This is a genomic window from Fructobacillus parabroussonetiae, from assembly GCF_018437265.1.
Taxonomy (GTDB): domain Bacteria; phylum Bacillota; class Bacilli; order Lactobacillales; family Lactobacillaceae; genus Fructobacillus; species Fructobacillus parabroussonetiae.
The window spans coordinates 1-56,894 of sequence record NZ_JAAMFL010000005.1 but is presented as its reverse complement, the minus strand read 5'-3'; the positions used below and the strand labels follow the sequence as shown (position 1 = coordinate 56,894).

Annotated in this window: 54 protein-coding genes, 1 tRNA gene and 1 other annotated feature (1 of these 56 running past the window's edge); of the genes, 9 read left to right on the top strand and 46 right to left on the bottom strand. The window is 47.9% G+C overall.

Annotated elements, in window-relative coordinates:
• The 3 genes from prmA to lepA form a co-directional block, all read right to left on the bottom strand.
• Positions 1-115: the 5' portion of a 50S ribosomal protein L11 methyltransferase gene (gene prmA / locus G6R30_RS03100; RefSeq protein WP_213821366.1), read on the bottom strand. 776 nt of this gene lie to the left of the window's left edge; 115 of the gene's 891 nt are visible here — the first part of the coding sequence; it begins with the start codon at positions 113-115; its stop codon lies off the left edge, out of view.
• 60 nt (positions 116-175) lie between these two features.
• Positions 176-1,399, bottom strand: a complete 1,224-nt coding sequence (locus tag G6R30_RS03095) for a zinc-binding alcohol dehydrogenase family protein (protein ID WP_213821365.1) — start codon at positions 1,397-1,399, stop codon at positions 176-178.
• Positions 1,400-1,515: 116 nt separating this feature from the next.
• The gene (gene lepA, locus G6R30_RS03090; RefSeq protein ID WP_213821351.1) at positions 1,516-3,369 is read right to left on the bottom strand and encodes a translation elongation factor 4; all 1,854 of its coding nucleotides are present in this window, start codon (positions 3,367-3,369) and stop codon (positions 1,516-1,518) included.
• Positions 3,370-3,610: 241 nt separating this feature from the next.
• On the opposite strand from lepA, the gene G6R30_RS03085 reads away from it, so the two are divergent.
• Complete coding sequence (locus tag G6R30_RS03085) at positions 3,611-5,569, top strand: S9 family peptidase (RefSeq protein WP_213821349.1); 1,959 nt, start codon at positions 3,611-3,613, stop codon at positions 5,567-5,569.
• A 338-nt stretch (positions 5,570-5,907) separates the two neighbouring features.
• Here G6R30_RS03085 and glyS read toward each other — a convergent pair whose 3' ends face one another.
• The 9 genes from glyS to G6R30_RS03040 form a co-directional block, all read right to left on the bottom strand.
• Positions 5,908-7,965, bottom strand: a complete 2,058-nt coding sequence (gene glyS, locus G6R30_RS03080; protein WP_213821347.1) for a glycine--tRNA ligase subunit beta — start codon at positions 7,963-7,965, stop codon at positions 5,908-5,910.
• Positions 7,965-8,912, bottom strand: a complete 948-nt coding sequence (glyQ, locus tag G6R30_RS03075) for a glycine--tRNA ligase subunit alpha (protein WP_213821537.1) — start codon at positions 8,910-8,912, stop codon at positions 7,965-7,967. The genes glyS and glyQ overlap by 1 nt, the downstream gene beginning before the upstream one ends.
• 7 nt (positions 8,913-8,919) lie before the next feature.
• Entirely contained in the window at positions 8,920-10,332 is a 1,413-nt protein-coding gene (locus tag G6R30_RS03070; protein ID WP_213821345.1) for a DUF2130 domain-containing protein, read from the bottom strand.
• A 364-nt stretch (positions 10,333-10,696) separates the two neighbouring features.
• Positions 10,697-11,242: a ribosome recycling factor gene (gene frr, locus G6R30_RS03065; RefSeq protein WP_213821343.1), complete on the bottom strand. Its 546-nt coding sequence runs from the start codon at positions 11,240-11,242 to the stop codon at positions 10,697-10,699.
• 2 nt (positions 11,243-11,244) lie between these two features.
• A complete protein-coding gene (gene pyrH, locus G6R30_RS03060) occupies positions 11,245-11,970 on the bottom strand; it encodes a UMP kinase (RefSeq protein ID WP_213821342.1) in 726 nt (241 codons plus the stop codon).
• A gap of 89 nt (positions 11,971-12,059) precedes the next feature.
• Positions 12,060-12,938: a translation elongation factor Ts gene (gene tsf, locus G6R30_RS03055; RefSeq protein WP_213821341.1), complete on the bottom strand. Its 879-nt coding sequence runs from the start codon at positions 12,936-12,938 to the stop codon at positions 12,060-12,062.
• A gap of 88 nt (positions 12,939-13,026) precedes the next feature.
• Complete coding sequence (gene rpsB, locus G6R30_RS03050; protein ID WP_213821340.1) at positions 13,027-13,800, bottom strand: 30S ribosomal protein S2; 774 nt, start codon at positions 13,798-13,800, stop codon at positions 13,027-13,029.
• Positions 13,801-13,962: 162 nt separating this feature from the next.
• A complete protein-coding gene (locus G6R30_RS03045) occupies positions 13,963-14,298 on the bottom strand; it encodes a GIY-YIG nuclease family protein (protein WP_213821339.1) in 336 nt (111 codons plus the stop codon).
• Positions 14,273-15,040: a tRNA1(Val) (adenine(37)-N6)-methyltransferase gene (locus G6R30_RS03040; protein WP_213821338.1), complete on the bottom strand. Its 768-nt coding sequence runs from the start codon at positions 15,038-15,040 to the stop codon at positions 14,273-14,275. The genes G6R30_RS03045 and G6R30_RS03040 overlap by 26 nt, the downstream gene beginning before the upstream one ends.
• A 61-nt stretch (positions 15,041-15,101) precedes the next feature.
• Between G6R30_RS03040 and G6R30_RS03035 the strand changes: the two genes are divergently transcribed.
• Positions 15,102-15,731: a lysophospholipid acyltransferase family protein gene (locus G6R30_RS03035; RefSeq protein ID WP_213821336.1), complete on the top strand. Its 630-nt coding sequence runs from the start codon at positions 15,102-15,104 to the stop codon at positions 15,729-15,731.
• Between the two features lie 100 nt (positions 15,732-15,831).
• Here the strand turns inward: G6R30_RS03035 and G6R30_RS03030 are convergent, their stop codons facing one another.
• Positions 15,832-16,044 (bottom strand): YneF family protein, encoded by a 213-nt coding sequence (locus tag G6R30_RS03030; RefSeq protein WP_213821334.1) that lies wholly within the window; start codon positions 16,042-16,044, stop codon positions 15,832-15,834.
• A 196-nt stretch (positions 16,045-16,240) separates the two neighbouring features.
• Here G6R30_RS03030 and lexA point away from each other — a divergent pair, with 196 nt between their 5' ends.
• On the top strand, positions 16,241-16,873 hold the full coding sequence (lexA, locus tag G6R30_RS03025) for a transcriptional repressor LexA (RefSeq protein ID WP_213821332.1): 633 nt from the start codon (positions 16,241-16,243) through the stop codon (positions 16,871-16,873).
• A gap of 106 nt (positions 16,874-16,979) precedes the next feature.
• Here the strand turns inward: lexA and G6R30_RS03020 are convergent, their stop codons facing one another.
• The 19 genes from G6R30_RS03020 to G6R30_RS02930 all read right to left on the bottom strand — a co-directional run bounded on the left by G6R30_RS03020 (position 16,980) and on the right by G6R30_RS02930 (position 35,784).
• Positions 16,980-17,336: a YlbF family regulator gene (locus G6R30_RS03020; RefSeq protein WP_213821330.1), complete on the bottom strand. Its 357-nt coding sequence runs from the start codon at positions 17,334-17,336 to the stop codon at positions 16,980-16,982.
• 45 nt (positions 17,337-17,381) lie between these two features.
• Positions 17,382-19,451, bottom strand: coding sequence for a PBP1A family penicillin-binding protein (locus G6R30_RS03015; protein ID WP_213821328.1), 2,070 nt, complete (start codon positions 19,449-19,451; stop codon positions 17,382-17,384).
• 58 nt (positions 19,452-19,509) lie between these two features.
• A complete protein-coding gene (argS, locus tag G6R30_RS03010; RefSeq protein WP_213821326.1) occupies positions 19,510-21,201 on the bottom strand; it encodes an arginine--tRNA ligase in 1,692 nt (563 codons plus the stop codon).
• Between the two features lie 215 nt (positions 21,202-21,416).
• Positions 21,417-21,662 carry a hypothetical protein gene (locus G6R30_RS03005; protein WP_213821324.1) on the bottom strand — a complete coding sequence of 82 codons (246 nt, stop codon included), beginning with the start codon at positions 21,660-21,662 and terminating at the stop codon, positions 21,417-21,419.
• 41 nt (positions 21,663-21,703) lie between these two features.
• Complete coding sequence (gene coaBC / locus G6R30_RS03000; RefSeq protein WP_213821322.1) at positions 21,704-22,936, bottom strand: bifunctional phosphopantothenoylcysteine decarboxylase/phosphopantothenate--cysteine ligase CoaBC; 1,233 nt, start codon at positions 22,934-22,936, stop codon at positions 21,704-21,706.
• 1 nt (position 22,937) lies between these two features.
• The gene (murE, locus tag G6R30_RS02995; protein WP_213821320.1) at positions 22,938-24,473 is read right to left on the bottom strand and encodes a UDP-N-acetylmuramyl-tripeptide synthetase; all 1,536 of its coding nucleotides are present in this window, start codon (positions 24,471-24,473) and stop codon (positions 22,938-22,940) included.
• Positions 24,474-24,564: 91 nt separating this feature from the next.
• A complete protein-coding gene (locus G6R30_RS02990) occupies positions 24,565-25,713 on the bottom strand; it encodes a cation:proton antiporter (RefSeq protein WP_213821318.1) in 1,149 nt (382 codons plus the stop codon).
• A gap of 129 nt (positions 25,714-25,842) precedes the next feature.
• Positions 25,843-26,868, bottom strand: a complete 1,026-nt coding sequence (locus G6R30_RS02985; protein WP_213821316.1) for a tRNA dihydrouridine synthase — start codon at positions 26,866-26,868, stop codon at positions 25,843-25,845.
• A 185-nt stretch (positions 26,869-27,053) separates the two neighbouring features.
• Positions 27,054-27,659 carry a non-canonical purine NTP pyrophosphatase gene (locus tag G6R30_RS02980; RefSeq protein WP_213821314.1) on the bottom strand — a complete coding sequence of 202 codons (606 nt, stop codon included), beginning with the start codon at positions 27,657-27,659 and terminating at the stop codon, positions 27,054-27,056.
• Between the two features lie 11 nt (positions 27,660-27,670).
• Positions 27,671-28,693, bottom strand: coding sequence for a biotin--[acetyl-CoA-carboxylase] ligase (locus G6R30_RS02975; protein WP_213821312.1), 1,023 nt, complete (start codon positions 28,691-28,693; stop codon positions 27,671-27,673).
• Between the two features lie 24 nt (positions 28,694-28,717).
• Positions 28,718-29,275: a biotin transporter BioY gene (locus tag G6R30_RS02970; RefSeq protein ID WP_213821310.1), complete on the bottom strand. Its 558-nt coding sequence runs from the start codon at positions 29,273-29,275 to the stop codon at positions 28,718-28,720.
• Positions 29,276-29,374: 99 nt separating this feature from the next.
• A complete protein-coding gene (locus tag G6R30_RS02965; protein ID WP_213821308.1) occupies positions 29,375-30,304 on the bottom strand; it encodes a YutD family protein in 930 nt (309 codons plus the stop codon).
• A gap of 6 nt (positions 30,305-30,310) precedes the next feature.
• The gene (locus G6R30_RS02960) at positions 30,311-31,675 is read right to left on the bottom strand and encodes a bifunctional metallophosphatase/5'-nucleotidase (protein ID WP_213821307.1); all 1,365 of its coding nucleotides are present in this window, start codon (positions 31,673-31,675) and stop codon (positions 30,311-30,313) included.
• 92 nt (positions 31,676-31,767) lie between these two features.
• Positions 31,768-32,859, bottom strand: a complete 1,092-nt coding sequence (locus tag G6R30_RS02955; RefSeq protein WP_213821305.1) for an aminopeptidase P family protein — start codon at positions 32,857-32,859, stop codon at positions 31,768-31,770.
• A 160-nt stretch (positions 32,860-33,019) separates the two neighbouring features.
• Entirely contained in the window at positions 33,020-33,331 is a 312-nt protein-coding gene (rpmA, locus tag G6R30_RS02950; RefSeq protein WP_274381062.1) for a 50S ribosomal protein L27, read from the bottom strand.
• Positions 33,332-33,358: 27 nt separating this feature from the next.
• Positions 33,359-33,658, bottom strand: a complete 300-nt coding sequence (rplU, locus tag G6R30_RS02945) for a 50S ribosomal protein L21 (RefSeq protein WP_010690655.1) — start codon at positions 33,656-33,658, stop codon at positions 33,359-33,361.
• 13 nt (positions 33,659-33,671) lie between these two features.
• Positions 33,672-33,747: a sequence feature (ribosomal protein L21 leader region), on the bottom strand.
• Between the two features lie 97 nt (positions 33,748-33,844).
• A complete protein-coding gene (locus tag G6R30_RS02940) occupies positions 33,845-34,474 on the bottom strand; it encodes a TetR/AcrR family transcriptional regulator (protein ID WP_213821302.1) in 630 nt (209 codons plus the stop codon).
• Positions 34,475-34,655: 181 nt separating this feature from the next.
• A complete protein-coding gene (gene pnuC, locus G6R30_RS02935) occupies positions 34,656-35,414 on the bottom strand; it encodes a nicotinamide riboside transporter PnuC (protein ID WP_213821300.1) in 759 nt (252 codons plus the stop codon).
• 43 nt (positions 35,415-35,457) lie between these two features.
• The gene (locus G6R30_RS02930; protein ID WP_213821298.1) at positions 35,458-35,784 is read right to left on the bottom strand and encodes a DMT family transporter; all 327 of its coding nucleotides are present in this window, start codon (positions 35,782-35,784) and stop codon (positions 35,458-35,460) included.
• Positions 35,785-35,964: 180 nt separating this feature from the next.
• Between G6R30_RS02930 and G6R30_RS02925 the strand changes: the two genes are divergently transcribed.
• Positions 35,965-36,038: transfer RNA gene (locus G6R30_RS02925), tRNA-Arg, on the top strand.
• Positions 36,039-36,371: 333 nt separating this feature from the next.
• Positions 36,372-36,635 carry a hypothetical protein gene (locus tag G6R30_RS02920; RefSeq protein WP_213821297.1) on the top strand — a complete coding sequence of 88 codons (264 nt, stop codon included), beginning with the start codon at positions 36,372-36,374 and terminating at the stop codon, positions 36,633-36,635.
• A 50-nt stretch (positions 36,636-36,685) separates the two neighbouring features.
• Here the strand turns inward: G6R30_RS02920 and trmB are convergent, their stop codons facing one another.
• Genes trmB through G6R30_RS02905 form a run of 3 tightly spaced genes read right to left on the bottom strand, consistent with a single transcriptional unit; the run spans position 36,686 to position 39,170 of the window.
• Positions 36,686-37,345: a tRNA (guanosine(46)-N7)-methyltransferase TrmB gene (gene trmB, locus G6R30_RS02915; protein WP_213821295.1), complete on the bottom strand. Its 660-nt coding sequence runs from the start codon at positions 37,343-37,345 to the stop codon at positions 36,686-36,688.
• 38 nt (positions 37,346-37,383) lie between these two features.
• Positions 37,384-38,463 (bottom strand): ABC transporter permease, encoded by a 1,080-nt coding sequence (locus G6R30_RS02910; protein ID WP_213821293.1) that lies wholly within the window; start codon positions 38,461-38,463, stop codon positions 37,384-37,386.
• Complete coding sequence (locus tag G6R30_RS02905; RefSeq protein WP_213821291.1) at positions 38,460-39,170, bottom strand: ABC transporter ATP-binding protein; 711 nt, start codon at positions 39,168-39,170, stop codon at positions 38,460-38,462. Before G6R30_RS02905 ends, G6R30_RS02910 begins: the two co-directional genes overlap by 4 nt.
• 72 nt (positions 39,171-39,242) lie before the next feature.
• On the opposite strand from G6R30_RS02905, the gene G6R30_RS02900 reads away from it, so the two are divergent.
• The 3 genes from G6R30_RS02900 (at position 39,243) to G6R30_RS02890 (ending at position 40,854) form a co-directional block, all read left to right on the top strand.
• Positions 39,243-39,671 (top strand): HIT family protein, encoded by a 429-nt coding sequence (locus G6R30_RS02900; RefSeq protein ID WP_213821289.1) that lies wholly within the window; start codon positions 39,243-39,245, stop codon positions 39,669-39,671.
• Positions 39,671-39,886, top strand: coding sequence for a hypothetical protein (locus G6R30_RS02895; protein WP_213821287.1), 216 nt, complete (start codon positions 39,671-39,673; stop codon positions 39,884-39,886). Before G6R30_RS02900 ends, G6R30_RS02895 begins: the two co-directional genes overlap by 1 nt.
• 62 nt (positions 39,887-39,948) lie before the next feature.
• The gene (locus tag G6R30_RS02890; RefSeq protein ID WP_213821285.1) at positions 39,949-40,854 is read left to right on the top strand and encodes a peptidylprolyl isomerase; all 906 of its coding nucleotides are present in this window, start codon (positions 39,949-39,951) and stop codon (positions 40,852-40,854) included.
• 37 nt (positions 40,855-40,891) lie between these two features.
• Here G6R30_RS02890 and G6R30_RS02885 read toward each other — a convergent pair whose 3' ends face one another.
• The 8 genes from G6R30_RS02885 to G6R30_RS02850 all read right to left on the bottom strand — a co-directional run bounded on the left by G6R30_RS02885 (position 40,892) and on the right by G6R30_RS02850 (position 50,300).
• The gene (locus tag G6R30_RS02885) at positions 40,892-43,258 is read right to left on the bottom strand and encodes an ATP-binding protein (protein ID WP_213821283.1); all 2,367 of its coding nucleotides are present in this window, start codon (positions 43,256-43,258) and stop codon (positions 40,892-40,894) included.
• Positions 43,248-44,426, bottom strand: a complete 1,179-nt coding sequence (locus G6R30_RS02880) for a metallophosphoesterase family protein (protein WP_213821281.1) — start codon at positions 44,424-44,426, stop codon at positions 43,248-43,250. Before G6R30_RS02880 ends, G6R30_RS02885 begins: the two co-directional genes overlap by 11 nt.
• 116 nt (positions 44,427-44,542) lie before the next feature.
• Positions 44,543-44,830, bottom strand: coding sequence for a DUF7671 family protein (locus G6R30_RS02875; RefSeq protein WP_213821279.1), 288 nt, complete (start codon positions 44,828-44,830; stop codon positions 44,543-44,545).
• Positions 44,817-47,351 (bottom strand): carbamoyl phosphate synthase preATP-grasp domain-containing protein, encoded by a 2,535-nt coding sequence (locus tag G6R30_RS02870; RefSeq protein WP_213821277.1) that lies wholly within the window; start codon positions 47,349-47,351, stop codon positions 44,817-44,819. The genes G6R30_RS02875 and G6R30_RS02870 overlap by 14 nt, the downstream gene beginning before the upstream one ends.
• Positions 47,332-48,411: a carbamoyl phosphate synthase small subunit gene (locus tag G6R30_RS02865; protein WP_213821275.1), complete on the bottom strand. Its 1,080-nt coding sequence runs from the start codon at positions 48,409-48,411 to the stop codon at positions 47,332-47,334. The genes G6R30_RS02870 and G6R30_RS02865 overlap by 20 nt, the downstream gene beginning before the upstream one ends.
• Before the next feature lie 41 nt (positions 48,412-48,452).
• Complete coding sequence (pyrR, locus tag G6R30_RS02860) at positions 48,453-48,980, bottom strand: bifunctional pyr operon transcriptional regulator/uracil phosphoribosyltransferase PyrR (protein ID WP_213821273.1); 528 nt, start codon at positions 48,978-48,980, stop codon at positions 48,453-48,455.
• 23 nt (positions 48,981-49,003) lie between these two features.
• The gene (locus G6R30_RS02855; RefSeq protein ID WP_213821271.1) at positions 49,004-49,924 is read right to left on the bottom strand and encodes an RluA family pseudouridine synthase; all 921 of its coding nucleotides are present in this window, start codon (positions 49,922-49,924) and stop codon (positions 49,004-49,006) included.
• A complete protein-coding gene (locus G6R30_RS02850) occupies positions 49,896-50,300 on the bottom strand; it encodes an EbsA family protein (RefSeq protein ID WP_213821269.1) in 405 nt (134 codons plus the stop codon). Before G6R30_RS02850 ends, G6R30_RS02855 begins: the two co-directional genes overlap by 29 nt.
• Positions 50,301-50,392: 92 nt before the next feature.
• On the opposite strand from G6R30_RS02850, the gene G6R30_RS02845 reads away from it, so the two are divergent.
• Positions 50,393-50,779: a reverse transcriptase-like protein gene (locus G6R30_RS02845; RefSeq protein ID WP_213821267.1), complete on the top strand. Its 387-nt coding sequence runs from the start codon at positions 50,393-50,395 to the stop codon at positions 50,777-50,779.
• Between the two features lie 38 nt (positions 50,780-50,817).
• Here the strand turns inward: G6R30_RS02845 and G6R30_RS02840 are convergent, their stop codons facing one another.
• The 3 genes from G6R30_RS02840 to G6R30_RS02830 form a co-directional block, all read right to left on the bottom strand.
• On the bottom strand, positions 50,818-51,357 hold the full coding sequence (locus G6R30_RS02840; protein ID WP_238476780.1) for a GNAT family N-acetyltransferase: 540 nt from the start codon (positions 51,355-51,357) through the stop codon (positions 50,818-50,820).
• Between the two features lie 226 nt (positions 51,358-51,583).
• A complete protein-coding gene (locus G6R30_RS02835; protein WP_213821265.1) occupies positions 51,584-54,115 on the bottom strand; it encodes a hypothetical protein in 2,532 nt (843 codons plus the stop codon).
• Positions 54,116-54,133: 18 nt separating this feature from the next.
• On the bottom strand, positions 54,134-56,857 hold the full coding sequence (locus G6R30_RS02830) for a DUF1542 domain-containing protein (RefSeq protein ID WP_213821263.1): 2,724 nt from the start codon (positions 56,855-56,857) through the stop codon (positions 54,134-54,136).
• Between the last annotated feature and the right edge of the window lie 37 nt (positions 56,858-56,894).

Below are 56,894 nucleotides of genomic sequence, written 5' to 3'. Positions count from 1 at the left end.
TCAGCTGGTCATCACCCTGCTGCACGCCATCGGCGCCAAGGTCAATCAAAACCGATACCACCAGGTCCTGTAATTCAGCCGGTACCTGCCAGCTGATTTGTTGATACTTTGTCATCAGAAAAATCCTTTTTAATTAAAAGCCGGGAACCAACCGGCCCCCGGCTTCGTTTTCAATTTAATAACGAGTCGTTGCGTTTTCATCATTCAACTTGGACTTACCAGTCTTTTCAGCCTGACCGTCCTTTTCCTGAACGTTGTCTGGCCCATCAGAGAAATTCGACTGCTGGTCAGCACTTTCACTGAGGCCACGACCAATTTCATTGGCCGCTTTGATGTTTGGGGCAAAGTCCACGACGACTTTGCCAATGGCATGGTGCCCAGCCACATCCTGAAAAGCCGAGCGAATACTATAGGCGGACAAGCCGTGGTAGACCTTGGTAACCGTGGAACGAACAATACCCTTATCCAAGAGCTCAGCCATCTTTTTCAAGATTTGCCCTTGTTCTTCCAAGTCCACATTGTAATTACCACGGGCAAGCATGAAAATCCATGAGAAGGAAGCGGACTTACTCTTCAACGCTCCTAAATCAACCGGTAGCGTTGTATCAACAATGGCCGCAATTTCCCCATAAGGTCGAATTACCCGAACCATAAAGTCCCAATAATCCGTTGTGTCTTGCAAGTTAGCGATGGCATCGACGGTTTCATAGCCCGAATCGTTTAATTGGCGATCCAGGTTCTGATGATAGTCCAACACCAAGTCAGCGCCAAGCTGGCGAACCCATTCCTTCGAGTCCGTCGTTCCAGCCGTGGCAATCACGGTCATCCCCATGTACTTGGCCAACTGAATTAAGACAGAGCCGACACCGCCAGCACCATTAATGACCAGAAGGTTCTGACCCTTAGCCGCGTCCTTTTCAACCGGCAAATGCAAGCCGTGGTGCAAAATGTCATAAGCCGTTACCGAAGTCAGTGGCATGGCCGCAACCGATACATCATCTAACTTTTCAGGAGCCTTGGCTACCATCTTGGCATTGATCACCTGATAGGCAGCATCAGCACCTGGATGGTGCTGTTTGCCAACATAATAGACGCGGTCGCCCACGGCAAAGTCCTTGACAGCAGCACCGACCGCATACACGCGCCCAACGACATCCAAGCCAAAGATCCGAAAAACACCCTTATCCTGGTAGCCCGAACGCATTTTTACGTCGACCGGGTTAACCGAGGAGGCCAAAACCTGAACCAATAGTTCATCCGGTTTTGGTTGTGGCTGATTGACCGACCGTTCGATAAAGGCATCGTCTGCCGTTAATGGTCCATTGTGTGTCACACCGACCGCATCCATCTTTGGACGAAAGTGGTCTGAAATTGATTCCATCACTGATTTAAAAGCCATATCTCCTCCTTTTGAGGGTTGTCATTGATTAGCTTCATTCTAACCCAGTGACCATGCTTTTTCAATGATTCCCCGTCAATTCCGCTCAGTTGAGCAAATCGAGAAAAAAGAGATTCTTAATTACCACGAGCGTACTTTTCATCATCTTCTGTCCGCAAGACGGCCATGAAGGCTTCTTGTGGCACGGTCACCGTTCCAACCGCTTTCATTCGAGCCTTTCCACGCTTTTGCTTATCCAAAAGCTTGGCACGACGATCCGGATCACCCGTATGAATCTTTGAGGTCACGTCCTTTCGGTAGGCCTTAATGTTCGTTCGGGCTAGAATCTTGTTACCAATGGCAGCTTGAACCGGAATCTCGAAGTTTTGTCGTGGAATGATTTCTTTCAGCTTTGCTGTAATAATTCGACCACGTTCTGCGGCAAAGTCCTTGTGAACGATGAAGGACAAGGCATCCACTCGTTCGCCATTTAAAAGAATATCAATCTTGACCAAATCTTCTGAGCGATAGCCAGACAGCTCGTAATCCAGGGAGGCGAAGCCACGCGTTGACGACTTGAGACGATCGAAGAAATTAAAAATAATTTCAGACAATGGTAAGTAATACTTCACATTGACTCGGTTATCATCCAGATACTCCATCGTGTCGAATTCGCCACGCTTCCGCTGCGCCAGTTCCATGACCGCCCCAACGTATTCTTCAGGCACCATCAACTGGGCATGCACGTATGGTTCTTGAATTTGCTTAATGTTTTGTGGCTCCGGCAATTCCGATGGGTTTTCAATCATCAGCGTTTCGCCATCAACCGTCTCCACCTCGTAGGTAACGGACGGTGCCGTTGTCACAAGGTCAAGGTCAAATTCGCGCTCCAACCGTTCCTGAATCACATCCATGTGCAAAAGACCCAAGAACCCAACACGGAAACCAAAGCCCAAGGCCTGCGAAGTTTCCGGTTCAAAAGTCAGAGCAGCATCGTTGAGTTGCAGCTTTTCTAACGCCTCACGCAAATCACCGTACTTGGCGTTATCAGCCGGGTACAAACCGGAATAAACCATTGGCGTCATGGGCTTATACCCTGGCAATGGTTCGTCGGCGGGATTGTTCACCAAAGTCACTGTATCACCAGAATGAGTGGTCGAAATATCCTTAATGGCAGCAGTCAGGTAACCAACATCCCCCGCCATCAGATAATCACGTTTCTGAGCATCCGGTGACATCACACCGACCTCGGTCACTTCGTATTCGGCGCCCGTGTTCATCATACGAACTTTATCACCGGGCTTAACGAAACCTTCACGAACACGGATGTTCACCACAACCCCACGATAGGGGTCGTATTGGGAATCAAAGATCAAAGCACGCAATGGCGCTTCCAAATCACCATCCGGCGCTGGAAAGTCGGACACGATCCGCTCGAGCAATTCTGGAATACCAATTCCCTTTTTTGCAGAAACGAGCACGGCGTCTTCGGCATCTAAGCCAATCATATCCTCGATTTCCTTTTTTACCTTGGGCACATCCGCCGAAGGCAAATCAATCTTGTTCAAGACTGGCAGAATTTCCAAATCGTTATCAATGGCCAAATAGACGTTGGCCAAAGTCTGCGCTTCAACACCCTGCGCAGCATCAACAACCAGAATCGCTCCTTCCGCAGCAGCCAAGGACCGTGACACTTCATAGGAAAAGTCAACGTGTCCCGGCGTATCAATCAGATGGAAGATATACTCTTCCCCGTCATTTGCCTGATAGTTCACTTCAACGGCGTTCAGCTTAATCGTGATGCCACGTTCCCGTTCCAAGTCCATGGTATCGAGCAGTTGGCTCTGCATGTCTCGTTCGGCAACGGTTTTGGTTTGCTCCAAGATGCGGTCAGCAATCGTCGATTTCCCGTGATCAATATGAGCCACAATGGAAAAATTGCGAATCCGCTTTTGTCGTTCTTTTAATTGGTCAATTGTAAAATCAGCCATCTTTACCTGCTTTTTTATCGTTATTTAGTCCCCTCTATTTTACACGAAAAAGGCAGTGAAAGAAAGCCAGCGATTTCGCTCACTCCCGCAATTCACCCGCTTTAATGGTCGTTTATTAAAGAAAAAGCCAGTCGCCTTTCATAGAAAAGAGCGCCTCCTTCTTTTTCTCATCATTTTCACATAAAAGCCCTTTCTTTGTTATACTTAGCAAAAGAAGACAAGAGAAGGAGGCCGCCGTCAAATGCCAGGAATTCAAATAAAGGATCTTTACCAACTAAAAAGCTTGAGTCAGCCCTTTGCCACAATGGGCCGCACCTTTGTCGTCGAAAACCGAATGGACGAAGGCAAAAACGACTATCAAGCCGACATCGTTGCCATTAAGGCAGACGGCACAGCCCGTCCCTACACCAATGGCGGAATGAACGTCCAGCCAATCGTTGCTGGCAACACCCTTTACTACCGGCACAAAGACGAAAAGGGGCACTACCAGTTAATGGCCATGCCAGTCGATGGCGGTTCCGCTCAGGCCCTCACTTCAGGGAACGGTTCTGTTGACGAGATGCACTTTAGCCCAGACCAAACAACCCTCTTTTTCAAAGTCTGCCAAAGTCCATCCCCAGAAGAGGCCGCTGATGAAGCACTCACCCCTCGTCACCTGACTCAGGTGCAAAACAAAGCAGACGGTATCGGCTGGCTGCCGACTGAAAATGTCTACGAACTAGCAAGCTATGACATCCAGACGGGCAAGCAGGAAATCCTAAAGAGTTTCAACCACGATTTTCATTTGCAAGACGTCGCAAGCGACAATACGTCATTCGCCTACCTGGCCCCTGCCCATCCCGATTGGACCGAACAATTCGACGATACCCAGGCAGTCTTCATTTACGATACAAAATCAGAGGAAACATCTTATATCACAGTCTCCATTCCCGAAGGTATTTTCACTGATGCCAGCTTCTCACCGGATGGTCAACAGATGGTCCTTATCGGTTCTGACTATCACGCCTATTCGGCAACCATTAACCAAGTCTATCGCTACGACTTTGCCAGCAAGGAACTCAGCAAGCCCGTCCAAGATGATCAAATCAACATTGGTTATGGGAATTCGATCGCCGAAGACTGGACCCAGCAACCCGCCCACGTTTCAGGCTATTGGATCAATAAGAACACTTACATCTACACGGCTATTCATAAGGGAAACAGCCAGTTCTATCTTTACGATGCCAAGACCCAGACGACAAAAAAGGTCCACGAAGCGGCCCGCAATATTATCGACTTTGCCATGAAGAATGAAAAAACGGTTATCTTCGTTCACTCCACGGCTGAAAAGGCAGCAGAGTTGCACGAACTCAATCTTGAAACGGGCGACGAGCAAGTCCTGTACAACCCAAACGCCCAATACGAAGAGAGCCATGACTACGCCTCGACCGAATCCTTCTACTATCCCACAACGGATGGCAAAACCGAGATTCAGGGCTGGTTCACCAAGGCACAGACCGAAGCTGACAAAGCGCCAATCATTCTTTACATCCACGGGGGGCCTCATGCCGCCTTTGCCAACAGCTTCTTCCAAGAGTACCAGGCATTGGCTAGTGAAGGCTTCCACGTCCTCTACGTTAATCCGCGTGGTTCAACGTCTTACGGGGAGGACTTTGCCAAAGACGTGCTTGGTCACTACGGGGAAAACGACTATGCCGATGTGATGGCTGGTCTGGACTATGCCCTTAGCCACTTCCAAGGCATCGATTCGGATAAAGTCTTTGTTGCAGGTGGCTCATACGGTGGTTTCCTCGCCACTTGGATCATCGGCCACACTAACCGCTTCCAGGCCGCCATTGTTCAACGCCCGGCCATCGATTGGTTCAACCTCTACCACAACTCCGACATTGGGGTGTCGTTCACCTCTCACGAATTAGGTGCTGACCTTTACAAAGACAAAGCTTTCAAGCTCTACTGGGAAAAGTCGCCGATCGCCTACGCCGACCGAATCAATACACCAGTTCGCATCCAACACGGTGAAGAGGACCGCCGCTGCCCTGTCAGCCAAAGTGAAGCCCTCTTCACCGCCGTTAAGCGCACCGGAACCGACTGTGACTATATCCGCTACCCACAGTCCTTCCACGGTCTCTCCCGTAATGGCAAACCATCCCTGCGTGTCCGACGCATAGAAGACATCGTCAACTGGTTCAAGCGATATTGATAAAGTCAAAAGCCCTATCATAAAAGATAGGGCTTTTATTTATGCTTATTTGTCATAAATACACGGATTGCTTGCAAGAAAAAACGCCTCAGAATATACTAAAGTCACAAAGAAAAGGGATGCGGCGGGCACCACATCCCCTCTAGCAGACCCACAAAGTGGTGATGCACCTTTAATAGTTGGTGTTAATAACTATCTCAGGCACTCAAAGCGGAGATAGTTATTTTTTATTGCCCAGTTTAATGAGTGTAACAATTAGATAACTCGCTCATTTACGCTTTCATCATAACGGAACACAAAAAAAGTCGCTAGCAAAAGCTAGCGACTTTTTTATTCACTTACTTAATCACGATTTCTTCGATCTTTCCGAGACCGTTGATTAGCTTGTTAATCGCACCGAGTTGCGCGTAACGGTTGTTTTTAACTGTTTCATCGTCATCGTTGACCATTGTGTTGTCAAAGTAGTCAGCGATTGGCGCCTGCAAGGCAGCCAATGCCTGGTAGAGCTTTTCGGCCCCAGCTGCTTCAAGCGTCTTTAGATCAAGATTCTTAGTTGCTTCATACAAGGCTTTTTCCTGATCATTTGCCAACAACGCGGGCTGAACCGGAGCGTCGACGGGCACTTTCTTTGCTAGGCGGGCCACACGAGACAGTGATTCCATGACTTCACGGAAGTCGGCATCCGTCGCGTGAGCAGACAAAACCTTGGTCCGGTCTGCGACATAGACAAAGTCTCCGGTGATCACGTTAGCCGTTCCCGCCGTCACAATATCCTTTCGAATACCAGCATCCAGGGCTTGCTTACGAACACGGTCCGTTAAGAAGCCAATGACGAGATTCAAGTTGGCATCGGTCACTTCCCCGTTCTTTTCTTTGAAAGTCGTCAGAAGTGCCAGCAAATCAAGGTGCCAATCAAATGCTTCCAGCGTCCGAACGACACCGGTTGCGGCACGACGGAGACCGTAAGGGTCGTTGGCGCCAGATGGCGCCATGTCGTGGGCAAAGAAGGTCACAATCGAGTCCAACTTGTCGGCGATGGCCAAAACCGCACCAACCTTGCTTTGGGCAACCACGCCATCGGCTGACGTTGGCAAGTAATGCTCGTAAATGGCCTTGGCCACGGCATCCTTTTCACCAAAGAGCTTGGCGTAGTGCTCCCCCATCACGCCTTGTAGTTCATCGAATTCACCAACCATTCCGGTCATCAAATCAAACTTGTAAATTTGTGAAGCACGATCCAAGTCGGCTTCTTCCTCTTTTGACAGGCCCAGTGCTTGTGCCAATTCAGCAGACAAGCCCTGCACTCGTTCCATGTGTTCGTAAACGGTTCCAATCTTTTCGTGGAAAACAAGCTTCTTCACACGGTCCATGTAATCGTTAATGGACTTTTGCTGGTCTTCCTTGTAGAAGAAGGCCGCATCCTCCAAGCGAGCCACGAGGACTTTTTCATTTCCACGAGCCACGTTTTCGAGGTGATCGGCATTTCCATTACGAACGGACAGGAAATGTGGCAAGAGATCGCCTTCTTTGTTGGTCACAAAGAAGAAGCGCTGGTGATCGCGCATTGACGTAATTAATACTTCCTTCGGCAGCTTCAGGTACTTCTCATCGAAGTTTCCTGCAAAGGCCGTCGGCCATTCGACGATGTTGTTGACCTCTTCCAAGAGATCTTTTGCCATGGCGGATTGTAGATCAAGTTTCCAGTCGTTGTCCTTTGCAATCGTTTCCAATTGATTGACAATCGTCTGCTTCCGCTTAGCGGCATCAACCATGACAAAGGCATCGTTTAAGGTCTTTTCATAATCCTTGGCCGAAGCGATTATCACGTCTTCTGTTGATAGGAAGCGGTGGCCACGAGTCGTCTGACCGGCCTTTACGTCCAGTACAGAAAATGGCACGACTTGGTCATCCAAGAGTGACACAATCCAACGAATTGGTCGGATGTAATGGAAGGCGTGGTTTCCCCACTTCATGTACGTGGTAAAAGTCATTTGTTCAACAACTTCTGACCCGATCTTTGACAGAATTTCTGCAGCTGGCACCCCGGCGATTTGCTTTTCTGCCCAGAGGTAGCCGTCCTTTTCCGTCAATTCTTCCGGCGTTGTTCCCTGACCGCGTGCAAATCCCTGGGCGGCTTTTGTCCAGTTGCCATCCTCGTCCTTGGCACGATCGACGGCTGGGCCACGCTTGATTTCAGAAACAGCTTCTGAACCTTCGGCCAAACCGACCAACTCGACAGCCAAACGGCGAGGAGTCGAGAAAGGCTTCATTTCTTGGACAGCTAAACGATGTTCGTCCAAGAAATCCTTTACACGCTTTACCAGTTGTTTTTCAGAAGCCGTTACCAAATGAGCCGGCATTTCTTCCAATCCAATTTCTAAAATGTAGTCAGCCATTAGTTTTGGTCCTCCTTCTTTGCGTACTTTCCCTTTTCACCCAGGTACTTGTCCCGTAACGCTTCATCTTTCAACAATGGGAAGCCAAGCTTTGCTCGTTCCTCAATAAAGACTTTGGAAACCTGACGAGCCATTGCACGAATGCGGTGCAAGTAGCCGGCACGTTCAGTGACGGAAACCGTTCCCCGTGCATCCAAGAGGTTAAAGGTGTGCGATGACTTCAAAATGTAGTCATAAGCTGGATGAACCAAGCCCAGCTCAAGGTTGTGCTTCGCTTCGGCTTCGTAGTCGTCGAAATGGCGTAACAACATGTCTTGGTTCGATTCTTCAAAGGCGTACTTGGAGTGTTCGTATTCTGGCTCTTTAAAGATATCCCCGTAGAGAACACCATGGCCCCATTCGAGATCATATACAGTTGGCACATCTTGAATGTAAGAAGCCAGTCGTTCCAATCCATAAGTGATTTCGGAAGTAACGGAATCAACTTCGATTCCACCAACCTGCTGGAAGTAAGTGAACTGCGTGACTTCCATTCCATCAAGCCAAACTTCCCAACCGATTCCGGCAGCACCCATGGATGGGTTTTCCCAGTTATCTTCGACGAAGCGAATGTCGTGTTCCAAAGGCTTAATCCCCAATGCTTCCAGGGATGCCAGGTAGAGCTCCTGAATGTTGTCGGGTGATGGTTTCATCACGACTTGGAATTGGTGGTGCTGAAAGAGACGGTTCGGGTTGTCTCCGTAACGACCATCGGCTGGTCGACGGGATGGTTGAACGTAGGCTGCAGCCCACGGTTCGGGTCCGTTAGCACGCAAGAACGTGTAAGGGCTTTGAGTTCCCGCGCCGACTTCGTTGTCGTATGCTTGCATGAGGTTGGCGCCTTTTTCAGCCCAAAACTCTTGCAAAGTCAGGATAATCTCCTGTAATGAAAGCTTCTTTTCTGTCATCATGTTGTCAATCTCTTTCCTTCTTCAATTCATCGAATTTGGCCTGCATCGTTGGATTGTCATGCGTGAGTTTTTTCACCGACACATCGTCCAATTTATTATTTGCCAGACGCAATTGATTTTCTGAGGTTGTCAGCTTCCGCTTCACCTCTTCCATCCGCTTAATCGCTTTATCAATCTCGTCAATCGCTGCTTGGAAATTCTTTGAATAGGACTGGTAATTCTTCGCAAACTTGTCCTTAAAACTATTGATGTTTTCCTCAAAATTAGTGATATCAATGTTTTGGTTTCGTTCTTCTTGAAGCTGCTTCTTATACTGTACCGAATCAAGTGCAGCGTTTCGAAGTAAGCCGATAAAATGAACGAAGAATTGCGGCCGAATCACATACATCTTTTCGTATTCATGGACTTGCACAATCCCAGTATTGTAAAGGTCACTATCGGCTTCGAGCAGTGAAACGAGCACCGCGTACTCGGTCCCCTTTTCCTTGCGGTCCTTATCAAGCTCTTTGAAAAAGTCACTGTTTTTATGTTTCTTCTCCGTCGTGTCCGCTTCGTTTTTCATATCGAACATGATTGAGATGAATTCCAGCCCATCATCATAGTCACGAAAGATAAAGTCACCCTTTGAACCCGTTTCCTTTGATACTTCGTTGTCCTTTTCGAAATAGGCATCTGGAAAGGCATATGGGCGGATCTTATCAAATTCCTGGTGAGCGTAGACTTCCAGTGATTCACCAATCTCTTTTGTCGACTGCCGAGCCTTAAAGTCCTTGTAGAACTCGACTTGGTCATGAGCAGCCTTTAACTGAGCCTCATAATCTGATCTCGTCTTTGACAGCGCCAATTCACGATCACGTTCTTGGTTATTCACCTGATTCTTTAATTCCAACAGCTGACGTTCAAGGGACTGCGATTGCTCAGAAGCTGCTTCTTTACTTTCCTGAAGTGTCTGTTGGAGCTTTGCCTTCTCCTCTTCAGCCTTTTGCCGAGCCGCTTCTTTTTCCACCTGCTGCTTGGCTAACAATTCAGCCTTTTGACGTTCCAGTGCTAAGGCCTGTTCTGATTCATTTTGTTTCTTAGACGCAGCCAAATCAGCCTTTAGCTGAAGCAATTCTTCTTGTAAACGATCCCGTTCTTTTTGGGCATCCTCTTTTGCCGACTGCTTCGCCTGCTCCACCGAAAACTTCGCGGCTTCTTTTTCCTTTTGAACCTGTGAATCAATTAATGCGGACTGGCTCTTTTCCCAGGCCGCTTTTTCATCCTTGATGCGCTGTTCAATGCTATCCTGAACGGCTTTGGAAAGCGAATCGCTATCGACTTTTTGCTCGTCTTTTAAATCAATCGTATCACCGATTTGACCCGTTTCTTGCAAGACTAAAACCGTCTCAGACTGCACGCTATACTTGAGCTTTGCCATCGTCCCTCCTTTTCAGACAAAAAACCGCGGTAAACGGTCCAATGCCAAAATTTCTTTGACATCAGGACGCTTACGCGCGGTTCCACCTGATTTCCAGAGCAAAGCCCTGACACTTTCGTTGACATCAACGGCTCGCCGGTTGCCAAGCCGGGTCATAGTCGAAGATTGCTTAACCATATTATGCTATTTTCGCTGAAAAAAGGCAAGAAAAAAGACATAGAAAAACCCAAAGTGCTTTGTTTGAGAAGCGCTAATCATTGAATAATAATCAGCAAGCACCTTGGGTTACATTGATATTATAACATTTTTTACATTAAACCAAAATAATGAAAAAGAACTGGCTTAACACCAGTTCCTTGAACAATTAAATCGTCAACAATTCTTTTTCCTTATCAGCGGCGATTTCATCAATTGCCTTGATGTTATCATCCGTTAACTTTTGGATCTTATCTTCGGAATCATGCACTTGATCTTCCGTCAAGTCCTTGTCCTTCTTAATGGCGTCCATTGCATCGCGACGTACGTTACGAACGGCAACCTTGGACTTTTCGGCTTCAGCCTTCACTTCCTTGGCCAATTCCTTACGACGTTCTTCTGTCATCTGTGGGATGGCTAAACGAACGATTGAGCCGTCAGATGCAGGGTTCAATCCCAAGTCAGACACGTTAATCGCCGTCACAATGGCTTCCAAAGCCCCTTTATCAAAAGGCGTGATCAAAAGCATCCGAGCTTCCGGAACAGAAATGGAAGCAACTTGGTTCAAAGGGACCATGGCACCGTAGTATTCCACTTCAACGCGATCCAAGATACGTGGGTTAGCACGTCCTGTTCGAATTTCGGCCAATTCGCGACGAAGAGCCTCCTGTGCGCCCTTCATCTTATCACTTGCTTGGTTAAAATCAATTGCCATGTTTATTTTTCTCCTGTAACTGTCGTTCCGATGTTTTCACCGGCAATGACTTTTTGAATGTTGCCAGGTTGGTTCAAATTAAAGACGACCAGTGGCATATTGTTATCCATTGACATGGTTGAAGCCGTTGCGTCCATGACCTTCAAGCCCTTTTGGATAATATCCAAATGCGTCAAGTGACTAAACTTCTTGGCCTCTGGGTTTGTCTTTGGATCAGCGTCGTAGACACCATCGACACCGTTCTTTGCCATCAAGATCGCATCCGCGTTAATTTCATTAGCACGAAGCGCAGCCGTTGTATCGGTTGAGAAGTATGGTGACCCAATACCGGCAGCAAAAATCACAATCCGCCCCTTCTCAAGGTGACGAATTGCCCGCCCGCGAATGTAGGGTTCGGCGATTTGTTGCATGGTAATGGCTGTTTGAACACGCGTTTGAACACCTGCACGTTCCAAAGCATCCTGCAAAACTAAGGCGTTCATGGTCGTTCCCAACATACCTGTGTAGTCAGCTCGAGAACGTTCCATTCCAACCTTAGAAGCTGGTTCGCCACGCCAGAGGTTTCCACCACCAACGACAATGGCAATCTCTGTGCCCATGTCGTGAACGGACTTAATCTCGTTGGCAATCGTTGAAACCGTCTCCAAATCAATTCCCTGGCCTTTAGCACCAGCTAAAGCTTCGCCAGATAACTTCATCAAAACACGTTTGTATTTCTTTTCAGTCATGGTGTCTCCTTTTTTCTTACCATCCATTATAGCAAAGGAATTCGTTTACGTCCGCAAAAAAAGTGCCCAAAAGGACACTTTTATAGGTCTTATTGACCGATTTGCTTGGCAACTTCATCAGCCAAGTTTGTTTGTTGCTTTTCGATTCCTTCACCAACTTGGTAACGGACGAAGGACTTAACCGTCAAACCGCTTTCCTTGGCAAAGTCTTCAACCTTTTGGTCACCATTCTTAACAAATGGTTGGTCCAACAATGAAATTTCTGCCAAGAACTTCTTGATACGACCTTCAACCATCTTTTCCTTGATGTTGTCAGGCTTACCATTCAAGTCTTCAGAAGCCAATTGAACTTCCTTTTCCTTGGCAACAACTTCTGCCGGAACGTCAGCATCTGATACGTATTGTGGTGCAATGGCTGCAATGTGCATCGCGATGTCACGTGCTGCAGCAGCGTTTGAACCATCAAACAAAGCCAAAGCAGAGATTGAACCACCCATGTGGGAGTATGCCCCAAAGACTTGGTCATCGTTCTTTTCCATCGTTTCGAAACGACGCAACGTGATCTTTTCACCCGTAATTTGTGAAACATTGATGATCATGTCGTTAACGGTACGACCTTCTTCGCCTGGCAATGCCAAAGCAGCTTCAACGTTTTCAGGTTGAGCATTCAAAATGATCTTCGTAACAGCAGCCAACAAGTCGTTAAATTCCTTGTTTCCAGCAACGAAATCCGTTTCTGAGTTCAATTCGATGATAGCAGCCTTGTTACCGTCTTCCATGACATAAGTCATTCCTTCGGCAGCGACACGGTCGCCCTTCTTAGCGGCCTTTGCCATTCCCTTTTCACGCAACAAGTCGATGGCCTTTTGGATGTCGCCTTCGGCTTCAACCAATGCCTTCTTTGCGTCCATCATTCCAACAGACGTCTTGTCACGTAATTCCTTTACCATCTTTGCTGTAACAGCCATAAATGTGTGCTCCTTTTTAGTCAAATAAAAATGCCGCGCCAGCGTCCCAAGCAGGTCCACCGGAACGGCAAATCAGATAATTAATCGCTTAGTTGTTCTTTTCAACAATTTCAGTGATTTCTTCGATTGATTCAGTGTTTTCGTCACCTTCGATGAAAGCATCTTCGGCTGCTTGATCTTGACCTTGACGGCCTTCGATCACAGCGTCTGCCATCTTTGCCGTAATCAAACGGATGGCACGAATGGCATCATCGTTAGCAGGAATCTTAACGTCAACATCATCAGGGTTGGCGTTGGTGTCAATCATTGCCACAACAGGGATGTTGAGCATGTTGGCTTCCTTAACGGCGATTTCTTCCTTCTTAGGGTCAACAACGAAGAGTACGTCAGGCAAGTCCTGCATGTCTTCGATTCCGCCCAAGAACTTTTCCAACTTGGCTTGTTGCTTCTTCAACAAAACAACTTCCTTCTTTGGAAGACGATCGAAAGTGCCATCTTCGGCCATCTTCTTCAAGTCCTTCAAACGTTGTACACGAGTCTTGATCGTGTTCCAGTTAGTCAACGTTCCACCCAACCAACGGTGGTTGATGTAGAATTGACCAGCGCGCGTTGCTTCTTCAGCAATGGCGTCAGAAGCTTGCTTCTTCGTACCAACGAACAAGATGTTTGCGCCATCAGCTGATGCGTTACGCATAAAGTTGTAGGCTTCATCAACCATCTTCACCGTCTTTTGCAAGTCGATGATGTGGATGCCGTTACGTTCCGTAAAGATGTATGGTGCCATCTTTGGGTTCCAACGACGTGTTTGGTGTCCGAAGTGAACTCCTGCTTCGAGGAGTTCTTTCATAGTAATAACTGCCATTATAGGCCTCCTAGGTTATCCTCCGACCGATTCAAGGTTCGCATGAACATTTCTGCACCTCTGCGTTCTCCTCGGCCGTGTGTATTTTTGTTGCTCACACAACGATTAATAGTTTACAGGATGCCCCTCAGTCTTTCAAGCATTTTGTGCGAACTTTTCTCTTTATTTTTCCCAGACAGTTTTCGGGACGCCGTGTTCAATCAAAAAGCTTTCCTTTTGCACTCGTGACAGCGCTTTAAAAGTCGCCTCTGCGTGCATCGCATCATGCTTACTATCAAAAGTCACGTAATAAATTAGCCGCAAGGGATGGCGGGACTTAACCCGGGTGAACTTCGCACCTTTCCCCGCTTCATGCACGTGGAAACGACGAATCGCATCATCTGAATAACCGCCATAAAAATAACCATCGGCCGTGTAGAGCACGTAAAAGTCATAAGTTTTAGCAGACGAATCCGTCACGTCTTCACTCTCCCTAATCCAAGGTCCACGCTTTACCATACAAGATAGTTTGAACCTGCTCGGTATATTGGTTATCAGCCGTATAGGCAATAATTGGTGGCAAGATGCGGACACCACCGGAGCGGCCCTGTTTAATCGCCTCAACCAAGACCATGTTGGCTTCCCGGTCGGCCTTTCCATAAACGAATTGGAGGTGCTTAATTTCAAGTCCACGATCCGTCAGGGCGGCGAAAATATCACCAAGCCGTTCTGGCCGGTGCACCATGAAAAACTTCCCTTTGTTTTTCAACAATTTATTGGCTGTCTGGGCCAACTTTGGCAAGTCAATGGCCACCTCATGCCGAGCAATTTGATAATGCTCGTCTTCATTTTGCTTCGTTTTTTCTTTAATTGGAAAATACGGCGGATTACATAGGACCGTATCCACCGAACCAGGCTTAATCTGGTCAAAGACTTCCTGCATATCGGCATGAATGACGGAAACGCGATCTTCCAGACCATTTAAACGCACCGATCGCTTCGCCATCGCAGCCAATTCTTCTTGAATTTCGACCAATGTGACGCTGCCCGTGACTTTTTTAGCATAGAAAAGACCAACAGCGCCAGTTCCCGCACCAAGATCAACGGTTCGACCACGGCCCTTTTTATTCGGGTTGGCAAAATAGGCCAGGAGAACGGCGTCCAATGAGTAAGCAAACATATCGGGGTTTTGAATCACCTTCACCTCTTGGGAAGGTAAGCCATCCAACCGTTCGCCTTCGTGTATATTCGGCTCTGTCATTTGCCTTTATCCCCTTTTATAGTAAAATTAAACAGTTAAGTGAAGAAGAAAGGACAAGCTCATGCTTTATCGCTTTATCCGGGTCTTCGTTGTGACCTTGGTTTCCATTATAAACGGACGTACCTATTATTTGCACAAAAATCGTCTACCAAAACAAGGCAACTACATTCTAGTTGCCCCTCACCGAACGTGGTGGGATCCCGTTTGGTATGCCATGGCGGCCTATCCAAAACGTTTTATCTTCATGGCGAAAAAGGAACTGTTTAAAAACTTCTTTTTACGCAAGCTCATCGTTTCCCTCGGCGCCTTTCCAGTCGACCGTAAAAACGTTGGGGCCGATGTGATTCGAAAGCCCGTCAGTGAATTGAAGAGTGGCGACCGTTCCTTAATCATGTTCCCTTCGGGTTCACGGCATTCACAAAAGCTAAAGTCAGGTTCCATCTTGATTGCCAAACTGTCAAAGAAGCCGATTGTACCGGCCGTTTACCAAGGCCCCGTTAAGTTCTCCCACCTCTTCTTACGTCATCGCGTAACCATGAACTTTGGCGAACCAATCGTCATTGATCCAAAGGTGAAACTAACGGACGAAGTGATCGCTCAATACAACGAAAAAATCGAGGCGGCTTTTCATGCACTCGATACTGAAATCGATCCAAACTGGGTCTATGTCGATCCGAAAAAGCAAAAATAATGTCAAAGTCCCAGAAGAGCAATCAAATCTTCTGGGACTTTTTTAATTGAAAAAGAAAAAGCCGACAATTTGTCGGCTTTTATAAAAAGCAAAAATCAGCTTAGCGCTTTGCGCTTTGGGCCTTCATTTGGCTCATCATTTGATTCAACTTCTTCTGTGATGGCTTTTGCCCCATCGACATCATCATTGACTTCATCATCTCTTCTGAGATTGGTGGGTTCTTGGCCAAGTATGACTTCATTGTGAAGCGCGCCAAGAAGAATCCACCAACCAGCCCAACAACCAGGGCCAAAAGTCCTACTAGTACAAGCATAGCGGTCTCCTTTACCTCTAAAAATCTATGGAATAGTATACCACACCCACTCACAAGCCGTTCGCTTATTTTTAATAAACTTTAGCAAAGGCTTAAATTTCACTGTATCCTTAAGGAATTCTTACGAACACGTGTTTGCTTTTTCCCCTTTTTTTCGCTAGAATAAGGGCAGTATTAATGAGATGGGAAGAACATTATGGCATCCGATTCAAAACAAATTCAGGTACTTCGTTTTATCCACGAGTACCAATCAAAAAACGGCTTTCCACCAACGATTCGCGAAATCGGCGAATCCGTCGGTCTCTCCTCTTCATCGACCATTCACGGTCACATTGCCCGTTTGATTAAAAACGGTTATCTTTTGAAGAAGGGTGAAAAGACCAAGGCACGGGCCATCGAAGTGACAGCGAAGGGCTTTGAAATGTTAGGCATTTCTTCTAACGCTGGTAAGATTCCCGTTCTTGGTTTGGTGACCGCCGGTCAACCCATTTTGGCTGTTGAACAAAACGCCACGGAATTCTTCCCCATTCCGGAAGATCTCATTCCATATGACGGCGACCTCTTCATGTTAAACGTTCGTGGGGAGTCCATGATTAACATCGGCATTCTAGACGGCGACAAAGTCATTGTTCGCCGCCAACAAAACGCCGATAACGGTGATATTGTGGTCGCCATGAACGAAGATAACGAAGCCACGGTCAAGCGTTTCTTTCGCGAAGCTGGTCATTATCGCTTACAACCTGAAAACGACACGATGGCCCCCATCATCTTGGATCAAGTGTCCATTCTTGGAAAAGTGGTTTCACTCTATCGTGATGCAATCTATTAATAAGAAACGAAAACGGGCAACAGTTGATCTGTTTCCTGTTTTTTCTTTCAGTTTTTCCATTGGCCAATAAAAAAAGGCGACGCTATTGCGTCGCCTTTTTGTTTGCTTAGGCCTTGTGGGCCGCTGCATAACTTTCTGAAACTGGTTTCGTCACGATATCGTTGATCTCACCAAGCAAGGTGTTCAACACTTGTTCTGAAGCCATCAGGGCTTTAATTTTTTCGTTGGCCTGAACGTCTTTGGCAACGGCGTCCCATTCCTTTTCTTGTTCAGGAGTTGGCGTCTTTTGCGCCTGCATCATTTGTTGCACCGTCATTTGAATCGTTTGGAACTGCTTGAACAAATCCTTGGCCGCTTCATCCGCTTGAACAGCTTCAAAAGCCTTATTCCAAGCTACGTACTGTTCCGTTTGCGTCAAAACTTTTGCCATTTCATTGGCATTATCGTAAATATTTACTGACATCTCTCATAGATCCTTTCGTATTGCACAACACTCGGTCGATTGATTCTAAGAACCGAACCATCCCTTTACAGTATCCCACACTTTGTTAGCGCCGGCAACTGTCGTGTTCACGCCATTTTGAATGTTTTCTTTGGCATTGTCAGCCCATGAATTTGATGAGCTGGATGAGCTGGTCGTCGTTGATTGGTTCGCGTCCGTCACACTAAAGGAAGTTTCTTCGGTGTTTGGTAGAATTTGTCCCATTGACGTCTTGACCAAATTACCAATGGTTGACATCAACCCAATTGGTAGAGAACTTGAACTGTTCCCTTCCAGACCTTCCCAGGAGACCTGAACCACATCGTTGGTATAAGCAACAGCCCACGAATCCTTCGATGAGTTCGAATTATTGGTGGAGTTCGGGTTTTCAGTCGTTCCGGTCTTACCCGCAATGGTGTAACCAGATGGGGTTGCCCCCTTTCCAGTTCCATTCGTGTACGTACCAAGCATCATCTTCGTCATCTTGTTCGCAATTGACTTGGAAATTAACTGCGTCTGCTTAGCCTTCGGCTTTGCAACAATCGTCTTTCCAGTCGCGTCCACAATCTTTGTGATGTAGTGGGCTTCTGACATCGTTCCGCCATTGGCAAAAGTCGTGTAGGCCGATGCCATTTGCTGTGGCGAAACACCGTTTGTCAAGCCACCAAGAGCCAAAGCATAGTTCTTATCAGATGAAACCAAGTTCAAGCCAAACTTCTTTCCCCATGAATAACCGGTGTTCACCCCTAACTTATCAAGGAGGTAAACGGCTGGAATATTGTAGGAATGTTCAAGCGCTTCATACATCTTGACGTTCCCCGTCTCAACGTTCAAGGCGTTATTTGGCGAGTAATTATTCGTTCCAAAGTTCATCTTCTTGTTTGGCAGTTCGGTGTTGATCGAATAACCATTCACGAGGGCTGGTGTGTAAACGACCAGCGGCTTAATAATGGAACCTGGTTGTAGCTGTGACTGGTTGGCGCGGTTAAAGCCACGGTAGGTATGGGTCGACTCACGACCACCGACTACGGCACGAACGCCACCCGTCTTCGCATTCAAGACGACAGTTGCTGCCTGGGCGTCCGACTGATTACCAAAAAGCGTGCCCTTTTCATAATCGTTTTGGAGGTTCTGCTGATCCTTTTGGTTCAGGGTTGTGTAAATCTTATAACCCTTATTCATAATATCTTTTTCAGTCAGGCCATAAGTGTTAATGGCTTCGTTAATGACTGAGTCAAAGTACCATGGATAGCGGTAAGATTCATCCCCGGTGTAGTTATCATTCAGAGTAATGGCCGTTGCTTGCGCTGCTTTTGCCTCAGAAGCCGTCAACTTCTTATTTTCAACCATGGTTTGAATGACCAGGTTTCGACGGCTCTTCGAACGACCAGGATTGTCAATTGGGTTAAAGCCAGAAGGATTGGTCAGCATACCGGCTAAGGTTGCCGCCTGCTCCGTATTCAATTCGGAAGCATGAACACCAAAGTACTTCTCAGAAGCATCCTCGACTCCCCAAACCCCATGTCCAAACCAGGCGTTGTTCAAGTACATCGTCAAGATATCATTCTTTGAGTAAGACTTTTCCACCTGAACGGATAAGAAAAGTTCCTTAAACTTTCGGGTAAAGGTCTGCTCCTGTGTCAAATAGGCGTTTTTTACCAGCTGCTGGGTCAAAGTCGAACCACCACCCGAAATCGTTTCCGTTCCGGTCAGCTTGTTTTTAACCAGCAAGACGGCAGCTCGAGCCAAGCCCTTCACTGAGAAACCGTGCTCCTTGTAGAAATTACGGTCCTCAATGGAAAGCACCGCGTTCTTCATGGAAGGTGAAATCTGGTTGTATTTCACATAGGTTCCCTTTTGTGAGTAGAGCGAACCGGCTTTGTCACCAGAATTATCATAGACATCCGTCGTTTGCGACAGCGATTGCTGAAGCGATGACACGTGCGCCGTCTTGGCATTCACAATCCCGTATAACGAAGCCGCAAAGAAAAGCGTCATGATCGTTAAAATCATTAGTCGGCCGATCTGATAACGATTCCAGACCGGTGCGACTCGTTGCCAAAAGGCTGTCTTTTTAATTGAAAAATTCGTTTTCATTCGTATTCCTTACAGCCAATCGGCCGAAATAGCTAAAAAACTAATGGCATCAAAGGGCTTACATTTCCTTTGGTGCATGAACACCAAGAATCACAAGGGCGGCCGTCAAGGTTTCGGAAACGGCAGCAACCAATGCCAAACGACCATTCTTGTTGGCATCGTCAGCCAAAATCTTTGAGTTGGCGTAATACTTATTAAAGGCACGAGCGAGGCCAAGCGCATACTTGGCAACGATTGATGGTTCGCGATTCAAGAAGGCACGGCGAACCGCGTCAGGAAAGGCGTTCAAATCAGTAATGATGGCCCAAGTGTCCGGGTCATCCAGGTTGATGTTTTCCTGATCAACCGCTACGCCCGCCTTACGCAAAATCGATTGGGCACGGGCATTCGTGTATTGCACGTATGGCCCTGTATCCCCTTCGAAGCGAACGACTTCGTCAATCTTAAAGTCGAAGTTATTCGTCCGGTCATTCATCAAGTCATGGAAGACAACCGCACCGGCTCCGACTTCTTCGGCCACCTGATCCTTATTTGGAAGCGTTGGGTTCTTTTCCTCAATCTGCTTCAAGGCCAAGTCATGGGCATCGTCTAAGACATCCTTCAGCAAGACGACATCCCCCTTACGGGTCGACATCTTCTTCCCGTTAAAGGTAATCAAGCCAAATGGGATGTGTTCTACATCATCCGCCCATGGCAAATCCAAAAGTGACAACACCGCCTTTAGCTGGGCGAAATGTTCACGCTGTTCACCACCCACGACATAGAGTGACTTGGCAAAGTCGTAAGTATCCTTTCGGTACATGGCAGCCGCCAGGTCACGGGTCATGTAAAGCGTCGCACCATCCGTTCGCTTAATCATGGCAGGCGTCAAGTTTTCGTTCACCTTAGACAGGTCAACAATCTGGGCACCCTGTGATTCTTCTAAGAGGTTCTTGTCCTCAAGCGCCTTAACAACTCGGTCCATCTTGTCATTGTAGAAGGCTTCCCCGTTGTATGAATCAAAGGTAATGCCCAAGCGATCGTAAATTTCAGTGAATTCCTTTAAGGATTCCTCACGGAACCAGGCCCAAAGCTTATGGGTTTCTGGATCACCATCTTCCAACTTCTTAAACCAAGCACGGCCTTCATCGTCGAGGGCGGGATTTTCCTTGGCCTTTTCGTGGAATTCCACGTAATACTTTAGCAAAGTCGCAATGGGATCCGCCTTCACTTCATCTTCAGATCCCCAGGTTTTATAGGCATAGATCAATTTACCAAACTGCGTTCCCCAGTCACCAAGGTGATTAATTTTAACTGGCTTATAACCGTTCTTAGCCGACAAGTTAGCCAAGGCGTTTCCAATCACCGTTGAGCGCAAGTGGCCCATCGACATTGGCTTGGCAATGTTTGGCGATGACATATCTAAGGCAATGGTTTGCCCTTTTCCATCTTCGTTTTGACCATAGTTTGCACCAGCAGCCAAAACCTTTTTCAAGGTATCCTTTGTCACTTGCTTTTTATTTAAAAAGAAGTTGATGTATGGACCTGTCGCTACGACTTTTTCAAAGTCTGACTGATCAATCTTTTCGACCAACTCTTGGGCAATCATTTGTGGCGCCTTCTTCAATACCTTTGCCAAGGTAAAGGTTGGAAAGGCAATGTCGCCCATTTTTTGATCTTTGGGTGCCTCGAGCTTTGAGGCGATGTCTGCTGCTGTCAGGTCCGGCAATACGGCCTGCAACGCGTTCACAACTGCTTGGTTTTCTGCCATCTTCTTATCCTTTTCTTCTTAAAAACAGGACCCATCTCGACATATCTGAAGAGACGAGCCCTGCCCGCGGTACCACTCTAATAGTCAGCTGAGCCAACCACTTTTGTTTCATTCATTTGTCTGCATTGAAAAAGTGGCGCGGGTCAGGGGTAAGCCCTGGCTCCCACTATCGCCAAGGTCACTGAAACTTACGTACCTGCCTTCTTCTTTTTCTTTTACTTTTCTGCGGGCGCTTCTTGGATGACTTCGATATCGGCCATCTTAACCACTCCGCGGTGGTTCATTTCGTTAACAGCTGGTTGATCAGCTGGGTCGTTTTCGATGATTTCGACAAGTAATGCGTTGTCGTAAACCTTCTCGACTTTGCCAGTAAAGGGCTTTTCCAAGTTGCCATAGGCGGGTGCTAGAAGCACATCCCCAACATGGTACTTAGCCGCTTGTTCTTCGTCTGTCTTTGCCATGAAAGCCTCCGATTCCTTATTAGGTACTTATTATACCACAATTACGCTTGGTCAAGTAGACGCACCAGTTCTTGAATAATCTTTTTGGCAACGGCCAGCTTTGATTCCGGGCCAACGGTCACGGGCGCTTGGTCTGCTCGTACCAAAGTCACTTGGTTACTGTCCTTATCAAAGCCCGCTTGTGGCGCCAACACATCATTGGCGACAATCAGATCAGCCCCTTTGGACGTCAACTTCTTCTTGGCGTTTTCTAAAAGATTTTCCGTTTCGGCAGCAAAACCGACAACGACTTGGCCCGGCTGTTTTTGCTGGCCGACTGTCTTTAAAATGTCGGGGTTTTGCACGAGGTCAAGCGTTAGGTGCGCATCCGGACTCGTCTTCTTCACCTTTTGGTCAAAGGGCTTCGCCAGGGCAAAGTCCGATACCGCCGCAGCGGCAATAAAGGCATCGGCGCCGACCATCGCCTTTTTGACTGCGGCTAACATCGCCTTGGCGGATGGTGCCAGCACAAGGCGGATGGCTGGTGAACAAGGCCGTTTACTTGCTGCGACAAGCGTCACGTCGGCACCAGCAGCCAGGGCGGCTTCAGCCAGTGCATAGCCCATCTTACCCGATGAGCGATTCGTCAAGTAGCGAACGGGGTCAATGGCTTCTTTGGTGCCACCCGCTGTGATGACCACTCGACGGCCAGCAAGGGGCAAGTCATCCCTTTCAGGCAATTCAGTGGACAAGGCAGCAGCGGTTTCCGAAACGATTCGGTTCAAGTCGGCCAGGCGACCCTTGGCTTCATAGCCTTCCGCAAGGAAACCTTCGTCAGGGGCGATGATTGTCCAACCATCGGCTGCCACCTGGGCCAGATTTCGTTGTGTGGCTGGGTTTTCCAGCATTTGGTCGTTCATGGCAGGGGCCAGTAACCGCACTTTATCAGAAGCCGCTAAAAGGGTTTCCGTTAGGACGTTATCGGCCAGCCCATGGGCGACTTTGGCCAGGGTATTGGCCGTTGCTGGCGCAAGTACCAAAGCATCCGCCCACTTTGCGAAAGACACGTGTTCGACCTGAGCAGACTTTTGCTGCCAGTCATCCGTTAAGACATCGTGTTGGGAAAGAATGGCCAAGGTTTGTGCCGGAATAAAGCTCTCCGCTTTTTTGGTCATGACCACTTTGACTGCTGCGCCCGCCTTAATATAAAGGCGAACCAATTCCGCCGCCTTATAAGCCGCAATGCCGCCAGTGACGGCCAATACTATTTTTTTGTCCTGTAAAGGTTTTGGCATACTAACGCGTAAACTTTCCTTCTTTTAGTTCCCTTTGACAATTTTTGACGACGGCGAAATCACCGATGTAAGGCGTATCCACGCCATTGATCTTCTGATAAGGGTCTTCGCCCTTACCGGCCACCACAACCAAATCCTTTGGTCCAGCGAATGCAATCGACTCACGAATGGCTTGAATACGGTCCATCTGATAATGAATGCCGAGTGTTGGATTGGTAATCGCCTGGGCAATCGTTTGACAGATGTCTTCTGGCTTTTCAAAGGCTGGATCATCAGCGGTCAAAAAGACCTGGTCGGCTTGTTTTGACAGGACTTTGGCAAAGTCCAAGCGACGGGAAACCCCTTTATTACCAGGTGCACCCAAGACCACAATCACCTCACCCTCTGGGGACTGCTTCTTCGCAAAAGCCAAGAGCGCATTGAGCGACGCATAGTTGTGCGCATAATCCACAAAGGCCACCCCGTGGTCTGGCAGTGCTAATGACAACATCCGGCCTGGAATTGTGACCTCATCCAAGCCCTTTTTCATTGCCGCTTGTTTGGCACCGGCCAAAGCCGTCATCATGAGTGCAGCCGTGGCGTTTTCTTCGTTAAAATCACCGGGCAGGTTCAGCCGGTAGGAACCAGCTAATTCGCTCAGGGCAGGCAAGGCGCACTGATCTGAAACCGTAAAGTAAGAATCGTGCAATTCGGTTTTATCTGAATGGAATAGAACCGTTGGCTTCTGTTCAGGAAGCTGGCTCGATGCCCCTTTTCGATTAAAGGTCAACACGGTCGAATGCTTGGCTGCGGCATGTTGATAAATCGTTTTATAGTGATCCATCCCCGCATTCAAAATCACCTGATCAGAATGATCCAGTAGCATTTCTTTGTGGGCCAGATAGTCGGCAAAGGTCGGATGCTCGTTTGGCCCAATGTGATCTGGTGAAATATTTAAAAAGGCACCAACATCGTAAGAAAGACCATAGACCCGGTTTTTAAGATAGGCCTGAGAGGAAACTTCCATCACCAAATGGGTCATCCCCTTTGCTACCGCACGGGCCATATCCTTGTAGAGCTCATAGGATTCGGGCGTTGTGAGATCGGATTTCTTCTTGTCTTCAGGCTTTGGCCCAACAATTCGATCGACGGTTGAAAAAAGCGCCGTCTTGCCATTGGTCGCCTCTTTTAAAATCGTATAGGCAAAGTAGGCAGCCGTTGTTTTTCCCTTCGTACCCGTAAAGGCACCAATCCACAACTTCCGATCCGGATAATCGAAAAAGGCAGCCGACAAAATCGCCAGGGCCTTCTGTGTATCCGATACTAACCATAGGGGCAGGTCCATACCAAAATCCTGACTAGCCACCAGGCCCGTCACACCCGATACACCATCCAAATAAGCCTTTTTAAAGGCCCCTTTTGCCACAAAGAGCGTGTTTTCTTGAACCTGACGTGAATCGTAGTGCAGCAGATCAAAATCACAATCGATGGCTGGTCCTTGAATTAATAATTGCTGGTCCTCTAGGAGGGCCGTCACTTGTTTAGCAGTTAATCTCATAATGCTTTTATTATAGCATAGCAAGCCTAGTGGCAAAGGCTTTTAATCGCAATAAAAAAGTCGCCTTAAAACAGGCGACTGTTAAACGAATTTAGTTATTTTTCCCCTTCAAAAGTGGCTTCAAAACAATTGGCGTAAAGACCGTAGTTAACAAAATAACCAGGACAAAGGCACCGTATAGCGAATCTTCCAAGACTTTGGCAGACAGGGCGAGGTTGGCAATCACAAGGGCCATCTCCCCACGAGAAACCATGCCAACGCCGACGACGTTCGCCGAGTGCTTGGTCATGTGCATCAAACGAGCAGCAAGATAAGGGCCCGCCCACTTGGTCCAAATTGCCAAAACCGTCAGGAGGACAATGAGCCAAAGATGGCCCAATTGGCCAGCCCAAGAAACCTTCAAGCCAATGTTGGCAAAGAAGACGGGAATAAAGACAACGTTTCCAACCAAGATCATGCCATGCTCAATCCCCTCTTTTCCAGGTAATTTTGTGAAGAGCAGACCAATTAAGAAGGCCACGATGGCACCTGATAAGCCAACGGCTTCGGCAAAATGCGCGGTGAAAAGTAAGAGGGCAAACACAACGGTCAGAATCAATCCTGGTTGTGAAATACGAGCCAGAACTGGTAATAATTTTGGCAGGAAAAAGGCTAAGAATAGTAGGAGGCCAACTAAGTAGGCCAGCATGAAGAAAAGCGTCAGACCAAGGCCGAATTTCTGCTGACCACCAATCCCAAAACTGGCTTGAAAAATGGTCCACATCATCACGGCCAACAAATCGTCAATCACCGCTGCCCCTAAAATAGTCGAGCCGGCATCTGACTTGAGTTGTCGGTACTCCGTTAAGACTTGAGCGGTGATGGAGACAGAGGTTGCAGAGAACAACACGGCCCAGAGAAGGGCTTGCTCATGACTATAGTGAAGAAGGACGCCAAAGACATAAAAGATGATAAAGGGCGTGACAACGCCGGCTAAAGCGACGGCAATGGACTTTTTCAAGTGCGCCTTTAGTAGGCTTAAATCCGATTCAATTCCCGCTAAAAACATCAGTAAGATCACCCCGATTTCAGCCCAGTGATCGATGGTGATGGTTGAATTTATGAAGGCAAAGCCGGCAGGTCCTAACACTAAGCCAGCACCGATTTGACCAACCACGGCAGGCAAACCAATTCGTTCGGCTACCCAAGAAAGCAGAAGGGCCGATAAAAGTAAGGTTGCTAAAAGCAATGAAGTCATCATTTCTCCTCTTAAAATCAAATGAAAAAGGCCATAGCCAAAGATCCCCTAACTCCCCCGTTAGGTAAATCCTTGAGTATGACCTCAACCAAGTGTTCTTCTTTAATTATTTTTAGTATACCACAGCTGTTCTTAGCGGTCTTCGTTTTGCACCAAGTCCCCTTCGTGCTCAGCCAGAATGGCTCGAACTTCATCCGTGGCATGGGTTTCCATCAACTGCTGACGGAGTTGTGAGGCATGGGCAAAGCCGCGAAGATAGATTTTGAAATAACGCTTCAACGCTTCAAAATGCTTTGGTGTGACCGTCTTGGTCACCTCGTCAAACAAGTCAAGTTGCAGCTTTAACAAAGCAATCGACTCGGATAAGTCATGCGCCTTTTGTTCATGATTGAAGGCGTATGGATCTTCCAAAACACCACGACCAATCATGATGCCATCCACACCTGGATGGGCAGCAGCCAAAGCCAAGCCCTCCTGGTAGTTTTTAATGTCCCCATTGATTTGTAAGAGCGTGTTTGGTGCTAGTCGATCACGCATGGCAATGATGTCATCAATCAACTCACAGTGGGCGTCGGCTTTGGACATTTCTTTTCGCGTCCGCAAGTGAATCGTCAAAACCTGCACGTCGGCTTTCAAAATCGTTTCCAGCCAATCGTGGTATTCATCGACTTTGTAAAAGCCTAACCGGGTCTTAACCGAAACAGGCAAAGTCGATTTCTTGGCCGCTTCAATCAATGCAAGGGCCGTGTCCGGATGGCGGATCAAATCAGACCCTGCCGAGTTCTTAATGACCGTACCGTCCGGACAGCCCATGTTCAAATCGACCGCTTCATAGCCCATTTCTGGGAGGAGCTTTGCCGCCCCTTCAATGGCCTCTGGCTTCGACCCCCAAATTTGGGCAATCGGCATCTGTTCGCCCTCAGCAACGGCTAAACGTCCTTGAATCGAGAACTTGGCCTCTGGATGAACCATGGAAGCGGCATTGGTGAATTCCGTGTAATAAATATCAGGGCCACCGGCCTGGGCCACTACCCGACGGAAAATCGTATCCGTCACAGCCTCCATCGGTGCCATTGAAAAGAACGGCCGGGGATTTCCCTGCTCATCCTTTGCTTCATCCACAATCTTTTGCCAGTAGGCGGATTTTGCTTTTCTCATCAGCACTCCTTTGCGGTCTCAGAAGACCTGTCGTCAAATTAACTTTTCCATTTTAGCACGCTTTCGCCTTTCCGACAAAGTCAGCGGTACGGACCAAAGGAATGAAAAAGCACCAAGCCAGACGGCTCGATGCTTCTTTAAAATACATTCCCGATTGTTTCCGACCAATTCTCGATTGTCCTCGATCAATCCCCGTTCGTCATTTGATCGATTAGGGCCTGTAATGTCCGTGACCGGTCGTGGTAGGCCACCGCTTCTTTTAAGGGCATCGAGGATAAGGTTTTCCCGTTTTCTGCCAGCAATAGATCCGTTAACCCACCAAGGTCGGGGCCACCCTGAGCTTGATGAGCAATTGCCACTCCGCCACGCTGAGCTGCGACAAATTGCCGACCATCCGGTGCCAACAGGGCCATCGTTGATAAGAGGTAAGCCCCTCTTTTTTCATCGGGGATGGACTCATAGATTTTTAGTAGATAAGCGTTTTCTTCCTGAATCCCCTTTAACCCAAGTGCCTTAAATTCGCGGGCGGCTTTGACACCAAAGCGATCGGGAAAAGTTTCTAAGAAAAAAGCCGTATCGTCGGCTAAAATCCACTCATTTGGTAAAAACTGCTGGATAAAAGCGGCTTTTCCACGAGCGTTTGCCTCTTGGTCCGTTTCACTTTCAACCGGAAAAGTCAGTTTCTGGCCCAAAATCGACCGATAAGAAACGATCTCTTGACCGAGAACAGCCGCTAGCCGCGCCAACTCCCGGGTCTTGGCTTCATTATTCGATGCAAAGACAAAACGCATTCACTCACTCCTTACAAATTCAGGTTCTCGTACAATTTCACCTTCGTCACTTCACCAGCATAAATCGTCTTCTCCTCCCCATTATCAAGGCGAAGAACCAACCCTGCTGAATCCGAAATGGCCATCACGGTTCCTTCAAATTGTTCCTGACCAACTTGGAGGGAAACACGCTGCCCGATTAAGAAAGAACGGCGGCGATAATCGGCTAGGTACTCCCCCGATTGATAATTAGCATTCATCCGAATCAAAGCCAAGGTCAAACGGGCCATCAAAAAGTTCCAATCGATTGGATAATTCGGGTCATCGACCAGGGCCATGGCTTTCTTCTGAATATCTGAGGGGTAATCGGCCGGTAAAACATTCACGAAAAAGCCGAGAACCAACGCGTTGTATTGCTGATTCTCCATATCAAAGACCGCTTCCGTAATAATGCCACCGACTTTGTGACCGGAAACAATTAGATCGTTTACCCACTTCAATGAAACCGATAGGCCATCAAAAGTCTCTTCCAGAACCTGGGCAATCACCGCAGCAGCCGAAGTCGTTAACAAACTCGCAATGACCGGCTGCTCCTGATCAATTGGTAGCGAAAGTGAAATGTAGAGGCCCCGATCTTTCGGCGCAAAAAACGCCCTTCCACGACGGCCGTACCCCGCTCCCATCGTCCGCGCTGTGAACAAGGAAGGCTGCTGACCAGGATGAGTGGCCAAGTAATCCTTGGCATAAGTCTGTGTTGAATTAATGTCATCAAAAACCTGGATGGTATCAAAAGCCTGCTGGCCTTGACTCAATTGATCCAAGTAGGCAGTCACCACCCGCTGGTCCACATGGTTCGAGGACAAGTAGGCATAACCGGACTTTTTCTTAGAACTAATCCGATGACCATCCTTTTGCAAGGACTTCACCGCCTTCCAGACTGACTCACGTGAAATCGCTAAATCGCTGGCTAATTGATCACCCGACACATAAGTACCAGGTTGTTGTAAGAGATCGATTAAAACGCGATCTTTTGTTCTTTGCTTCATTTCGGCCATCAGCGCTCCATTTTGTAAGTGAACTTATTCAAACATCTTTTCTGGCAAAGCTTTCACAACTATTGTCGCGAGCGCGACTTTGACAAGATCACCAGGTACAAAGACCATGTTTGCCAGGTAGGTCTTAGCAAAGTCGAGCTTGGCGGTCCAGGACAGCCAAGCCACACCCATGCCATAAACGAGTACTAAATCAATCATAAAGAGTAAGACGAAAGATTGGAAGACCCCTGGACGAATTTGCCCCTTCTTTTTTGGCCAAAAAGTCGACAAGGCGGCAAAGGCCAGTGGCTGAAAGAGCCATGCCCAAATGTAGCCGGCCGTTGGTCCAACCAAGACCGCCAAACCACCGTGCCCACCAGTCAAAACTGGCAAACCAAGCGCAATCATGATGACAAAGACGGTCATCACAAAACTACCTCGGCGCGCACCCAAAATTAAGGAAATCAGCATAACCGCCAGGTTTTGCACGACAACAGGAACTGGTAGAAAGCCCAAGGTCATCCCAGGAATCATCCCAAAGACAATGAGCAGTGCGAGTAAGACGGCCTCCAAGGTTAAATCACGTACTTTTGAATGGTTCATTTTTTCTCTCCTATAACTTGTGTAACCCAATTGTATTTAAAAGGGTTACACAAAGTCAAGAAAAAATAATAACAAAAAAGAACCGCGAAGGTTCTCATTTTATGATTCGTTTTTCCGTTCTTTAACCGTAAAACGGTGCTTAGCACTTGGCTTTGTGGACGGCTTTTTGGCCTGATGGCGCGCTTGCCCTTGGTTCTGCGACTTTTGCTGCCCTGCTTTTCGATTTTGGCCGGACGAATTGTTTTGACCCGACTGATGACCATTTTTCGATTGATAATCACTGGCCTGATGCTGTCGATTTTGCCCATGTTGGCTATTGGCCGCCGTGTGCTGATTCGTTGAATGGTTACGACGGCGGCGATTCCGACGCTTTTTAGGCTGTGCAGACTGACTCTTATTTCCGTCTTTGGCCTGGTTGGTTGCCTCATTTGCCTTAGCCTTGTCTTCACGCTGCCGTTCCGTAAAGCGATGGCGGTGTTTTGACTGATTCGATGACGAGGCTGCCTGATTATCGTTGCTTCCCCTTTGTTCGGGACGGCGACGGGCATGCCCATTCTTTTTCTGTTTGGCCTTCTGGGCCGACTTCTTTTGATTCTTTGAAGCCTTCTTTTGCTTTTCAGCCTGCTCTTCTTCCCATTGTGTTAAGTAATCAACCTTTTTAGCTGGTCGGAAACGGCTGTTTTGGCTCTGTAAGATAAAGTAAGGGGCACCAAAATTGACGGTCTCATATAGATAATCGGCCAGGGTATCAATTTTTTGATCAGCCGACACGTCGCGCTCTTCATGGTAAAAACCGCGCAGGCGAACCTGCCCCGCTGATAAATCACCAACCACGTAGTCATACTGTTTGAGCAGGGGCGTGTAACGAAGGGCCATTCCCTCCTCAGAAAAGGCCTCTTTGAAATCAAAGACAAGCGTTAGTTTTAGGCCATCAATCTCGATTTCATCACCAAAGCGCTGAACTTGGTAGTCGGCTTGACGTCGTAGTTGCTGTTCAATTGTTCGATCTTTTAAGGTCGCGTGATCCATGTCAAATTATGTGGCAGGTATAAAAACTGCTTCTTCCTCTATTTTTTGATAATATTGCGCCATCATTTCCCGTAAGAAAACATCGAGGCGTATTTCGGCCGGTGCTTCGTCAAGCATCTTGAAAAAGTCCAGCCAGCGGTAATGATCAAGGGTAGCGACGGCATAAGTCCGTCCCTCTTCAATTGGTTGATCCTGATAAGTCCACTCGCCAATGGCGTTTTTTTGTAAACCAGCCATGAGTAACTGGCCGAATACTTGTCCCCGGAAACCAGAGCCCTTGATTCGTTGGTCAACCAAATCGCTGGCCTTCTCTTCATATTCCATCAGCCAGTCAAGCAACTGCCGACCAGTCAATTGAATCAGCATTGGCTGGATGGTATGCGGCATATCGCAAAGAAAATCATACTTGGACTTTGGCCCTGCCGGCAAATCCTTCAGGAAAAGGCCGGTTGAACAAATGGCAACCGGCAAGTGATAAAAGTCTTGAAGAGCTTTCAGGCAATCGCTGGCCTGCTGCTTTCTTGTGACAGCCGGTTGATAAGTCGTCGCAATTTCCTTCATTTCAGCTTCAACACCTGCTTGATCAATGGCTGCCACTGTTTCCTCATCCATTGCTTCTGCCGGAAGATCATCGGTTCGATAAGCCTTGGCTGAGACAGCTTGTAGCTGGTGTTGATCATCCAAGGAAAGCAAGACCTCACCAACATGATCGCCATAACGGCCCGCTGCGGCTAACCAGGTGCCCTGGTCAAGTTCCCCATTCGGTAGGACGTGATGCGTATGAGCACCAATAATCACGTCTAGATCATACTTTTTGGCTAGATCTCGATCGGTTGGTAAACCAAGGTGTGAGAGTAAAACAACCACATCGGCCTGTTTTCGCATCTCGGGCAAAAAACGATTCAAAACTTCTTCGGGATCTTCTGGCAGCCAGCCCAGCGTCTGATAAGTCTGCTGATAAGGCGCCGTCATGCCAATCACCGCTACTTTCGTCCCCGCCTGACTCTGATAAATCTGGTAAGGCTTGGCCCAAGCGGGTTGCCCATTACTTTCCTCATCAACTAAATTCGCCAGCAAGACGTCAAAGTCGGCCTTGTCATAAAGGTGGTTGAGCTCACGATGGGGCATAACGAGTCCCTCGTTATTTCCGATGGTGACCGCCGTGTAATTCGCCTCGTTCATAATGGCGACATTACCCTTTCCCAAAGTCGTATCAGTCAGCGGATGCAACCGATCGATGGCATCACCAATATCAAAGCGAAAAACCGTCCCGTTGGCCGGCTCTTTCTTCAATAAAAAGCGCTTAATCTTTGGCCAAGGGCCAAAGTGAGAATGCATATCATTGGTGTGTCGTAACGAAATGGTTTCCATCGCTGCCTCCTTCTTTTATCTTAACATTATTTGCTTAAACTGCCCGGCTAAAAACAAAAAAATCGCCGACAAAAGCAGCGATTTTCTTTCCATTAACGGTCAATGGTTAAGAGATCCTTTGGAATCCCAGCGGTTAGCACTTCGTGCCCGTTTTCGGTTACCAAAACATCGTCTTCAATTCGAACGCCACCTTTACCGGCAAGGTAGACACCAGGTTCGACCGTCAGCAAGTTTCCCGCCTGGACTTCATCGGAAGAACGCGCCGAAAGAATGGGTCCTTCGTGAATATCTAAGCCAGCACCATGACCAGTTGCGTGATTAAAGTCTTCACCATAGCCTTCACCATCGATATAGTCGCGGGCGACACGGTCAACCTCTTCCGTCGACAAGCCAGGTTTAATCACGTCAATCGTATCTTCGTTTGCCTGCTTGACAACTTCGTAAACCTTCTTTAATTCCGGATCAATTTCACCCATCGCGATCGTTCGCGTTACGTCGGACGTGTAGCCATCAACGAAGTAACCAAAGTCGATGGTAACTAAATCACCCTTTTCGAGCTTCTTATCAGTGGCCGTACCGTGTGCCATGGCCGATCGAGCACCCGAAGCTACGATTGTGTCAAAGGAAGGCTTATCAGCACCGTATTGCTTTTGTAGCGCATCCAAACGGTTCGCTACCTCGCGCTCCGTCATCCCAACCTTAATTTCTTTCATCAAGTCATTGAAAGCCTTTGTCGAAGCAGTGGCAGCCTTTCGCAAGGCTTCCGCTTCGGCTTCATCTTTAATTTCACGCAGAGCTTCCACTGCACCTGGCACCGCATCAAACGCAATATCTGCCGGCAATAAGTCATCTAAGAGTTGGTAATCAGCATACGGCATGTCCGCCTCAAAGCCTAACTTCTTAATGCCAAAGGCCACCACCTTTTCCACGGCCACTTGGTAATAAGCACGGGTGACGTTTAATGAAACCCCTTCTGGCATCGCATCGACATATTCATTTTCATAGCGGGCATCGGTCATAAAGGCGGCATCGGCTAACGAAACCACTAAGACACCATCCCCTGTGCCACCTGTAAAGCCGGTCAAATAGCGCATGTTCGAACCATTCGTAATGATCATCCCTTGCAAATCCAACTGTTTCAATAATTTTTGCAGCTTTGCAATTCGTTTTTCGTAAAATGACATGGACTGCCTCCTGTTTATCTTCTTTTGGTTATTGTAACACAGATTTATTATAAAAAAGAAAGCAACCGCTTTAAAAAAGCTTTTTTAAATGTTTTATGATGACTTTTTAATGAAATTTATTCAATAAAAAAAGCAGGCAATGCCTGCTTTTTCCAACAATTTAGGCCTTAGCCAACTTGTTGTATTCTTCCCGAGTATAAACGGAAACTTGACGCTTGTCGCGACCCTTACGTTCGAACTTTACAACGCCATCAGTCAACGCGAAGAGCGTATCGTCGTTACCACGCTTAACGTTAACACCTGGGTAGATGTGCGTTCCGCGTTGGCGGTAGATGATTGAACCGGCAGTCAAATCTTGACCGTCAGCAACCTTCGTACCAAGACGACGACCAGCTGAGTCACGTCCGTTGGCAGATGATCCACCACCCTTGTGGTGGGCAAAGAGTTGTAAGTTATCTTGATTCATCAACATAAGTCTATTCTCCTTTTACAGTGATGATTACGCGATGGAATCAATCGTCACGCGCGTGTATGGTTGGCGGTGTCCCTGCTTCGTGTGGGAATGCTTCTTAGGACGGTACTTGAAAGTTACAACCTTCTTTTCCTTACCTTGCTTTTCCACCGTTGCAGTGACCTTTGCACCTTCAACAAAAGGTGTACCGATCTTTGAATCAGTCAAGACCACTTGGTCGAAGACAACTTTGTCGCCTTCTTGTGCGTCCAACTTTTCAACAAAGATGGTGTCGCCTTCAGCGACCTTGTATTGCTTGCCGCCAGTTACAATAATTGCATATGCCATTATTGAATTCTCCTTTTATACTTAGACTCACCGATACGAGGCGGTTCAATGAACTTACTTAAACCTGTACCGTGTGGTTGTAGCTGCGCTAACAACTTATTCAGTATAGCAAGAACTTTTGTAAATTGCAATGACTAGCCAAGGGGTAAAAGTCCGATGGCAAGGCCGCTGATTGCAACTCTCTCCTTATGAATGCAAAACCGCCACTTCCTCTTTTTCAACAGTGGTCAGCTCTTCTACCGACAGTCGGACCGTAAAGTCAAACAAGGCCTGAGCCGATTTCTTTGTCCGACGAGAAGTTCCCTTCCACAAAGCCTTAAACTCCATCACGAGATCAGCGGCCGAAAAGGGCATCCCCTCTTCAAGCCAGAGCGAAACCGCTGCAAAGAAGGCCGCCGTCATCATCTCCCATTGAAAAATAATACGAGTCTTCAAGGCGCTGGACCTCATTCCTTTCAAAGCCAGGTCACGCTGATTCCTTAATTCATTCATCAGTAAAAACAAAAGGTCCGTATCCTTTTGATGATTGAAAACTTCATGGAAAAACGGCGCTTTGGCCTCGATTTGGCGAACAATCTCATAGCAGGCAAAGCCGTTTTTAGTATGTGCCAAAAGCTGGTTGACCAGATGTTGGTTCACATCCCGAATCAAATCACGCTTATTGCTATAGTGTCGGTAAAAAGTCCCCCTGGTCACCTGGGCCAAAGCAAGCAATTCTGAAATCGAAAAGCGATCGGATTCGGCTAATAAATCCATGGCAGCTTGTCGCATCACGAAACGCGACCGCAAGAGCCTGGCATCAGTTGTTTTACGCATGGCATGACTCCTTCTTTCAGCAATTGTCGTTCATCGACTTTTTCACGCTGAGTATACCAAGTTCTCCTGGCAAAACCTCCTTTTTTGTCGCCTAATAGCAAAAGAGGTCAAAAATTTGTCCTAACTGACAAATTTTCAACCTCTAGCTTGCATTTATTAAGATCCATCGAACGATGATTTCTTACTTTGCTGCCTTCATCGCACGAGCCCATGGTGAGAAGAACAAACCAAGCACATCGTTTCCTAAGTAAAGGATGTAAGTAGCAAAGAGTACCCAGTTGGCGTCGCCTTGTAAAGCCGTCAAGCCCCAAAGGCTAACTGACATGATTCCTTGCAATGCCCACATCCAGTACTGAGAACGGTACTTTGACACCGTCAAGATCGCACCAGTAATACCAATCGTTGCTGAAAAGGCATCGATGATTGGTCGTGGTGATACCAAAATCTTCGTATCTAAGGTGTAAAGCAGGATAAAGGCAACGATGGCCGTTACAACCGCCAATACCCAACCACGTTGGTTCATTGGCTTAATCTTACGATTCTGCCAAGCGTTACCAAAGAACATGAAGTTCAAATCAAGCGTAACCAAATAGATCATTTGCATCACGATGTCTGAATAGTTCTTTGAATGAAAGGCAACGATTGAAATCAAAACCGCTGAGATAAAGCCAAGCAAACCGTTAATTCGACGGTTTGCCGTAATGGCCAAGGTACAAGTGAAGCCGATGGCCCCACCAAGCATCGACATAACGGACAAGTAATTCAAACCATGAGCCAATCCTGTCGAGATGATGACAACTAGACCAATTGCCAACCAGACGTAAGAAGAGCGGTCCCATCCGGAAAAGCCTTCCTTATAATATGACCAGGTGAAGATCTGCTTCATATTTTCTTTTACTTCCGGCCAGGTAAAGCCGTTTGCTGTTTCGTTCTCTGCCATGTTTTCCTCCTCGTTTGCTCAGGGACAGGCTTCCCCAAGACTGCTAATGTACGCGCCCGAATAAGTTGACCAAAATCACACCAATGATTAATAAGGCCAACCCGACGATTGTTTGCCAATTCAAAGTCGCTTTGAAGACAACCACGCTTAAGCTCGTGATTATTAGTATACCACTTGCTGACCAAATTGCGTATGCCAAGTGAACGGGAATTGTCTTGACCACTAATGCTAATAAGTAGAAAGAAAGCCCATAGCAAGCCAAAGTCAAAACCGTCGGTAATATTTTTGTAAAACCATTCGTTTGGCCAATCAGTGCCGTACCAGTCGTTTCGGCGATTACCGCCAGGGCGAGGTAAAGATATGATAACATTTCAATCTCCTTTGCTACCAAATGATTATCCAGGATTTACTAAAAAATAACAAGAATAACATTTACCGAAGTCAGCCTTTTTAAAAAGACCGTCAGATCAGGATAGCAACCGCTTTTTAGTCAGAAGACCCGCTTTATTTTCGACCCGTTATTTGCTAAACTAAGACGTATTCATTATTTGCACTGGTAGCTCAGCTGGATAGAGCAGCCGGTTTCTACCCGGCAGGTCGAGGGTTCGACTCCCCCTCAGTGCATTAACGCTATTGATATATCTACGTTAAACACCTTAATGGGGAACAAAAATAAGATTACTTAAGTTGTTTTGATACAGTTTTGATACAATTGAAAAAAGCACAGTCGCCATTCCTTCCCCGTTTTTCTCGCCGCTCGATCAGCCTTTCGGGCTGCTTTTTATTTTACAGAAGGAATGATCGTCAGAGAAGTGTCATCGCTTCATTGGCTATGACGATTTCAAATAAAAAAAGGGCGATTTGCATTTTTAACTGAGTCCCATACAATAGGGTTGTCTCCTTCTTTTTGAAGGCCGCTTATTGTAAGAACAGAAACGTCAATTGAAAGGTCTTTTCATGGTTCAATATAACTTTATTATCGCTTCCGCCCGGGTTGAAACTAACGTTGCCCTTCCCGTTCGTCCGCAGGTCGGCGACGTCATCTCCCTGTCAACGGGTGTCAACACGCCTCACTACCTCGTGCACCGGGTTGAAATCTTCGCCAATTCAGATGTGGTCAACGTCCACGTCCAGCGTTTCCCCGATCAGCTTTCAGCAAAGTTGGCCATTGACGGTTTCCGCAACATGCGCAACTTCCTTCGCGACGAAGAAAGCAATTAATTCAAAACAAAAAGAAGCTTGAGCGAGTAACGCTCAAGCTTCTTTTTTTCTTAAAAATGTGCCTTTACCTTGTAGATTGGCTGGCCCTTTGCTAAGAATTTTTCTTCATATTCAGTCTTCACGTTTCCCTGGACTTTGTCAGCATCCGCGTGCAAGTCCATCGTGTAGTCTTCAGCCGTCCAACGCATGCCAAAGTCCATGAAGGAAACCAGGGAGTATTCGAACAAGTGACGGTTATCCGTCTTAAATTCAACCTCACCACCATCTGGCAACACCGCCTTATAGGAAGAAAGGAAGGACTTATAAGTTAAACGGCGCGCCTCATGACGGGTCTTTGGCCATGGATCCGAAAAGTTCAGGTAAATCTTTTCGATCTCCCCCTTTTCGAAGTAGGTTTCAACACCCGAACCATTGCCATAGAGGTAGCGCAAGTTCGGCAAGATACCCACCTGATCAAAGGACTTACGCGCTGCGATTGCAACGGCCGTCTCCTGGATTTCCATTCCAATATAGTTGATTTCAGGATGGGCCAATGCCATTCCTAAAATAAACTGCCCCTTTCCAGAGCCAATTTCAACATGGATGGGCTGTTCCTGATCGAAAATTGCCTGCCACTGCCCCTTCTTTTCCTGGGCGCGGGTTTGGTCAATGACCAGGTCTTGATGGGCTTCCAGCCAAGGCTTGGCCCAAGGTTTTGAACGTAAATGCATGTGCATTCTCCTTTAAGTTTAATCAATGATAATGGGAATTAACGAAACACTTGTAGCATCAAGAGGCCGAGAATCCCTCCGGCAACGCCCGCCGGAAGTGAGATGAGTACCGCCGTTTCAAGAACCAGTACGACAAATAGCGGGAACAAGAGCCAATTCATGGCCTGATGAAAAGCCATTCGGCGTTTCTTTTGACTAACAAAGAGCAAGGGGCTCCAGAGAATCGCTTCCGCTCGGTGAAAGACAGGCCACAATTGGCGCTTGGCTAAGTAGCAAAAGGCCAACAAAAAAGCGATTGGCCAGTAAGCTGCCTGTTTTTCCAACAGAGGTAACAAAAACAAAACAAGCAGCCACTGCCGAAGCACTAAGGTCAGCCCCCCTTCATAACGCAAGAGAATGCGAAGGGCCAGTTGTTGCTCGGGGGCCTTTGAAAAGGGCAACTCCTCCAATAGCAAGTCCAGATAGGCGCGTCGTTTCACAGCAGCCACCTGCTGGGGCACCTGCGCAAACAAGGAAAAGAAACGATCCCGCCGATTTCGCTGTTCGGCTGCCTGTTGCTGGGCAATCGACCAGTTAACGGTTAAGGCACCGTTCGAGCTCTGATGGAATAAGCGCCGATAGGACTGTTCTATGGAAAAAGCTTTCACTGATAGCTGAAGGAACAAAATCAACAACAGTTGCCAGGTGCTTCGTACCCCAGCCTGCCAAAAGAATGGGCAAGCCGCCAAAAAGAACAAAAGCTGAACGGGGAAAAGCCAAAGCATTGCTTGGCGGCGCGCCTTTTTTAGATAATGACTGACCAGAAAACCATCGGCTCCTATCAAAAAGACCCGGTCAGCCTCTTCCAGATAGGTCATGATACGACCCAAGCGAAGACCAACCAACAACAATAACAGCGCCAGTAAGAGCCAAACGGACAGAAAAGAATGAAAAAGTCGCAGGGCCTGCCCGTCATAGCGCTGATACAAAAGTACCGCAGCGCCAAAGGCAATAAACAAAAAGATCATAAAGTGATCGTTGAAGAGCAACTTCAAGTAGCGTTGATTGCTTTTTTGCTGCCGTCTGAACCGTTGGTCATAAAGCTTGGCCAATTCAATTGTTTGCTTATCGGCCATCATGAAAAGAGCGCATCCAAATCATTTTCCGACAGGCCTCGATCAGCTGCCAATTCACTTGGCTTACCAAAGAAGGAAAGCTGCCCGTCTTCCAACAGCGCAAAGTCATCCACGTAGGCTGCCGCCTGTTGCAACAAATGCGTCGTCAACAAGACGGCCGTTCCTTCTTTTGCCCGTTCTTTCATTAGCGTAATCAACTGCTTTTGGGCCAACACATCCAAGCCCAAGAAAGGCTCGTCAATCACTAAGAGCGACGTATCCAAGGAAAAAGCGGCGACAAGCATGACTTTTTGCTTCATCCCCTTTGAAAAATGAATGGGCAACCAATGCTCTTTACCATTCAAACGAAAGACTGTCAGTAACGACGTAACTCGTTGCCAGTGCGCCCCATCATCCTGCCCGTGGGCAGCAAGCATCAGGTGAAGATGCTCGGCCAGTGTTAACTCATCGTATAAAACGGGTTGTTCTGGAATGTAGGCAAGCGCTGCTTTATAGGCAGCTGGCTCCTTTTCCAAATCATGACCATCCAGTGAGAGCCGACCTGCCTGTGGCTGCCGGAGTCCAATCACCTGCTTTAAGGTCGTGGACTTCCCAGCTCCGTTTAGACCAATCAGGGCAACAATTTGGCCTGTTGAAACAGTAAAAGTCAGATTGTTCACCACCGCTTGTCCAGCGTATCCGGCCGTTAAATTGTCGATTTGTAATCCCATGGTCTTCATTATACCAGGCGTCGTCGACTTTGCTATAATATATAGTAGAAAAAACAAAAAGGAGTTCGGCATATGAGCGATATTTTTGACAAAATCATTGAAGGCGAAATCCCTTCCTACAAAGTCTATGAGGATGAAAATGTTTTGGCCTTCCTCGACATCTCGCAGGTCACACCAGGCCACACCCTCTTAGTGCCTAAAAAGCACGTCACCAACATCTTTGATTACGATGACGAAACGGCAGAAAAGGTTCTCCTCGTCCTACCAAAGTTAGCCCGCGCCATCCGGTCAACGAACCCAAAGATTACGGGGATGAACATTTCATCAAACAATGGTGTATCGGCCGGTCAAACCGTGATGCACTCTCACTGGCATTTGATTCCACGCTATGATGACGATAATTTGAATGAAACACTGGTCTTAACGATTGATCATTCAGATGACTATAACCAAGCCCGTTACGAAGAAATCGCAGCTGAAATTAAGAAAGCGTTGAACTAATGGCCTTTAACAAAATAAAATCAGGGGTTGCCCGTCTAAAAGAAATCAACGCCTTGCAAAAGCAGGCAAAGGAACAAAGCCAAGTACTACAGCGGGCGATTGACGAAAACCAAAAGGATTTGGAAGAAGTCAAACGGGATATCAAGCGCTACCAATTCAAGATGCAAGCCCCCCTCAACCGGATCCAAGAGACGCTTTCAACCATGAAAAAGTAAGCCAATCCCCCTTGCTATGATAGAATGGTAAGGATTATCAAGAATTGAAAAGGAAATTGCACATGCACCGCAAACTCATTTGGGGCATTATTGCCATCGTCTTCGTTTCCGGCTTAACCTACTTGGCCGTGAACGGATCAAAAACACTGGCGACCACCGATAACGGTAAGATCACACAGGCGGACTTTTACGACGAAGTCAAGCAGTCCTCTGCTGGTCGAACAGTCTTCGCGCAAATGGTCGTGAACAAAGTCTTGGACAAGAAATATGGAAAGCAAGTCACGGATTCTGCCGTTGACACGCAATACAAGACGTTGAAAGCCCAATACGGCGACGAAAAGTTCAAGGAATACCTATCACAAAACGGCATGTCGGTTAAACAATACAAGCAGTCCTTACGTGATAAGCAAGTCATGCAGGCTGCCGTGAAGGCCAACTACACGATTACGTCAGACCAACTGTCCCAGGCCTATGAAAACTACGTACCCGATACGACGATTTCATTAATCACGGCCAAAAGCGAAGACGATGCCCAAGCCGCGATTGACGAACTCGATTCCGGCAGCTCATGGGACGATGTCTACAACCAGTACTCACAGAGCAACTCTTCTGTCAGCGGTACTGGTCAAATGGCTCCCTTCGACTCAACGAACAGCTCCGTTGATTCCGAGATTCGCAAGGCTGCCTTCAACCAAGATGACGGCGCCTACTCAAGCACGCCGGTCAAGGGTTCAAACGGTACCTACTACGTTGTCCGGACGGACAAAATGGCCGACAAGCCTGCCCAGTCAAAGATTGAGCAGAAGCTAAAGGACAAGATTACAAACGACTTTATCAGCGATAGCAATAACCAAGACAAGATGAAGAAAATCATTGGTAAGCTGTTGAACAAAGCCAACGTGAACGTCAAAGATTCCGATTTGAAGACGGCACTTTCCGGCTACTACACAGCTGGTGTTTCAAAGTAAGCAAAAAGGCATTCATACGAATGCCTTTTTTTACTGCCTAAAAAAGAGTAATCTGATTTTCAGCCTGCAAACTTTGGTCAAAGGTCCAGTAAATGACCTGGTGTTCCGTTGCAATCTCTTGAATCAATGCCAGCGCAGCTAAACGTCTCCTTTCATCAAGGTGGACAAATGCATCATCAATGAAAAGTGGAAGAGGTTCTGCTTCTTGCAAGGTTGTTGCCAGGGCCAACCGAACAGCCAAATACAGGAGGTCTCGGCTACCGGAAGACAACTCAGCCGCTTGAAAAGCCGATACATCAGGCCCAGCAATCAAGAGCTGGCCTTTTTTTAGCTGAATTTCTTGGTAGCGTCCAGCCGTTAACTGCGCTAAATAGGCACTTGCCTGTGTCAGCACGCTTTGGCTCTGGTCGTTTTCCTTTCCTAAGAAGGTTCTTTTAACCACTTTCTCAGCTAATTGCTTGGCGAGGTAGCGGGTAAACTGCTCCTCTAATTCAGTGGTTTGGTTTGCTAGTTCCTGCTCGACAGCCACAAGGCCACCATCAGCCGCCAACTGTTCAAGACGACTTTGACAATTAGCAAGGGATTGGCGCAACGCCCCTTCTTTTACCCTTAGTTCTTGCAATTTTTGTGCTGTTTTTTCTTGTGCTTCAGCCAATTCCTTTTCCACGGCTGGCCCACTTACTTGGTAGCGTGCTTGCAGTTCGGCCAAGGTTCTTTGGCCAATTTGCTGACGGGCCAGTTGCTGCTGGTCCATGGCACGCGCACTTTCTTTACCTGCTTGTTGCGCCTGATAAAAGTCTGCTAAAGTCGTCAGCCCAAGCTTCGCCAATTCCTGGTGCAGCCGTTCCTGCTGCTCATCTTTTTGTTTGCTCAACTGACTTTGAAGGCGCAGGGCTTCACGCAATTGTAGGGCCAACTGCCTGTCTGATTCAGAAGCCGTTTCAGCCAAGAATTCTCGAATGAGCCGTCGTACTTCCTGCTTAGACAAGTCCTGCTTGTCTTCTGACAACAGTCCCGCTTCCTTTAAGTCGACGGTCAAATCCCGGGTCAGTTGCTGGCAATCTTGATTCAGATTGTCAAAGTCTTGTTGATCCTGCCAAGCTTTTTGCACTGCGGGCTGCGCCTTTAAAATCCCCGACTGATCCAGGGGATGGAAGCGGGCAAGGATTTGTTGCTTACCAGCCCCTCTTTGATAACCAAGGGCAGAAAAGCTCAATGCCAAAAAGAAGAAAAGAACAGGAAGCCAGACATTCAAAGAAAAGGAAACAAGACCGCCAAGCAAGAAAGCCGCAGCCAACCAATAAAAGCCCGTGTTCTTTTTTGTTAATAGCTCGCGCTCAGCTGGGCTAAGCGGCTTTGGTAGGCCTGCGGAAAAAGGCCGACTAACCGAAGCAATGGCGGACAGGAGTTCTTGACTTCTTTCTTGCTTTTCCTCTAAATCAGCAAAGCGCCTTTCAAGCGCGCGCCGTCTGCCATCAATTGCTGCTGGTGCTTTCATCGCCTGTTGAATCCGAGCCAAATCAGCTTGATTATTGGCCTGCTGATCCGCCAAGAAACGCCCTTCTTGATCGAGACGAACGATTCGCTCACTTGTCTCAGTGTCAACAATCCGTGCCTGCTGATTCACGTCGTCATGCGATAAACTTTCCAAAAACAGTGGCCAATTTGCCAGCAATTCTTTTTGCTCATCATATTTTTGGTCTGCTACTTGCTTGGCTTCTTCCAGTTTATGCAGCGAGTCTTGCAAGTTTTGCTGCGTGACTTGCAGCCCTTGGTATTCGTCATAGTTGGCCAATTCCGCCGTCTTTTTCTGCAGCAAAAGGTCGTAGCCTTGGTTGGCTAAATTCAGTGGCCGTTTCCCATTCTTCCCACTGGCAAAGTCTTGGTCGGCCAATCTTTTTTGATCGTTTGCCCAATTCAAGAAACGCTGTGCCTGTGGCTTCGTGTAGGCAAGCAAGACCTGATCAAAGTCACCCGCCGTCAAATTGGCAACCTGACTCAGTTCTGCCTCATCAAAGGAATAAATTTCTCGAAAATCCGCTTCTTCCAACGGCGCAAACAAGTCCTTTAAAAAGGCTTCGGGATTGGGCAGCGTTTGCCCATTCGATAAGGCGGTGACGGTCAGCGTGGACTGAGTCCGGCCCAAGCGTTCGACTTTGAAAGCGCCCTTTTGACAGGAGATGGTGACTGAGCCACCATAGCGTGCACCAGAGCGTGGCTCATAGCGTTGCTGATCGGCTTTTCGTCCCTTCGGAAAGCCAAAGAAAACACCCAGCAAAAAAGCCTTTAACGTACTTTTCCCAGACTCGTTTTGCCCGCTGATTAATTGAAAATCCGCCGGCGTTTCAAAGGAAACGTCCGACCATTTTCCAAAACCAGAAATCTGAATTGCCTCAATTTTCATTGTCCCCTCCTTCCAGTTCAAACAGCTGGTTCAGGGCGGTACGAACCGCGGCTTGTCCTTCTTCTTGACTAAAGTACTCGCGAACGGCTAGCGGCACCTCGTCTGACAACTGGGCGAGAAGATTTTCCGTTGTCACCGTTTCGTCAATTGCTCCTTCAAAACTGAGGCTGGCAAAGGCTGGGCGTGTGACCGTTTTTCCTTTATCAAAATCCACGTGAATTGGCCAAACCATCGAATTGGCTCCGAGGCTTTGCTGAATTCTTTCTAAGAGATCGCCGTTGACGGCAGCTGCTTGAATGTCTGAACCGACTGTTCCGCTCAGTTGGATGGACAAAAAGGTCAATTTTGGAAAAGTCTGCTCTTGCAAATACCGAACCAGTTCCAGGAGATGCGCTGGGCTTTCTACGACGGCTTGTTCAAAACGAACGACCGACAGGTCCAGAAAAGTCGAAACCAGTTGGCCAGATGACTCTTTGACGAGCAAAGCCCCCTTGGCCCCAACTTCCTTTCGGTTTAATCCTTGCAGATTTCCGGAATAAGCAATGGTTGGCCTTTCGTGAAGGAGCAGCCGTTGATGAATGTGTCCAAGGGCCCAATAGTCATAGCCCTTTTGCAACATTTGTTCAACTGAAAAGGCGGCGTAGCGGTCCCCAGACTTGCCTTGCATGCCGTGATACAAGCCGATTTCATAAGGCAGCTCAGGATCCCTACTAGGAAAGTCCGCCAGGCGATCACGATTCTCTTCACGATTGGCATAGGAAAAGCCAGTAAAGCCCACGAGTTGCCCATCTCGACTCTTTAAGCGAATCTCGCTGACTTCCGAACCAAATACATGAATGTTTTTAGGCCAGGTTTGGTGCCAGTCAGAAAGAGCCTGATAATCATGGTTTCCATAGGATAGCAGGACTTGAATCCCCGCTTTTTCGAGGGCCAAAAAGCCACGTAAAAGAGTGGCTTGGACTTTGGCTGATTGACCGGCACCATTGAGCAAATCACCTGGGAAAAGGACAAAGTCCACTTGGTTTGAAACCGCGCTTTGAATGAGTCGCTGAAAGCTTTCATAACCGGCATTTTGGATGGCTGTTTGGAATTTGTCGGGTAAGTTTTTCGCAATACCCGTGAAGGGATTGCCCAAATGAACGTCCCCGGCATGAATGAATGAGAGCATAAAGCCTCCTGTATTTTGCAAACAGATGTTCGTCTCTTTATTATACAAAAAGCACGACCGACAGTAAAAAGGACATAAAAAAAGTTCTCACATTTCAAAAACGAGAACTTTCATGATTATTTTTCTTTTTTATCTACTAAGGGAAGAAGATCTTTTGTAAAACGGCCCATCGGTTGATAGTCATGTCGATCCTTAAAAGCCAGCGGAGCGGTTTCGACGAGCAGTATCTTCTGGTTTTGCTCGGTCAAAAACACCTGGCCTGGGCCAATCAACTTCCCCTTTGTGTGCTTGCCGATACGCCAGGGATGCGTTTTTTCACCCGCCTCAACGAAGAGGTTCCCGGAGGCATCTTCTTTGAGCGGCTGACCGTACAAACGGCAAGTGGCATACTTATCCTTGGCCATCATCATCTCCTTGTAAACGTACGATTTTGGCGCCCATCTCAAAGCGCGTACTATCGATAGTCGCCTCTGGTTTCAGATGCAGGTCAAAGTCCGTTCGGTCCGATACCATGGCAAAGTCGGACCCTCGCAGGGCTGGCATATGCGCAACCAGTGCCTCCAAATCATCGTTTGTCAGCCCGCCCTGCTTCCAGGAACGAACCACTAGCCGAATCAAGGAGACTTGCAAAATTTTGGACAAAAAGGCGACCTGTCCATAAGGCATTGGTCGTAGCCAAGAATCAACGGCAAAGTCAGGCAGTGGAATCTGCTCTACCCAATCGGTCCGGTCTTCACGCCAAATCAATTGATAAACACCAGAGTATGGCAATTGAATCATCGACAGATCCGTATCGAAGACATCTTGGTCAATCAACCGGATTTCGCCCTGCTGGTGCTGTGTCAAAACCAGTGGGAAAGCTCGTTCGCCATCGTAAAAGAGATTGAGGGCGAATTCTGATTCACCAGGCTCCGGTCCAGCCGGCTGATGCTTTTCCTTTGGCAGGACAATCACCTGCTGCCCCAAGGCGACCAAGGCCTCAATCAACTTTCGACGATTGCCAGGAACAACGATCGCCTCGGGTTGCTCTTGATCAACAACCGCCATCACGTCGGAAACTTCGAGTGGCTCCAAGTACTGCTTATCCGAAAGGTGTGGCAGTAAGGAGGCATCGGAGGCATTGTTATTCATGATAACGGTCTTGTAGCCCAACTTACGCAACTCCGAAAGGACAACGGAAGTGGCATAGCCAGCCGCTAATCCATCCCCCATCCGAAAGGCGCCGGGGCCAATCACCAAGATCGTCTTATTCGAAACCGGCACCGACTCGTTCTCTTCTTCAAAAGTCGCAAAGAACTGGTGCGCGTTTTCAGGAAATTCCCCAGCCGAAGGCTCTAAGGCCTTATAGGTTGGTGTGACACCGGCTTGTTTTGCCAGTTCACGAATGGCTTGAAAGTCACTCTCCCAAAAGCGGGCCAGTAAGCCGTCTGAAAGGCCGGAGGCCTTGGCCTCTTTTAGCAAGTCCTGACTGGGTTGGCCAGCCGTGACTTTGCCTTCAATCGTCAAGATGCGCTTCAATTGGTAGAAGTAAAATTCATCAATCTTCGTTAACTCGGCTAATTCGTCGACTTCGTAACCACGACGCAAAGCCTCTAACAGCAGCAAGACACGGTTATCCTGAGGATGAATCAGCTGCTGAATTAACTCGTCATCATTGACGTGCTTCATGTACTTTGGCGAAAACGAACGGTTGTTAAAGTGAGCGGCCCGAATCGCCTTTTCCATGGCTTCCGTAAAAGTCCGGCCGAATCCTAAGGCGGATCCAACGGACTTTTGGATGGAGTTCAATTGCCGGTTAACGGTAACGCCGGCAGCCGCCATATCACCGAAGGAAAAGACCGGCAACTTAACAACGATGTGATCCATCACGGGTTCCATCATGGCCGTCTTTTCGTGGTAGGAAGGTGGCAGTTCAACGTCTTGAATTAGCCGTCCTGTCGCCAACTGTACGGCGACTAGCATGACCGGATAGCCCGTCAGCAAAGCCATCCGGTTGCTCAATTGGTCAAGGTATGGCGAGACTTTGATCAAATAGAGCTGATTGGTTTTTTCGTTCAGGGCCAATTGTACGTGGACCGGTCCCTGAATATCTAAGATGTTCGCCACTAAAAAGGCCTGATCACGCATCTCCTGAAGGACCTGGTCAGAAATGGTTAAGACGGGTGCGACCGACAGTGAGTCCGCCGTGTGGATGCCAATGGGATCCATATCCTCGGAAGCACCAATCTGTAAGCAGTTTCCGGCTGCATCACGCAAAACAAGCAGGGAAACCTCCTTCAGGCCGTTAATGGCTTTTGAGATCACCGCTTCCTTGGTTAAGGACTGTTCCAAGACCTCATCAACCACGCGTTCAAAGTCGTCAAGGCGCTTAACAATGCGGCGCGTTGTCCCCTGGGCTGGATTGTGGGCCCGCACTAAGAGTGGCAGTTCCAAATCGCGTAAGAGCTCATTGGCCTCTGCCTGGCTACGAACAATCGTCGCCTGCGGCATGGCCAAACCAGCCGTTTCCAGACGCTCAAAGAGGGCCGTCGAATGGTTTAGCAAAGAAACCGTCGAATCGGGCATTCCCAAGCCAACGGGTCGCGGCCCATCCTCTTCCCGCCATTCCGAAATAATCTGGTGCCAGAGACGTAAGCCTCGAACGCCAGCAAAGCCAGGAAAAACCGCATCGATCTGCTTTTCCTTGATAATCGCCTTGATGTTTTGCACCGTTAGTGTCGCCACAATGGTTTCGGCATCCGCTGACTCTAAGGCCAATGAGTATGGATTATCATCGACCAAAAAGAGGGCGTAGCCCTGCGACTTTAAAATCGGCAGCACCTGGTAGACGGCGGCATCGTTTTCTCCCTGGAGACCAAAGTCCGTTTCGCCAGAGCCAAGAAAAAGAATCCGCTTTAAATTTTCATCAGTTGTTCTTTTGTACATAGTCGATTACCGTTTCGAAAAAGTCCGCAAAAACGCGCTTCGCTTCTAGAGGGCCTGGTGCCCCATCCGGGAAAAACTGAACCGAGAAGGCTGGATAATCCCGGTGACGCAACCCTTGTATGGAATGGTCAACAAGGTCTCGGTGTGTCACGAAGAGCTTCTTCGTATCCAATTCCTCTGGGTCGACCACGTAGCCACGACCTTGTCGAGCGTAAAGAATTTCTTGCGAAATAATTTCTTGAATCGGATGGTTCATCCCGTGGTATTCAGCCGGCAGCACGGTCAAGGCCGAGTTATTGGCTAAAGCGAATAGTTCGTGCCCCAGCCCAATTCCGAGTAGTGGAACCTTGGATTGCAAAACACGAATCAGGGTCAACACGGATTCTGGCAAATCCTCAGGGTTACCTGGACCCGTTGAGAAAATAATGCCATCCGGATCCAGGGTCAACACCTCATCAACCGAAGTCGTGTAAGGCAGCACCGTCACGTTCGCATCGTAATCGCCCAAAACACGTAAAATCCCGTTCTTTAGCCCAAAGTCGATGACCACAATGTGAAAGCCACGTCCCGGGTTGGCATAGGCCTTGTTCGTCGCCGTATTCTGAACCTGCTTATTCGTCAAAACCGTTGCTTGTAATTGATCACGGGCATGGTCATCAACCACGTCGACAATGGTTGCCTTTTGAGAACCCGTTTCGCGCAAATGACGAATGAGCTTTCGCGTATCAACTTGATAAATGCCGGGCACGTTGTGCTGGCGTAAAAATCGGTCGAGGTTCATCCGCCGCTGACGGTTCGTGGAAACCTCCGCCAAATCGTGGACAATCATCCCCCGAATTTTGGGCTGAATGGACTCGTAAGCCTCCGCATGAATACCATCGGCGCCGACTACGGGCATCGCAAAAACAATCATCTGTCCGTCGTAAATCGGATTCGTGATGGTCTCCTGGTAGCCGGAGGTCGCTGTATCAAAAATGATTTCACCAAAGGTTGTGGCAGGTGCGCCAAATCCTTGGCCGGAAAAGACGGTGCCGTCCTCTAAAATCAAATGCCGTTCCATCAGGGTCCCCTCTATCAAACAAGGTCTGCGTCGTTCAAATCCTAGTGAACAATTTCAACTTGATCGACTTCGTCGATTTCTTTTACCTTCACTTGAATCTTTTCGTTTTGAGCCGTTGGAATGTTCTTACCAACAAAGTCAGCGCGAATTGGCAATTCGCGGTGTCCACGGTCAATCAAGACAGCCAGCGAAATCGTCTTTGGACGGCCAATCTGAATCAACGCATCCAAAGCAGCACGCGTCGTCCGACCAGTAAACAAGACATCGTCAACCAAGACAATGTTTTTATCAATAATGTTCACGCGGTCTTCTTCGTCCAAGCCAAGTTTGCTGTGCTGGTTCAAGCGGTCATCACGATAATCCGAAATATCAATGGCCATCACTGGAATCTGCACACCCTCCAATTGTTCCAAACGATCAGCGATTCGGTGGGCCAGGTACTCGCCACGCGTCTTCACGCCAACCAGAATCAAGTTTTGACCACCCTTGTTGTGTTCCAAAATTTCATAAGTAATCCGCGTCAGGGCACGTTGCATGGAGGCTTGATCTAAAACAATTTTATTAACCATGTTCTTTCCTTTCGAGTCCTTGCTTATTGCTTGCTTTCTGTTCTTAAGGCCTTTAACACCTTTTCAAAAGTCGCAGGAAGTGCCGAGTCAAAAGTCAGCGTTTCCTTTGTTTTCGGCTGTGTCAGCACGAGCGTTTTGGCATGTAGTAGCTGGCCCTTCAATGAGATACCGGCGACTTGTTGCTGGTGGCCATAGGTTGGATCACCCACGACCGGATGACCAATGTATTGCATGTGCACACGAATTTGGTGGGTCCGCCCCGTTTCCAAAGCCAAGCGTAAGAGTGTATAGCCATCAAAACGTTCCAACACTTTAAAATGGGTCACGGCATCGCGCCCACCCGGAACAATGGCCTGCTTTTTTCGATCCTTGGGATGGCGACCAATTGGTGCATCAACCGTCCCCTCGTCTTCTGAAAAGCTCCCCTTTACCAAAGCGTAATAATAGCGCTCCGTCTTATGCGCCTTCAGTTCATCGGCAAGGGCGTGGTGGGCCTGGTCGTTTTTAGCAACCATTAAAAGCCCCGAGGTATCCCGGTCAATCCGGTGAACAATGCCAGGGCGAAACTCCCCGTTAATCGTCGACAGCGGTGCATGGTGCAAGAGCGCGTTCACTAACGTCCCCGAAGTATGTCCTGCCGCGGGGTGAACAACCATCCCCTGTGGCTTGTTGACGATGAGTAAATCATCGTCTTCGTAGACGATGTCTAGGGGAATGTCTTCTGGCTCAATGCTTGTCTCTTTCGTTTCAGGCACCGTGATGCTGACTTGATCAGCGACTTTGGCCTTGTAGGAGCTTTTAACAGGCTGGCCATTAACGAGCACTTGCCCCTCTTTAATCCAAGCGGCCAAAGTCGACCGGGACTGTTCCAGTCCGGCCGCCGCCAAGGCGGCATCGAGGCGCTTGCCACCTTCTTTAATTGTGATTTGAATGGTTTTCGCCATTGAATTGTTCCTTTAACTGTCGGATTGCCTTTTTCGTTAGGCAAAGGCGGACGTCCTGCTGATTGGCAACTTGAATTGTGAGACTGTGCTTATCAAAGCGCAGGTTTTGCCCATTCTTGTCAATTGACAGAACCTTGACTTTGCCTAAACGCAATTGGTGTAAGGTGATTTGATTGTCATCAATGACAGCATAACGGGTCAAAAACAAGGTGATTAACCAAGCCAAAGCGACAAGGCTGTAGCCTAGCCAATAACCATCAACACTATAAAACAGCTCCGAGGCCCAAATGGGGCTGACGAGCAGGAAACAGAGTGAGAGTAACAAGGCGATTTTTGACCAATCCGAAACCGGTTGATAATAAACTTTGGTTTTCATGACAATCGTCCTTTCAGCAGAATTAACTTCTCTTATTTTACCATTTTCCACCCAGTTCTGTTATGGTTAGACTGTTAAATCAAGGAGAAGCCATGATTCAAATTCAAACGGACGCCGCCTTTCGTCAAGAGACAAAGGAAACATCGGCCGGCATCGTCTTTGTAAAAGATGGCCAGCAACAACCCATTAAAGGACAGCTCCCAAACTGCCAGGATAATCATGAAGCGGAATTCAAGGCTTTGATCTGGGGCCTTCAGCAGGTTCAAGGTCAATTGGAAAAGGGCCAACTGATCGAGATCCAATCCGATTCGAAACTGCTCATTGCTTCCCTTCAGAAACGCTACGCCAAGCACTATCAAGAAGCAGTCGACGCAATTTTCTCGCTTCTGCCAAACCCCGAGCTGACTTTTTTCGTCTGGGTCAAAGACGGCGACAACAAGGGGCCCCACCAGCTCGCCTGGCAGGTTTTAAATCACTAAAGAAAAAGCTCTTTTGGAATCATCCAAAAGAGCTTTTATTAATCTTCATCTTCAATGAGCAATTGATAAGCCCAACGAGCCGTTGAAATATGTGGTGCTTCTTGCATATGCACCGTACCACGTTGTTCAAAGCCGTTGTTGGCAATGACTTTTTGCATTGGCAGATTGCCTGGGTGCGTATCGATTCGGAAATCACGAGCACCCTGAGCGTAAAAGTATGAAATCAAAGCCGTGATAAAACGGGGCGTCAATCGTTGGCCACGGAACTTATCAGACATCGCCACACGATGCAAAGAAGCGTAGTCATGTCCTTCCTTCAGCCAAGTTCCATCTTCAAGTGCTGTATAAAGCGGATCTTCGCCCTCAAAAGCGGCGGCATAGCCGGCCACTTGATCACCAACCATCAAAACAAAGGCTTGGTGCTTATCCAAGTCCTGTTGAATCGTATTGGCATTTGGATAGTCTCCCTGCCACTGGTCGAGGCCTTGTTCCTTCAAGAAACCCTTGGCCGTTTGTAAAATTTCGACAATTTCATCAATGTCGCGAGCCTTGGCCCGCCGCATGTATACTGCTGGCATATTATTTCGTTGCGCACCGACTGTTGCACAGTGCGCGGCTCCTTTCCTCTCATTCATCAAAAGGCAATTATAGCACTTGAAATCAGAATGTACCACCGTTATTAAACAGAACTTTTCATCATGTATCGATACGTCTGTCTGCGCCCTAAAAGGACATCAAAAAAGAACCTAGACCGTTTTCACGGAATAGGTTCTAAAACAACACTTTCCAATGCTTGTTTTCTTTTTACTTCTTTGGTCGTCTTGTTTTCACAAAGGCTAATGAAGAAAGCAAAGTCATACCAAGAATGGTCAACGAACTCGTCTTCACGGTTTCCATCACTTGAGCCGTTGCAGGTTCAACCTGTTCGTCTGCCTTCTTTCCACTTGATTCCTTATGCGCAGCCGCAGGATCGGCCTCAACTGATCCACTCACCTGTTCATGATTGGAAACGGTCTTTGTCGTTGCATCAGATTCAGGCTGACCTTCGGCAACAAATGATGGATTGGCGTTGTCTGAATCCATTGTGTGGACAGGAACGGCATCCGCTTTACCATTCTTTGTTGCATCAGCCTGCTTTCCACCTGACGAATCGCTTGCTGCCGCTGCTGGCGTTTCGTCATTCGGATCGTCCGCTAGCGCATCGGGGGCATCGTCATCACGATCATCAAGACCTGCATCATCCATTTCATCATCGGCTTGACTAGCCGGCTGGTCGGCCGATTGACCGGCTGCTGACTGTGTTCTTGGATCCTTCACAGTTAAAAGCATCGCTAGGACAATGTTCTTGGTACGAGTCAGCTCGCCCAACGTCTTTGCCATTTCAATGGTTGGCTCATAAGTTGCGAGCAGTTGTTCCAGCTTGTTTTGTTGTTCGACCAAGCTTTCTGGATCAACCTGTTCAACGCCAGCCATTTCACTTGCCCGACTCTTGGCGGCTTCTTCTAGCTCCTTTTTAGCTGCCTGCCCGTCTTCTGCCGTGACTGGTCGATAATCACGATCCAAAACAGGGTTTTCCACATGGTGAATCTTATCCTGTCCCTCTGCCAAAGTCGTTTCGAGACTCGTAATCGTTTGTGCTTCAGACAATTTCTTTTGGTAATCCGTCAACAAACGATCAACCGCAGCCTTTTGACTAAGCACCGATTCTGCCTTCGCCCCAACAAGGTCATCAAAGTTCTTCTTTTTCTCACCTGCAGTGGCATCCAATCGCGCCTGCGCCTCTTGACGATCCTCGTCACTTGGCGCCTGGTAGGCACGCAACAAGTCTGGTTCGGCCACGGCTTTGATTTCTTCTTGACCAACGGCCACAGCGGGCAACAATTCGCGCTGCAGATTCAACGAACCGATACTTGTTGTCGCGTGCTGCAGGGCTGTGTTCACCTGCTGCTTTTGCTGGTTCAAGGACTTCGGTGCAACACCGTCCATCGTTTCAAAGCCCAGCTTCTTTTGAGCAGCCAAGTTTGTTAAGCCCTGCACTGCCAATCGCTTGGCGTGTGCGGTTAATGCCTGGTAATCCTTCAATAGGTCGGGCTTTTCAACCCCGTTAATTGCGGATAACCCATCACTTAACGCCCTTTGGAGCTCTTGTTTCGTCGCCGCTTCCGTCAACTTATCCAGTGCATCATCCAAAGTCGAGACAAGAATTTGCTTAACTAAAGTCAGTTCAACTGGATCGACATGAACAATCTTTTCAAAAGCCGCTTGTCGATCATCCGATGCCTTTTGAAGCGTTGCCACCGCCTGTTGACGTTCCTGAGCAGTCGGTGTCAGATCCTCCGGCAAAACAGCAGGCAACGGCACAGCACGAACGGCTTTAATTGCCGCTTGGAATGCGCGACTCAGTTCCTGCCTTGTCGTCATCTGATCGAATGCAGCGCTACGTTCTGAAACCAGGGCATCAACGGCCGCCTTTTGTTTAGCCAAACTATCAGGCTGAACACGTTGGACACGGTCAAAAGCCAACTTTCGCTTCTCACCTTCGCGATAGAGCGAAGACTTGGTTTGACGCAAGTCTTCATCAGTCGGTGCACGGAAAGCAAGCTTTAATGTTGGATCTGCGACTTGTTCAATGGCCTTAGCAGTTTCGGAATAAATAGCGGTTAAATCAGCGCCATTGCTTGCCTGATCAAGTTGCTTCAACCCCTGCGTCAAGGCCTTTTGCACAAGTCCCTTTTGCTGATTCAAACTACGAACCATCACGTTTTCCATTTGATCAAAGCGGTCGGTTTTTTGCTTTGCCTGATCCTGTAAGAGTTGCTGATAAATTGCCTTTTGAACTGGACTAGCTGGTGCATGGTCCGCATCCAAAGTCGGATCGGTCACTTGACTAATTTGATCAACGGCTGTTGAAAGAACCCGGTCGAGCTCTCCCTTGGTTACTGACTGGTCAATTCCCTGACGAGCCTGATCCACAATTTGCTTCACTTCTGCTTCGGCTAACTTTAAGGCATTTCCATCAACAAAGGCAATCTTTTCAAATTGCTCGTTCTTTGCTTGGGCTGCCTGTTCGATAACGGCAAATGCTTCCTGTCGATCAGCCAAACTGGCTGGTCGGAACGCTCGCTGAATCATCGGTGCCTTCACTGCGTTAATGCCAGCGATCCCTTGGCTCACGGCCAGATCGACAGCACCCCGCGTATTCGCGTCTTGAATGGCCGTAACACTTGTGTTTTCAGCTTTTGAAAGCCATTCCTTTGCTTGATTCAGGCTGGCTTCATCAACATGCTCAATCGCCGAGAAGTCTTTCAAACGTTGATCCACCGCTTGGTAAACCAAGGCAATGGCTCGATTCTTTTAGGCCTGATCAGCCTTTTGGTAAGCTGATTCAAGGCTCGGTGAACTAATTTGATTTAGCTTATTCAGAGAAAGTTGTAAGGCCTTTTCGACTTCACCCTTTGTCTGGGCTTGATCAATGGCGTTTTGTCCCTTAACAAGTGCTTGGTCAACAAGTCCCTGTTGATTTTGTAAACTAGTCGGATCGACGTGTTCAATCGCAGCAAAGACTTGTTTCCTTGTTTCTGCCTGTTGGGCTAACTTCTGCTTGGCCTTTTGTCGATCCTGGTCATTTGCCGCCTGCTTTTCTTCCTGTAAATCTGGCGTTGCGACATCATCAACAGCAGCTAAGGCGTCATGGAAGGCCTTCGCCATTTCACCACGGTTTGTCGCCGCATCAATGGCTTTCTTACCCTTTTCAACGGCCTTATCAAGCGCATCGAATTGACGCTTTTTCGATTGCGGATCAAGGTCATCAATACTGTCAAAGGCCTTTTTCTTGGCTTCAGCTGCTTGGTCAAGGGCTTCTTTAGCCGTCGCGACCGAATCTGGTGCAACTGGCTGGTAAGCAGGGCTGACCTCTGGTGCTGCCACCGCCGCAAGGTTCTTTAAAGCATCATCCGTTGCTTGCTTTAATTCACTTTGAATCGTCGCGGCATCGATCGCACGGTTCGCAGCCTCGGCCGCCTTATCGAGCAATGCCTCTTGGGCTTCTAAACTATCTGAGTCGACATGGTCGATGCCAGCAAAGTCCTTTGTCTTATGATCATGTGCACGGTTAACTAATTCATGTGCCTTCTGACGATCACGATCCGTCACGGCTTGGTAATCCACTTCGACCCCTGGCTCGTCGATGGCATCAATGGCAACTAAGCCTTCTTGAACGGCCTGCTTAACCTGACCGCGCGTTGTCGCCGTTTCGACCGCCTGAACTTGGTCGGCCAACGTGTTGGTTAACTTAGTCAACTGCTGCGTCAACTCTTCTTGGTTCACATGGGCGATCCCCTTAAAATGTTCCTCTTGCGCTTTGGCCTCGGCCGAAAGCGCCTTTTTAGCAAGGTCTTTCATGAGGGTTGACGCTGGTTGATAGTCAGCTTCAAGCGTTGGACGGGCGACTTTTGCAATGACAGATAGGATGTTTTGAATCACTTGATCAACTTCACCATTTTCTTGCGCTTTTTCAATGGCCGACTGGCCTTCAGCAAGTAATGTATTCAAGAAATTCTCTTGCTTGTTCAAGCTCGCCTGATCAACGTGCTCGATTGTTTCAAAAGTCTTTTTCTTGGCGTCAATTGCCTGACGTAAGGTATCGATGGCAGACTGCTTCTTCGCCTCATTTGCTGACTGATAAGCGTTTTCAACCGTTGGGTTAGCAACATCATGAATGGCATCACGACCATCGTTTAAAATGCTTTGAACATCCTTTTGTAGCGTAGCTTCAGCCAATTTTGACAACAAATCAGCGAGCAATTGATCGAGGACCCGCCGCTGATCCGCTAATGATTGCTGGTCAACGTGGTCAATTGTCGCCATCGCATCCTGCTTTTCTCGACTAGCCGTTTCGAGCGCAATACGGGCGTTGTCACGGTCTTCATCACTGGCAGGACGGTAGCCTTTTTCAAGCTTTGGCGCTGCGACGGACTGAATGGCATCCAACGCTTCTTGCAAGGCCTTGGCCAAATCTTCCTTCGTGACCGCCTGACCTAGCCCAGCTAAGGTCTTTTTCAACAGGCTGTCCAAAGCCTTTTCTTGGTGTTCCAGGGATTGTTCGTCAACATGGTCAATCTTTGCAAAGTCATCCTGCTTTTCCGAAATCACATGTCGAACCTTGTCGTCTGCACGCTGATGGTCCGCAGCGCTTGCCTCCTGCTTTGCTTCAATGACGGCGGGTTCCGGTACTTGATTAATTTTCTTCAAACCATCACGGAAGGACTTTTCAAGATCAGCGGCAGTCTTTGCCTCCAAAATGACCTTCAAAGCGTCCTCCAAGGCCTTATCCAAGTCCTTATCGGACTGGTCTAAGCCATTCGGATCAACGCCGTCGATCCCCGCAAAGGCCTTCTTCTTATCAGGTACCGCATCAGCCAAACTCTTTTTAGCGGCTTCTTGATCAGCCACTGCTGGCCGGCGGTAGGCCGCCTCTTTAACGGGATCAGCTAGGCTATCAACGGCGGCAAGTCCCTTGGTTAAGATATCGCGAAGCGCTGCCATATTATTGGATTGATCAATACGCTCGTTCGTTTCATTCACGATGGCGACTAATAGTGCTTGTTGATCAGCTAATGATTGCGAATCGACGTGAGGAACCTTTGCCATCGAAACGGCTTTCGTTTTCGAGGAAGCATTAATGGCATCGTAGGCGTTTTGACGAGAAATGGCGTTCACTTCTTGGTAAGCCAAGGCTAATTCCGGCTTAGCCACTGTATCAAGCATGGCGAGTCCGTGCTTCAATGCCGTTTGTAATTCGCCCTTTGTTTGAGCCCCATCGATTTCGCGATTTGCTTCATCAGCCAAGGCTTGTAAAGTCGTCAACTGCTGGGACAATGAATCAGCATCCACGTGTTCAATAGCAGAAAAGTCCTTTTCCTTTGTCGAACGTGCTTGTTCGATCGCCTGCTTGGCCTGTGTTCGTTCAAGAACGGTTGCCGCTTCGTAGTCTGCCTGGCGACTCGGTTCAGCCACGTTTTGAATAATGGTCAGTCCCTTCGTCTTGGCTTTCTGCTCGTATGTCAATAAGTTAGACACTTTTTTTACATCACTAGGTTCGATTCATAGGTATGAA

What these genes read in the sequence shown, in the direction of transcription:
- G6R30_RS03095 (WP_213821365.1), bottom strand. Translation starts at nt 1,399, where the DNA reads ATGGCTTTTAAATCAGTGATGGAATCAATTTCAGACCACTTTCGTCCA.
- glyQ (WP_213821537.1), bottom strand. Translation starts at nt 8,912, where the DNA reads ATGACAGAAAAGAAGCTTTCATTACAGGAGATTATCCTGACTTTGCAA.
- lepA (WP_213821351.1), bottom strand. Translation starts at nt 3,369, where the DNA reads ATGGCTGATTTTACAATTGACCAATTAAAAGAACGACAAAAGCGGATT.
- G6R30_RS02960 (WP_213821307.1), bottom strand. Translation starts at nt 31,675, where the DNA reads ATGGAAACCATTTCGTTACGACACACCAATGATATGCATTCTCACTTT.
- rpmA (WP_274381062.1), bottom strand. Translation starts at nt 33,331, where the DNA reads ATGTTGATGAATCAAGATAACTTACAACTCTTTGCCCACCACAAGGGT.
- G6R30_RS02970 (WP_213821310.1), bottom strand. Translation starts at nt 29,275, where the DNA reads ATGAACCATTCAAAAGTACGTGATTTAACCTTGGAGGCCGTCTTACTC.
- G6R30_RS03085 (WP_213821349.1), top strand. Translation starts at nt 3,611, where the DNA reads ATGCCAGGAATTCAAATAAAGGATCTTTACCAACTAAAAAGCTTGAGT.
- G6R30_RS02885 (WP_213821283.1), bottom strand. Translation starts at nt 43,258, where the DNA reads ATGAAAATTGAGGCAATTCAGATTTCTGGTTTTGGAAAATGGTCGGAC.
- G6R30_RS02850 (WP_213821269.1), bottom strand. Translation starts at nt 50,300, where the DNA reads ATGAAAACCAAAGTTTATTATCAACCGGTTTCGGATTGGTCAAAAATC.
- G6R30_RS02865 (WP_213821275.1), bottom strand. Translation starts at nt 48,411, where the DNA reads ATGGAACGGCATTTGATTTTAGAGGACGGCACCGTCTTTTCCGGCCAA.
- G6R30_RS03070 (WP_213821345.1), bottom strand. Translation starts at nt 10,332, where the DNA reads ATGGCAAAGCTCAAGTATAGCGTGCAGTCTGAGACGGTTTTAGTCTTG.
- rpsB (WP_213821340.1), bottom strand. Translation starts at nt 13,800, where the DNA reads ATGGCAGTTATTACTATGAAAGAACTCCTCGAAGCAGGAGTTCACTTC.
- G6R30_RS02890 (WP_213821285.1), top strand. Translation starts at nt 39,949, where the DNA reads ATGCACCGCAAACTCATTTGGGGCATTATTGCCATCGTCTTCGTTTCC.
- G6R30_RS03015 (WP_213821328.1), bottom strand. Translation starts at nt 19,451, where the DNA reads ATGAAAACGAATTTTTCAATTAAAAAGACAGCCTTTTGGCAACGAGTC.
- G6R30_RS03020 (WP_213821330.1), bottom strand. Translation starts at nt 17,336, where the DNA reads ATGTCAGTAAATATTTACGATAATGCCAATGAAATGGCAAAAGTTTTG.
- G6R30_RS02840 (WP_238476780.1), bottom strand. Translation starts at nt 51,357, where the DNA reads ATGCCAGCAGTATACATGCGGCGGGCCAAGGCTCGCGACATTGATGAA.
- G6R30_RS02845 (WP_213821267.1), top strand. Translation starts at nt 50,393, where the DNA reads ATGATTCAAATTCAAACGGACGCCGCCTTTCGTCAAGAGACAAAGGAA.
- G6R30_RS02965 (WP_213821308.1), bottom strand. Translation starts at nt 30,304, where the DNA reads ATGGATCACGCGACCTTAAAAGATCGAACAATTGAACAGCAACTACGA.
- G6R30_RS02940 (WP_213821302.1), bottom strand. Translation starts at nt 34,474, where the DNA reads ATGCGTAAAACAACTGATGCCAGGCTCTTGCGGTCGCGTTTCGTGATG.
- G6R30_RS02985 (WP_213821316.1), bottom strand. Translation starts at nt 26,868, where the DNA reads ATGAGAAAAGCAAAATCCGCCTACTGGCAAAAGATTGTGGATGAAGCA.
- G6R30_RS02980 (WP_213821314.1), bottom strand. Translation starts at nt 27,659, where the DNA reads ATGCGTTTTGTCTTTGCATCGAATAATGAAGCCAAGACCCGGGAGTTG.
- glyS (WP_213821347.1), bottom strand. Translation starts at nt 7,965, where the DNA reads ATGGCTGACTACATTTTAGAAATTGGATTGGAAGAAATGCCGGCTCAT.
- trmB (WP_213821295.1), bottom strand. Translation starts at nt 37,345, where the DNA reads ATGCATTTACGTTCAAAACCTTGGGCCAAGCCTTGGCTGGAAGCCCAT.
- G6R30_RS02900 (WP_213821289.1), top strand. Translation starts at nt 39,243, where the DNA reads ATGAGCGATATTTTTGACAAAATCATTGAAGGCGAAATCCCTTCCTAC.
- G6R30_RS02930 (WP_213821298.1), bottom strand. Translation starts at nt 35,784, where the DNA reads ATGTTATCATATCTTTACCTCGCCCTGGCGGTAATCGCCGAAACGACT.
- frr (WP_213821343.1), bottom strand. Translation starts at nt 11,242, where the DNA reads ATGGCAATTGATTTTAACCAAGCAAGTGATAAGATGAAGGGCGCACAG.
- argS (WP_213821326.1), bottom strand. Translation starts at nt 21,201, where the DNA reads ATGGCAGAAAACCAAGCAGTTGTGAACGCGTTGCAGGCCGTATTGCCG.
- rplU (WP_010690655.1), bottom strand. Translation starts at nt 33,658, where the DNA reads ATGGCATATGCAATTATTGTAACTGGCGGCAAGCAATACAAGGTCGCT.
- G6R30_RS02955 (WP_213821305.1), bottom strand. Translation starts at nt 32,859, where the DNA reads ATGTCATTTTACGAAAAACGAATTGCAAAGCTGCAAAAATTATTGAAA.
- G6R30_RS02875 (WP_213821279.1), bottom strand. Translation starts at nt 44,830, where the DNA reads ATGGCCAAGGATAAGTATGCCACTTGCCGTTTGTACGGTCAGCCGCTC.
- G6R30_RS02880 (WP_213821281.1), bottom strand. Translation starts at nt 44,426, where the DNA reads ATGCTCTCATTCATTCATGCCGGGGACGTTCATTTGGGCAATCCCTTC.
- G6R30_RS02870 (WP_213821277.1), bottom strand. Translation starts at nt 47,351, where the DNA reads ATGTACAAAAGAACAACTGATGAAAATTTAAAGCGGATTCTTTTTCTT.
- G6R30_RS03030 (WP_213821334.1), bottom strand. Translation starts at nt 16,044, where the DNA reads ATGCTTGTACTAGTAGGACTTTTGGCCCTGGTTGTTGGGCTGGTTGGT.
- G6R30_RS02910 (WP_213821293.1), bottom strand. Translation starts at nt 38,463, where the DNA reads ATGATGGCCGATAAGCAAACAATTGAATTGGCCAAGCTTTATGACCAA.
- pnuC (WP_213821300.1), bottom strand. Translation starts at nt 35,414, where the DNA reads ATGGCAGAGAACGAAACAGCAAACGGCTTTACCTGGCCGGAAGTAAAA.
- pyrH (WP_213821342.1), bottom strand. Translation starts at nt 11,970, where the DNA reads ATGACTGAAAAGAAATACAAACGTGTTTTGATGAAGTTATCTGGCGAA.
- pyrR (WP_213821273.1), bottom strand. Translation starts at nt 48,980, where the DNA reads ATGGTTAATAAAATTGTTTTAGATCAAGCCTCCATGCAACGTGCCCTG.
- G6R30_RS03045 (WP_213821339.1), bottom strand. Translation starts at nt 14,298, where the DNA reads ATGGTAAAGCGTGGACCTTGGATTAGGGAGAGTGAAGACGTGACGGAT.
- coaBC (WP_213821322.1), bottom strand. Translation starts at nt 22,936, where the DNA reads ATGCCAAAACCTTTACAGGACAAAAAAATAGTATTGGCCGTCACTGGC.
- G6R30_RS02895 (WP_213821287.1), top strand. Translation starts at nt 39,671, where the DNA reads ATGGCCTTTAACAAAATAAAATCAGGGGTTGCCCGTCTAAAAGAAATC.
- G6R30_RS02855 (WP_213821271.1), bottom strand. Translation starts at nt 49,924, where the DNA reads ATGGCGAAAACCATTCAAATCACAATTAAAGAAGGTGGCAAGCGCCTC.
- G6R30_RS02990 (WP_213821318.1), bottom strand. Translation starts at nt 25,713, where the DNA reads ATGATGACTTCATTGCTTTTAGCAACCTTACTTTTATCGGCCCTTCTG.
- G6R30_RS02920 (WP_213821297.1), top strand. Translation starts at nt 36,372, where the DNA reads ATGGTTCAATATAACTTTATTATCGCTTCCGCCCGGGTTGAAACTAAC.
- G6R30_RS02975 (WP_213821312.1), bottom strand. Translation starts at nt 28,693, where the DNA reads ATGGCCGAAATGAAGCAAAGAACAAAAGATCGCGTTTTAATCGATCTC.
- G6R30_RS03040 (WP_213821338.1), bottom strand. Translation starts at nt 15,040, where the DNA reads ATGACAGAGCCGAATATACACGAAGGCGAACGGTTGGATGGCTTACCT.
- murE (WP_213821320.1), bottom strand. Translation starts at nt 24,473, where the DNA reads ATGAGATTAACTGCTAAACAAGTGACGGCCCTCCTAGAGGACCAGCAA.
- lexA (WP_213821332.1), top strand. Translation starts at nt 16,241, where the DNA reads ATGGCATCCGATTCAAAACAAATTCAGGTACTTCGTTTTATCCACGAG.
- G6R30_RS03035 (WP_213821336.1), top strand. Translation starts at nt 15,102, where the DNA reads ATGCTTTATCGCTTTATCCGGGTCTTCGTTGTGACCTTGGTTTCCATT.
- G6R30_RS02905 (WP_213821291.1), bottom strand. Translation starts at nt 39,170, where the DNA reads ATGGGATTACAAATCGACAATTTAACGGCCGGATACGCTGGACAAGCG.
- G6R30_RS03005 (WP_213821324.1), bottom strand. Translation starts at nt 21,662, where the DNA reads ATGGCAAAGACAGACGAAGAACAAGCGGCTAAGTACCATGTTGGGGAT.
- tsf (WP_213821341.1), bottom strand. Translation starts at nt 12,938, where the DNA reads ATGGCTGTTACAGCAAAGATGGTAAAGGAATTACGTGACAAGACGTCT.